The following is a 57,671-nucleotide window of genomic DNA, read 5'->3' as shown; positions in this document are numbered from 1 at the left end:
TGGAAGACGGCGTTGCTGACTTGGGTATTGTGGGCGAAAACGTACTCGTTGAGTCGAGCAAAAACGTACGTGTCGTTCACCAATTAGGCTTCTCAAAGTGCCGCCTCTCGTTGGCGATTCCGCGCAGTACGCAGTGGAACGGTGTGCAAGACCTTCAGGGACGCGGTATTGCGACTTCTTATCCACGGATTTTAGGAAATTATCTCCAAGAACACGGCGTAGAAGCCGAAATCCACGAAATCAGTGGCTCAGTCGAAATCGCGCCAAGTATCGGTTTGGCCGATGCCGTTTGTGACATCGTTAGCTCAGGTAGCACGCTGTTGAGCAATGGTTTGAAAGAAGTAGAAGTAATTTTCAAATCAGAGGCCGTGTTGATTGGAAGCAATCAATTATCGAACGAAAAACAAGTAATTTTGGAAAGCCTCTTGTTCCGAATCAATGCCGTTCAAGCAGCACAAAGCAATAAATACATTGTTCTTAATAGTCCCGTTGAAGCCATTGACCAAATTGCGGCTTTGCTTCCAGGCATGAAAGCCCCCACCGTAGTACCTTTGAAAACGGAAGGATGGGTGTCGTTACATTCGGTGATTAATGAAAACGATTTTTGGACCAACATCGTCAAAATCCGCGAAGCAGGCGCTGAGGGAATCTTGGTTATTCCGATTGAAAAGATGGTTTACTAACAAGTTTCAAAACGAGTTATCTGTCACTATGCAAATTATTCCTTTTCCTAAAAAATCAGACTGGCCTGCTTTGTTGGCACGACCAACGCAAAGCATTGCCAATATTGAGAAAGCCGTAGCGCCTATTTTGGAGAAAGTCCGTAGCGAGGGCGACGCCGCCATTCGTGCATTGACGTTACAGTTTGATAAAATTAAACTTGGGGAGATTGCCATGCCCCAAGCTACTATCGACGCTGCCGAAGCAGCCCTCTCGGAAGAGTTAAAAGCGGCGATTCGCCAAGCGTACCAAAACATCCGCACCTTTCACGAGGCGCAACACCAACCCGTGCAGAAAATCGAAACGATGCCAGGCGTTACGTGTTGGCGTAAAAGCGTGGGGATTGATAAAGTAGGCTTGTACATTCCAGGTGGGTCAGCGCCTTTGTTTAGTACGGTGCTGATGCTGGGGGTACCTGCCCAATTGGCAGGCTGCCGCGAAGTCGTTCTTTGTACGCCAAGCGACCACCCTGCAATCTTGTACGCGGCTCAATTGGTCGGCGTAACAAAGATATTTCGCGTAGGTGGCGCACAAGCTATTGCGGCGATGGCCTACGGAACAGAGTCAGTACCAAAGGTGTATAAAATCTTTGGCCCAGGTAACCAATACGTGACAGCCGCCAAAATGTTATTGGCCAAAGAGGGCGTGGCGATAGACATGCCTGCGGGGCCGTCGGAGGTAGCGGTGTATGCCGATGCTACCGCATTGCCGTCGTTTGTTGCGGCCGATTTGCTCTCGCAAGCCGAGCACGGTGCCGACAGCCAAGTATTGTTGGTATCGACGGACAAAAAGTTTTTGGCCGCCGTCAATCTTACTTTATCGACACAGTTGGAAGCCCTACCGCGCAAAGAACTGGCGCGCCAAGCAATTGAGAACAGCAAGGCGATTTTGGTCGAAACCCAAGAAGAAGCCATTGAATTGCTGAACGAATACGCGGCGGAGCACTTGATTTTGAGCGTCGAAAATGCCGAGGCGGTTAGCGAACAGATTTACAACGCAGGCTCGATTTTTTTAGGAAATTATACTCCCGAATCGTGTGGTGATTATGCGTCGGGTACGAACCATACCTTGCCAACCAACGGTCACGCGCGGGCGTACAGCGGGGTGTCGCTAGATAGTTTTGTGAAAAAGATTACGATTCAGCACATTACCCCCGAAGGGCTTAAAGAACTTGGCCCAACCGTGGAAGCCATGGCCGAAGCGGAGTCGCTCCAAGCGCACAAACGCGCCGTGAGTCTTCGATTGAGTAGTTTGAAGTAATGCCCAGTTATATCATATTTACGAATTTCAACTAAGTGGACAACCACTTTTTAAATACAATGACATTTGATTTAGCTTCGATTCTTCGTCCACACATTTTGAATTTGGTCCCCTATTCCTCGGCGCGCGATGAATATACGGGCAAAGAGGGTGTGTTTTTGGATGCCAACGAAAACCCGTATCAATCGGTGAACGGGCAGCAATGGAATCGCTACCCTGACCCGTACCAATGGGCTATCAAAGAAAAATTGGCCCCTATCAAAGGGGTCCGTCCTAGTCAAATTTTCTTAGGGAATGGCTCTGACGAACCGATAGATTTGCTCGTTCGGGCTACTTGCACCCCGCGTGAAGACAATATCCTTATCATGCCGCCTACGTATGGCATGTATCAGGTGAGCGCTGATATCAATGATGTTCCCATTGTTAAGGTACCTCTGACGCCTGATTTTCAAATTGATACCGAAAAAGTGTTGGCAGCCGTTACGCCAAAGACCAAAATTATTTGGATTTGTTCCCCCAACAACCCTAGCGGGAATTTAGTAAAACGAGAAGCTATTTTGACCATTCTAACCAATTTTTCAGGGTTAGTCGTGGTGGATGAAGCATATATTGATTTTGCTGAACTTCCCGAAAGTTCAGAACCTCCCGAAAGTTCAGAACTTTCGGGAAGTTTGACAGCCTCTTTTACCAACGAATTGGACAATTACCCCAATCTTATCGTACTTCAAACGTTTTCTAAAGCGTGGGGTTTGGCTTCGCTGCGTTTAGGAATGTGCTTTGCGTCGGAAGAAATCATCAAAGTTTTGAACAAAATCAAACCTCCTTACAACCTCAGTGGGGCTACTCAGGCGATTTTATTGGAAGCCCTCGATTTTGTAGAAACCAAGAATCAGCTAGTAAAAGATATTTTGGTTGAAAGAGAGAGGTTAGCGCAGGAGTTGGTTGTCATACCTACAGTGAAGCACATTTATCCGTCGGATGCTAACTTTTTATTGGTAAAATTTGAGAAAGCTAAACAGCTCTTTGATGATTTAATTAAACAAAAAATTATCGTCCGCGACCGCTCTAAAGTAACCCTTTGCGAAGATTGCTTACGCATAACGGTTGGGACAAGCGAGGAAAATAATGTACTATTGGAAGCGTTAAAAAAACTAAGCGAACAATAATCCATGGAAGAATTTGTCAGTGATGTATCAAAACAATCGTTCCCAATTTCCGACAAAGTCGTGGGAGGATACATTACAGGTTCGCTGTACGAATTCATCCGTTCTGAACATCCCGACTTTAGCAAAAACAGTTCGCTGTCCATTGCCGAGCTAAACGAATTGCGGCAAAAGTACATTTCGAGTTGTTTGATGAAGGATGGGCAGAAGTTGTCGAAGCTACAAAAGGACTTTACCAAGTCGTTACACAAGCTTCAAAGTCTGACAAAAACGGTAGAAGAGACTGACTTTTCGGATTTGACATTGGGGCAGCGCATTGCCGATAAAGTAGCTACGTTTGGCGGAAGTTGGACATTTATTCTTTCATTTGCTTTTTTTATCACTGTATGGATAAGTGTAAATATATGGGTGTTAGCCTCCAAACCATTTGACCCGTATCCATTTATTTTGTTAAACTTGCTGCTGTCGTGTTTGGCCGCCTTACAAGCTCCTGTGATTATGATGAGCCAAAATCGACAGGAAGAAAAAGACCGAGAGCGGGCTAAAAAAGACTTTTTGATCAATCTCAAGTCTGAGTTAGAAATCAGGTTGTTGCACGAAAAAGTTGACCATCTGATTATGCACCAGCAACAAGATTTGCTTGAGATTCAGAAAATTCAAGTCGAAATGATGGATAGTATTATCCAGAAAATAGAGCATATCAACAAAACTTCAAACCCATGAAAAAAGCCATTATTACGCTCATCTTTGTTCAATGCATTGCGTTTGCCTCGCAAGCACAATACAACAATTGGGCCATTGGATTTCAACTAGTTGAACCATCTGGACTTAACGTCCGAAAGTACTATGGCGACAACAAGGCGTTGGATGTTTCGTTTGGAACGTATGGACTTTTCTACGGTCGCGACCGCAAATACCGTAAAGGTTTTTACCAAAATGCGGGCTTTTCGTTGCGCGTAAATCACCTTTGGCATACGGCTTTATTCAAAAAAGAACAACTCAGAGCGTATTACGGATTTGGTGGGCAAATCAACTCTCGCCGCTATTATTTTGACTCTAGAAATTCACCAGGTACAAAAGAATTCACGAATTCCATTTCTTTAGGGGGCTCAGGCTTGGCAGGAGCAGAATATTTTGTTTCCAATAGCCCATTGTCTTGCTTTTTAGAAACAGGGCTTTACGTCGAACTGGTTCCAGGAATCTTTTTTGTACATCCTCAAGCAAGTTTGGGCGTACGGTTCAATTTTTAATCTTCCGTCTGACTGTCGTCTGACGGAGTCACCTTGGTCAGACGATAGTCAGACCAAGACCTTATCTAACAAACCTAAAAGTTAACTTTCCGTCTGACTGTCGTCTGACGGAGTCACCTTGGTCAGACGATAGTCAGACCAAAAACTTGCCTGATAGCCTCCTGCGGGTCTGACTATCGTCTGACCTAACGGAGGCGGAGTTTAAGCTTGGCTATTTCTGAAGCGGGCGCTTCTCGTTCGTATAAAATCTTGTACGTAGCTTCTGTTATCGGCATTTCTACGCCGTATTGTTTATTCATTTCGTAAATGCTATTGACCGCATAATAGCCCTCAGCAATCATTTTCATCTCCATTTGCGCAGATTGCACACTGTAACCACGTCCAATCATGTTGCCAAAAGTACGGTTACGGCTAAATTGTGAATACGCCGTTACGAGCAAATCTCCCAAGTAAGCCGATGCACTCAAATCACGTTCGCGCGGGTCAACGGCATCGACAAACCGTTTGATTTCTTGCATGGCATTAGAAACCATAACGGCTTGAAAATTATCGCCGTAGCCTAAACCATGACTTATTCCACAGGCCAATGCCACGATATTTTTCATCACAGCGGCATATTCTACGCCGTACAGGTCCGCGAGAGGGTTCGCCGTCACGAAGGAACAACTCATGAGCTGGGCAAAATCAGCAGCACAGGCTTCGTGGGTTGACGCAATGGTCAAATAGGATTGCTTCTCTAAAGCCACTTCTTCGGCATGACAAGGCCCCGCAATAACGCACATTTGATCAATCGGAACGTGAAAATGCTCTTCTACCCAATCAGTTACCAAAATATGACGCTGAGGAATCATTCCCTTGATGGCCGAAACGACTCTTTTTCCTTCAAAGTGTTTGGGGGTCAGTGCCGCTAGGGGTTCTTGGACAAAAGCGGCAGGAATCGCCAAAATAACGTAGTCTGCGCCATTGAGGGCGTCGGTTATTTTGGTAAATGTCTTCACTTTACGCGGACTAAGGCGTACATCGCGCAGATAATCAGGGTTGTAGTGGTGCTTTCGGATGTGTTCAACGGCCGCACGGTCGCGAAGCCACCAACGAATTGAGACGTTGTTTTCAGAAAGAATTTTAATAATAGCGGTGGCCCAACTGCCTCCACCTATTACGGCGATTGATGTCATTTTTGGGGTATTGGTTCCTTCGTTTGTGGCACAAACTTGCGAAAAAACTCGCAGCTTTGCACGGTTATCCCCAACTTTCTGCCTACTTCTCGCAGCCGCACCCCTTGGCACATCCCGACTTTTTGGGACTGAGTTCTTTACGGATTCGATTTCCGACGTATCCTACCGCACCGATAAAAAGCAACCCAATCAAGATCGTTTCAAGCATGGCGTTCTCGTTATTAGTTTTGAAGAAAATGGTTTAAATAACTTTCGTAAAAAACGCCTTTTTGCGTAATTGCGTTCCAGACGACCCTTTTGAACCTAACTTTTATGAAAACTCCTACTTCGGAAGCTGTTTCGCTTCGCCCTCTTGTAAGCTTACCCGTGATTGTGGCCGCTTTGGGCTATTTTGTGGATGTATATGACTTATTGGTCTTCAACATTGTACGCGTACCTAGTCTCAAAGACATGGGGCTTTCACCCGAAGAGGTGTCGCTCTTGGGCGGAAAAATCTACAATTGGCAGCAAGCAGGACTCCTTGTTGGTGGAATTTTGTGGGGAATTTTGGCCGACAAACGGGGGCGTTTATCCGTTTTGTTTGGCTCGATTATCATGTATTCCTTCGCCAATATTCTGTGCGGCTTTGTGCAATCGCCCGATGTCTATGCCCTGTTACGTTTTGTAGCAGGCGTTGGGTTGGCGGGGGAGCTTGGGGCAGGACTTACCTTAGTCGCCGAAATTTTACCCCAACGGCTACGTGGTTATGGTTCGTCGATTGTGGCGAGCGTGGGGCTATTGGGAGCCGTTGTCGCCTTCTTGACCAATAATCTATTCGACTGGCGAACTACCTATTTTGTGGGTGGTGGCTTGGGACTGGTACTGCTGCTTATGCGGGTAGGATTATTGGAATCGGGCATGTTTGAAAAAGCCAAAGTCTTACCCTCAAAGCGAGGAAGCCTGTTGTCATTTTTCACCGATGGCCCACGTTTTTGGAAGTATATGCGCTGCATTGGTGTGGGTGTACCTACCTATTTTGTGATTGGCATCATGGCTACTTACGGAAATGAATTTGGGGCGGCGTTGGGAGTTCAGCCCGACATTGTAGCAGGAAAATGCGTCATGTACGTGTTTATTGGAACGGTCATTGGCGATATGTTCAGTGGCATACTAAGTCAATGGCTTCAATCGCGCAAGAAAGCGATTGGCGTAATGACGACCATGACCCTCGTTGGCATCACGGTGTATCTGTATGGCGGTATCCAAACGGCCAGTTCTTTCTATGCACTTTGTGGCGTACTTGGCTTTTCTATTGGTTACATTGCCATGTTTCTGACCGCAACGGCCGAAAGTTTTGGTACAAACCTTAGAGCGACGGCCACTTCAACCGTTGCTAATTTTGTGCGAGCTACTACTTTACTGACGTTACCCTTGTTTCAAACGCTTAAACCTAGTTTAGGAGTTATAACAGCGGGAGCGTTGGTAGCGGCGCTTTGCTTCTTGATTGGGTATATTTCTTTATACTTCATGGAAGAAACCTTTCACAAGAACCTGGATTACGTTGAATAAAAAATTGGGCGAGCCACTAATGGCTCACCCAACTGTTTTCTGGCTGTTTTCAGTAATTGAGCAAAAGTTTCAGGATACTTGTTTTATCGCAACTTGCTGATTTAAAACAGATAACGATTAACTTGTGCTTTAGCACTTAAAAATGATGTCGGATAGAATTATTGGATAACTTCACCTTGGATATTGAGCGTTACAGCACCGCCTTCGGCGTTAGATTCTACCGTAACTGTTTTATTGAACGAGCCCGCAGCAGCAGCATTGAATGTCGCTTTGATGGTTCCAGAAGCGCCTGGCATAACGGGTTCTTTGGGATATTCTACCCCTGTGCAACCACACGAACCATACGCTTTTCCGATAATTAAAGGTGCTTCTCCTTTGTTGGTAAACTTAAATTCGGCAGTTACAGGCTTCCCTTGTTTGATTTTTCCAAAGTTGTGATTGGTCTCTACCCAACCAAAAGCCGCCAACCATACATTGGCAAAAACAAGGGTAGTTGCAAAGAACATCGTTAGAACTGAGAGAAAAGTTACTTTTTTCATGGTAGTACGTTTTGTTTTGAGTGAATAAATGTGTTGTCGTTTGACGATTCAAAAGTACTTGGTCAATTCGGTACTCGCTGTTAACAAAAACTGAACGTTTGTTAATGCTTTGTTAATAACTTCAAAAGAATCTGACGAAAGCGTTACTTTCGTATGAGATTTTCTACTAATATTGAAGTTAGTACATTTTTAACCTAAAAACGTGCGAAAGCACCATGTCAAGAAACACGATTCGCCTTCTAATCATTTTGTCCACTCTATCCATCATCGGAGTGATCATCACTCAGATCTATTGGGTGCGTAAGGCATTAGATATGCGCGAACGTCAGTTTAACCAACGCGCCCACGTAGCTTTGCAGGAAGTGGCGAATGACCTCTCGAAACTCAACGGCGTCATGTTGCACAACAATCCTGTGGAGCAATTGTCGTCCAATTATTTTTTGGTCAATACCAACGCCATGGTGGACCCCGCTTTGGTAGAACATTATCTTAAAAACCGCTTTCAACAAAACGCCATCGTAAGCGACTTTGAAGTAGGTATTTATGATTGTGCCAGCAACAAAATGTTTTATGGGGTGGCATTGAGCACGCGTAACGACAACAAAAAGCCAACCCAAACGGCCAATTGGCTGAAATCAAACAAATACCCTTACTATTTTGGCGTACGTTTCCCTTCCCAAAACATTTCGGTAATTAGCGATTTGAGGGGCTGGATTGGCTCTTCGTTGTTGGTATTATTGGCGGTAAGCTTTTTTGGGTATGCACTGTTTGTGATTTTGCGCCAACGTCAACTGACGGAAGTGCAACGCGATTTTATTAATAACATGACACACGAACTGCAAACGCCCATCGCTACCATTCGTATTGCCGCCGACGTGTTGAATACGCCCGCTATCAAAGACCAACCTGAGCGTTTGAAAAAATACACGTCTATTGTAAAAGAAGAAGCCTTACGCCTGCAAAACCAAGTAGAAACGGTGCTGAATATGGCCAAGGCTGAAAAAAATTCTCTTCCGTTAACAATTGAATGGCTTGATGTTCACCAAATTATTTCATCATTGGCCAACAAATACGAAATTAACCTGACGCTCCACCTCAATGCCACGGAGCCCTATATTCACGCCGACCGTCTGCATTTGTCAAATGCCATCAGTAATTTGATTGACAATGCGTTTAAATATACGCCGCAAAATCCTGATATTCATTTGGAAACCGTTTCTCAAAATGGCAGTTTGATAATTATTGTACGCGACAATGGCATCGGAATTGCTCCCGAACATCATCGAAAGGTATTTGACAAATTTTATCGGGTTTCAACGGGAAATATTCACAACGTGAAAGGTTTTGGCATTGGGCTGAGTTATGTCCAACAGATTGTGAAAGCGCACCATTGGAAACTTGATTTGAAAAGCGAGCTTGGAAAAGGAAGTGAGTTTAAAATAAAAATCCCTTTGAAGAAAGGGTAAAACGGTTGGTTGGCTTACCAACACGAGGTTTTGAGAAACCTCTGGTTTGGTTGTAAGCAACCAAACACACTTGTGATTTTGGTTGCTTACAACCAAAATGTACTTTGATGTGGTTTTGGTTTCTCAAAACCAAAACGCATATAACGACAAATTATAGAAATATGCCCCGCATTTTATACGTGGAAGACGACCCAAATCTTGGTTTTGTCACAAAAGATAACCTCGAATTAAATCATTATGAAATCGTTCATTGCGTGGATGGACAAGAAGCGCTGACGACTTTTTCGGAGCAGCAACCGTTCGATATGTGCGTGTTGGATGTGATGCTTCCTTTGATGGACGGGTTTACGTTGGCAAAAAAAATCAGAGAACAAGACAAACATGTACCCATCCTGTTTTTGACCGCAAGGGCCTTGCAGGAGGATAAATTACACGGTTTACGCATTGGTGGCGATGATTACCTCACTAAGCCGTTTAGTATGGAAGAGTTGATGCTCAAAATTGAGATTTTTTTGCGCCGAAGCCAACGAACGGAACTCAAAACCGAAAAAGTGGAGAAAGCCCAAATGTATGTGGGAAAATACGTTTTTGACTTTGAGAAACTTTCCCTCCAACTCGCCGACAAAAGCCATACCCTCACCTACCGTGAGGCCGAAGTACTGAGGTACCTCTCTAGCCGCCCCAATGAGGTCATCAAAAGAGAAGACCTTCTTAAAGCCATTTGGGGCGATGATGATTACTTTATGGGACGAAGCCTTGATGTATTTATGTCGCGTTTGCGTAAATACCTATGCGATGACCCAAGCATTAAAATTGAAGGCATTCATGGGGTTGGTTTTCGGATGCGTTGGTCTTAGCTGGATGAGATGGCGACTGAAAATACTCAAACGTGTGCTTACGTGGCTTGTACTAAGTAGAGGGTTTGGAGCGCAAGGGCAAGCCACTCCCGCCCAAGTTCGCAAATCCATCGATTCACTACTAAGCGTTCCCCCCTCCATCAACGCCTCTACCCTTAGGAATAGCTTGCATAAATTGGTGGATTGGGTAGAAGCGAATACCCCCGAATCGCCCGAAAAATACGGTGCCAAAGGCGATGGCATAACCGATGACCGCGCCGCCTTTGAAGCTTGGATAGTGGCCAATCCTTCGGGAACGCTTAGGATTCCTGCAAAAACATATAAAATCAACGGTACATTCACCATTTCGAGTGGAAGTTCGGGCAATTCCAAACTCCACATTGATGCTACAGGGGCCACCATACTTACCGAAAACACTCCGACTACGCCTGTTTTACGCATTGCTCAATCAAAGTATTTGACCATAACAGGACTGACCATTGATGGCCTTGTCGATTTTGACGGCATGTGGTATTCCGATTTCCAAAATTGTAAGTTTTTGAAATCAGTCAAATTTGGCTTTACGAATGCCGCTACTTTCGACGAATTTTACTGGAATACGTGGACGAGTTGCGATTTTAACGAAATTTGGATTCATACAGGAACAGCAGCCGACTTGCGCGAATTTAATGCCAACGCCTTTTACCGATGTTCTATTTGGAAAGGTGATTACGCCATTCGAGTTTTTGGCAATCAGTTGTTGCAAGGTTTTTATTTTTACAATTGTGATATTTCCTACCAAAAAAATAGCCTTTTGTACGTCGATGAACCGCTGGTCGATGGCTCACTGTTCTTCTTCGGAGGGTATTGGGATTCGGAAAAAGGAATGCCTATCAACACCAAAGGGATTGTCATCAATGCGCAAGGGGTAATTACTCCCAACAGTGCCAATGCGAGTTCTTTCACACTACCAACAGGCTCTAAACAAACATCCGATGTGTATTCGGGCGCACGAAATGGCTCTCGTTTGGCGACTTCGGCGGTCAATTTGTTCAAAAACGGAGATTTACAATTTGGCACCAATGCCATCTCTAACGCTGGTCTTACAATGACCCTCAGGCAAGGAACTGGCATGTTTGGGCGGTACCTGCACTGTGAAGCATCAGAAGTGCGGCACATCGACTTTGAATCCATCGCCGCGCCTTTTTCGGGCACCTATTCCGTCACAGTGATTGGCCGAAACACGACAAAGTCAGTGCTGGTGCCTGTGTTGGTCAAAAACAACAAAGAAGTACTTTATACCCCTGTGCATCTACGAGATGCGAGTATAGCCGACGAAAGTTTTGTGGTGAGTTCGGCCAATGTAGAACTAGCTCAGGGCGAAATCTTAACGCTTCGTTTCTACACGCAAGACAAGGTTTTAAACAGTTTTGACATTGCATACTGCGGACTCACCTACGGTAAAATGGGGGTATTGTATGCCCCACTCCATCCTTTGGCCCGCACCGCTACCGACCAAGACGTGTCGGGTATTGGCTTAAAAACGACCTATGCGCAAGCAGAAATTTTGAACGTACCTACTAGCCTTTTTAAGTTAAAGATGTCGAATTATTCCCGAATTTCGGCGGAGTTGACTTGTTTTGGCGAAGACCAAACCTATCCCGACGGCGCAACGTTTTCCAAACACATCATCACCGCTAATCGACACGAAGGAGCCATTACATTTTCACTTTTGCCCGTGGTAGCTAGCGCCAAAGCTGGTGCCATAGCCACTGCGCCTATCATTACTCTTGAAGACAATGGGGGTGGTTTTTTGGAGATAAAAGCAACTGCCACCGACGGCAACGTACGCTTCAAGTGTAAACTGGAAGGAAGCTACTAAAACCAATACATTGATTTTGAATCACTTAAACGCCCTTCCCGTGCGCGGTGTCCACGACGCGGTGGTCGAGGGCAGCTAGGTTGCCTTCTTGTTTGCTATTTCTCTTTTCCATACAGTAAAGACACGATAGCGCGGGCGTATCGCTCGTGCTCACTATTCCGAGGTTTCTAGCCTTAGAAAGGAAAATGCAAGACTAGAAGCCTGATAATAAAAGACACGAACGAAATCCTTCTTGACAACTTGGCAAGAAAATAGTAGATTTGAGTAAAAAAGTACAAAGATGAGAACAATGACCGTCGGAGATTTGAAAGCTAATTTTTCAGAAATTTTGAAAGACGTACAAAGTGGTGAAAAAATCGCTATCGCTTTTGGTAAGAAAAAAGAAATTGTGGCGTATTTAGTCCCCAAAAGCAGCGAAAAACCGAAAAAAAGACCTTTGGGGCTCTTGGAAGGTAAAATGACAGTAACATTTGCGGATGATTTCAAAATGACCGAGGAGGAGTTTTTGGGACTAGCACTTAACAGGCAATTACCACAAAGACCCTTTTGATAAAATGTTGATTTGGCTGGCTATTTCTGAAAACTACACCCTCTTGAGTTGTGACCCATCTATTCAACTTTACGAATCAGAGGGTTTGAAAATACTTTGGTAGTATGCACGATAGCGCGGGCGTATCGCTCGTGCTCACTATTCCGAGGTTTCTAGCCTTAGAAAGGAAGAATGCAAGGCTGGAAGCCTGATAATAAAAGACACGAACGAGACGTTCGCGCCATCGGGGGTTATTACTTATCGGCAGATAGTTTTTGTTGGATACCAATTACAAAATCAATTGTAACACTTGCAGTATCAGCAATCTCTTTTAGAGAAAGTTTCCCAATTCTAATTAAGTTCTCTACAATTTTTGACTTTGCTTTGATGACCAGATAATCATTATCTTCATCAATGTACTTAGCCATGTTCTGTATCATATCGTCAAATTTTAAACGGTTGGCCGCTGCCATCTAATTTACGCAATTTAGACAAAACTCGCAACTGTCGTAGGTATTTTTGAAACGACGTTTGGTCGGTTTTGGTTTCGGCTAATTTTTGAATGATTTGGTTGAGGGCGTTTTCGGGTTTTTCTTTGCCAAAATCACTCAAAACGGCCAAAATGATTTCTTCAGGGTTGGTTGAGTTGAGAAATCGTAGGTAATCAAATTGGGTAATGTTGATGATGCTGAACTGAAAATAGTTTGACGTTCGCGCCATCGGGAAAAATGTTAAATTGACCACATCACCCGCCATTGTGTCAAAAACCTACGATAGCGCAGGCGTATCGCTCGTGCTCACTATTCCGAGGCTTCTAGCCTTAGAAAGGAAAATGCAAGGCTGGAAGCCTGATAATAAAAGACACGAACGGGACGTTCGCGCCATCGGGAAAAATGTTCAATTGACCACATTATCCGCCATTGTGTCAAAACAACGATAGCGCGGGCGTATCGCTCGTGCTCACTATTCCGAGGCTTCTAGCCTTGGAAAGGAAAAATAAAAGGCTAGAAGCCTGATAATCAAAGGCACGAACGAGACATTCGCGCCATCGGGGCGTTATTGGCAGCCGTATTTTCTTGCGTTTTACCAGATTTTCCACCAAGGTTTTTCTGTCCTATTACTAGTATTTTTAGAGGTGTCAAGTTTCATTTTCATCTCTGAAATTGACCTGTCTAGCCACAATTCGTACCAGTCTAAAAAGTTGATTTTGGCTTTTTCTCCAAGTTGAATTGTCGGATATATTCCACCGTCATTCCCTCTGTCGTCTGTCCAAATATTTCCATATTCTTGTCCATTGACGACTAAATTTAGACTTATACCACAACCATAATTACAAATTGCGATAACGCCATTAGTCTGCTCGCTGTCAAAATATAAATCTGTAAATTCTTCGTATTGTCTATCGTATTCTTCTTGATTTTCTTCCTCACTAACTGTCGGCTCAAATTCCATATTCCAAGCATCCTTATGTAAAAAAGGTTTGCTTGGATTTAACAAACTGTCTTTACGTTTATAGTCCAAGTCGCCAAAAATAGCATTTTCAAAAGGTTCAAGCCCGTAAAAAGGTCCTACTCCGCCATTTCCAAGAGTTGTCAAAAATGCGACATATTCATTTGGTAAAGTGATTTTATGTTTTGTTTCAAACTGTATTATTGTGTCCAGTGGAACAGTCGGATTAAGAGTGTACCTGTGTTTTTCAGATCCAAAAATCTCCAAATTAGTGTCCAGTTTCCTTAGCTGTTCAAGTTTGGCTTTTATGTTGTCCAACTGATTGTTCATTATTTGGGTATTATTTTAATATGACCACCAACGTTTAAGCACTTGCCGCAGTAGCAGATTTCTGCCTATAAAACTATCAATACACCCTCCCGAAAGATTTCGGGATTGATGCGAGGTAGAATGTTCAATGAACCACTTCACCCGCCATTGTGTCAAAAACCACGATAGCGCGAGCGTTTCGCTCGTGCTCACTATTCCGATGGCTTCTAGCCTTGGAAAGGAAAATGCAAGGCTGGAAGCCTGATAATCAAAGACACGAACGGGACGTTCGCGCCATCGGGAAAAATGTTCAATTGACCACATTACCCGCCATTGTGTCAAAAACCTACGATAGCGCGGGCGTATCGCTCGTGCTCACTATTCCGAGGCTTCTAGCCTTGGAATAGATGAATGCAAGGCTGGAAGCCTGATAATCAAAGACACGAACTGGACGTTCGCGCCATCGGGTTTGGTGAGCACTCACCGCCAGACTGACCGCCCGCCCGAGTTTCGTTCAACCTCGAACGCTTTCGGGAGTTTCATGGCTTGGTCTTCGGCCACCACGGGGGCTTAGTTATTAGCAGCTGCCGTTTTATTAATTTGTCCCATTGTTAGCTTTAGACGCTAAGCTCTGTTGTTTCAATAGTTCTTTATGTTCAGCAATTATTTCACCGAGTTTCCCAAAGATTGATGTAACAAAGTCTTGGCTCTTTGCTACTTTATTTGTTCCGCCAAGCGAGTCGTAAATCTCTTTTACGATAACAATAGCTTGGTTAATTTTCTCAGGTGAAATTAAAGCAAGGTCTATGCTTTTAATGTCGTTGGGAAAGTATGCCAACTTTTTCAGAGTGTCTGCTACTATAAACATAGATACGTAAAATTTAAGGTCACCAATTTCACTTGTAGTTAGCTCAGGTGAGTATTTTTTTAATGCCTTCTCTACTTGTTTTTGTAATAGCACTCCCTTTGCATAAATATCTACATCATATTCTTTACTGAAAATGCGTTTATATTCTTCGTCATTTTTGATAAGTGTTGAAGGCCTTGCCCTTGAATTATTTGGCTCTCTTAAGGCGATTGAAGTAATAATTTGTGACAAATATGGTATGCTAATAATCTGTTCCGCAGGCTTGCCCAAATTTTTATAGTAATTCTTTCTTCTATCATAGTATAAACCTTGTGATAAGAAATAATCTTCAATGTTTAAGTGAATTTCATCCGTTGCTCTCAATGAAGCAATTGGTACACTAGTTTGGCTGTTTGTGGCTTTAATTATTTTAAGTCTAGATTTTTCATCAATTGGCTTTATTACCCGAACCATTATTTTACGAGAGTCATCTCTATTTCCACCTGTCGAAAAGTGATAGAATAACTCGTGTGATGATTGAAGTCCATTTACAATTTGTGGGTCTTCAATTGTCAAAGATTGGCTTGCTAGTGTTGCATTTGTGGCCGTTATTGTTACACCATTATTTAACCACCAAAAATCTTCATTGTTGGGATTTTTCAAACTGTCCGAAATAGCTTGGTTTACTTCGATTTTGCCTTGATAGTCCCTAACATTTGCATCAAAAAAGGCCTTAATTAATTTATTATTCTCGGCAATGAAATCATAATAATTTGTCAGACTAACTAGAGCTATATAACCACCATCACGAGTATTAATTGGAGTTCCTTCAATATTTAATGCTTTAACTCTGACAGGTTTTTTTCTTGCAAGACTTAATAACTCTTCAATTCCAATAAATGAAAATGTAATGTTACTGTCACTAATTTGGGTATTTATTACATTTTGAAGTTGTGGCACCTTTCTTTCAACGTTAGGATGTAAGTCTGATGCAAGTGCAGCGTAATAGTATGAGATATTTAATTTTGGAAATTTTGATGCAAGTCTTAAGTATGCGTTTCTGAATAACTCAATTTTCTTTCTTAATTCCTTTTTGTATGTTGCTTTTAATGAGTTTAAGTCATTTGATAAGTTCAATAAATCTTGAGCAGATGAAATGAACTTATTCATAGGTTCTTCTGCAAAACCATTTGTATTTTTTGATTGAATGATGATAAGATCTATTACAATTTCCTTTTTCAGCCCAGTATAATCAGTGTCTTCTTCTAATAATTCTCCATTTATAAACGAATAGATAGCATCTATACCACCATCACTTCCTCCTTCAACTATCCCGTCATTTAATTCGTCATATGATAGCTCAAAGTCCTTAAGAATTTGTTCACTTGCAAAAAGATTGAAAAATTCATCTTCTGTCATACTTGAAGCTATCTCAGATTTTTTTTGAGTTAACACTTCCTTTAAAATTGTCAATTTGCTACTGGTCATATTCTAGTATTATGTTTCGATGTTTTCGTTTACGGTTGCTACTAACGTTTTGGCGCTTGGCGCAGTGGCGGATTTCGGAGCACTAAACTGTCAATACACCACAAAAGTTGATGCGAGGTAGAATGTTCAATTAACCACGTCACCCGCCATTGAGCCAAACGCCTGTTGTGTGCCGTATTTATCTTATTGGTTTTATTGTTCCGTGTAAAACTTCTTCTTTTTTTAATTGTTCAAGTCTTTCTTGGAATAATTCTTTATTTTTACAGTTGTCAGAAAGTATATATTTGTTGATACTACCAATAAGTCCTTGACTACAATTTGTTCGCTTAGAAAAATAGTCCGCATATGTTTCTGCTTCTTTTCGTTCTATTTTTTTTGCGTTGTCTATTTCTATTTGTGTGTTACCTTTTAAAATTGAAGGCTCTTCTCTTTTAGGATTTTCATTAAATATATGTCCTAATTCGTGAGAAAAAACTCCGTCAAGTTCACTATCTGTTAATTCAAATTCGTCTATTTTGGTAATATTCAATACAACTAAATGGGATTTAACATTCTCGTATTCTACATTTGCCAATATTCCGCCAAATCCTTCGCTATAAGCCTTTTTAAAAATAGTTTTTAAATTTTCATCTTTATTTGAGTATATACTTTCTGCGGATAAATTGTCCGAAATTATAAGTTGTGAATTTTTGAGAGTTTCACTTAGTCCATTATTGCAATTTTCACAAATTCTGTCAAAAGAGTTTTGAATTCTTTCGTTATTATTTTCTGAAATAATTCTCATTTTCGGTCTGTCTTTAATATATCACACAACGTTTTGGGTATTGCCGAAGGCGGGGATTTTTAGCACTAAAGTTCAATCGAAGAACGAATGTTGAACCTTGCATAAATGTCCAATCGAAGCCGTTCAGCCCCGCTTTTGGCAATACCTTGTTAGCGGTTCGGGCTTGTTCTATGTCGTTCGTTAATTTCAAATTACTCGTTTATAAAATTCTTGTTTTACAAATTTTTTCGCTCCCATTTGCCCTTCGTCAATTAGAAAATAAAAGTCAATAATGGAAGGTCTTATTTGTCTATCAACGGAATACTCTTGTATAAATTTAACTGTTTTTCTGAAATTTTTGTCGCCTGTTTCGTTGTCAACTATATTAAGTTTCTTCGCTACTTTCATAACAACTAAATCAGGTTTCACACAGTCATAGCCGATGTCTAAAAGAAAGTGAAGTAAAGATGTAGTTGATTGAAAGAATGGAATTTTATTGTTTTTAAGAGTATTCAAAAGCTGGTCAAAGCCATTCCAAAAATCATAAATGTCATTCTGTGTTTTTATTGATTTCGGAATGTTCGTCTGATTTAAAATGTCTGCAAATGAACCGATATTTTTAATTTTTCGAGCTAAACTTACAATGTGAAAGAGTTTTGCTTGTTGTCTAATTCCTTTTATTGAAGTCCAATGATTGTCTGCAATGTCGCAAGGGTTTAGCTTAACGACTTCTTCAATTTTAAAGTCATTAAATGCTTTGTCAAATTTTCCTGATTTTAGAACTTGTTCAACAATTTCAGAATTAGAGTTTTGGCTAAACGTAATTAAATAAGAAAGTGTCTTTAATATTTCGTTGTCGTTTGGTATGATTGAAACAATTTTACTTTGTCGTCTGTTTTTTTCGTCACTAAATAATGGGTCGGCTTTAAACAGGTCAACCGTTTCTATTATTTTGTCGATTTCGGTAAAAATTTTTTCTGTTTCTGTCATCTCTTTGTTTCGTGAGGTGCCGTTGTAGCCTGACCGCTAACGTTTTTCGGCTTGGCGATGTGGCGGATTTTCAGCACAAGAGTTCAAAAGAATTACTGCTGTTGAACCTTGCACAAATGTTTCATAGATGCACTTCAGCCGCCATATTGCCAAACCGATGTTAGCGGTTGTTTTTTATCTCGTGTCATACTTGTCGAATGTATCTTCAAAATTTAGTTTCACGTTTTTGTCGTCTGAAACTCCCAAACCTGTCGCTGAACCTTCAAAAATTGTCAAATTGATTTTCTCACAATTGAACCGAATAAAGTTAAAAACGTCTTTTTGTCCAATGATTTGTGTTCCGTTAATTTCAAATTCATCTTTATCAATTCCATAGTCAACAAAGTCAATATTTTGCCCTAAAAGTCTACTGAGTGTTTCATCTTTTTCTGTTTCGTAAACACGCCAGAGGTCTGGCTCATCAGGTAAATTGTTTTCTTTTAGTTTGGTGTCAAGTTCTGAATTGTCGTTTAGGCTAATTCTTATGTGGTCTCCATCAAAATCTCCCTCAATTTCTAAGAATTTATCAAAGTCAGTAAATGTCACGAAGAAAAGCCACGGCAAATAAATGTCATCGTGTCTATTGTTATTGAAGTCAACCTGAAAAACTTTGTCAATTGTTTTTCCATTCAGTTGCGTCAACCAGTTTCCCACATTCTTATTGTTCATCTCAAAGTTCATTTGGTGTCGTGCTAAAATAACCGCTAACGGCTACGTATTGGCGATGGTGGGGCATTTGAAAAACGTAAGCCCAACATTTGTACAAATGCCCAATAGAATTACAAATGTTGAGTTTACAACTGTCAGCCCCACTATTGCCAATACGATGTTGGTGGCTGGGCTTTTTTCATCATTATGTATTTGTCGTAACATTGTCCCACTCTTGATTTAGGTGATTTATTAGCCAATTCAAAGCATAATGTCTTTCATAAACTACACTTGGGTTAAGTCCGCTTGGTGCTTCTTCATTTTTAACTCTTGCATTTACACAAGCCCAATTTAAACGCAGAATTAAGTCTGCCTGATCTAAAATTTCTTCTTTTGTTCTCAACTTTGCAGTGTTTCTAAACTCTTGTTCAGTTTTTGAAAATAGAACTCCAACATCTTCGCCAATATTACAGATGTCCGTGGGAAAATTCAAATTATCAATAAAAGACAAAGACCACAATAAAGTGTGATAACTCTCTGCTCTCCAATTTGCATTTGCTATCTCTTGTTCTGATGGATTTCCATTATTAGCAAATTGCATTTCTAATGTTGTAAGTTTTGTACTTACGTTATACTTTGCTGAAAAACTGTCTAATAATTCCTTTTCAGGGCTTTCACTTTTCAACTCCATATAACATAATGCAATTGCTCTATCTACAACTTCGTCTTTCGTCCTAATTTTTACAGTAGTTTCAGACTCAACGAAGAGAGAATTTGGATTCTTATAAATTGGAACATTGTATTTGCTGCAAATTATCTCAGATTTCTGTCTTCTACTTTTTTGGTCGTCTAAAACAGGTATTTGCTCTTGTTCAAAATATTTAGACTCAACTTTTATGTCTAATTCTGCTATTTCGCAATTGCCTTGACCGTCAATTATGAGTTTTAAATTTTTGTCCAGTAAGTGTTGTCCACTTGACCTACTTATAATAGTATTTGGTTGAACAAATAGAAAAGCGTCAAAAATTTGTGAAATTGTGTAAATCAATTCTTTTAAATCTTTTGTTTGTCCTTGTTCTTGAATAATAGAAAACTCACAATTTATTGTCGTGATTTTCTGTAAAAAAAGTTGCTTGATGTTTTCGTTTGAAGTTGGCAATGATGATATGAATCCATACAGCCCTTTTAAGTTTTGTGATAATGGACAAACATCTTCTTGTAAAAGTTGATAAGAAGGTTTTTGTCTTTGTCTATAACCAACTTTGAGCTTACTTGCAGAACTAAATAGTCCGCCTTTTATTTCTAATTCAGCAGTATGGAATTCGTCTTGATTTCCAAGTGTCAAATTTGATTTCGGATATTTCTGTTTCAGTATTTCAACAATTCTGTCAAATCCGAGATAGTGAGAATAAATTGTACAAATCATTTGTCGTTGTTAAATTTTTGGTATGTGTCTGTTAGCCTTGCCACCAACTCTCAAATATGCGAAAGTTTTGTAGTACTTTTTGTATTTATTTGTACTATTCCAATACTCGATTTAACTTTAGATGTCGTACTTTTTGTATTGTACGCACCTATTATTCCCCAAAAAAACTCATCCATTTCACGGGCAAATCGATTCCAACCAAAAAGCATGAGAAGCCAATGAGGGAGCAAGCTCAAATGCGTATGTCGCTTTGTAAATATATCCCAAAGATTAGTTGAATTCAAAACTAACTGCCTAATTCCTAAAAGTTTTTTAAAAATTATTTGGGAGGGGTAGGTGTTGTGCGGTGGGTGTTAGACCTCTCCTTCGTCAAGGTGACAAATGGGCGTTGCTTGGGTACCCATTAGCGTTCGAGCAAACTCGGATTCGCAATCATTTTTTTGAGGTATTTAAACAACTTTCCCCCGTGCGAGGCGTCCACCACTCGGTGGTCGAGGGCGGCGCCCAGCGAAAGAATCGTGCGGGGAACAACTTCTCCGTTTACCACCCACGGTTTTTGGGAAACGCCCCCTAAAATCAACACAAACGAAACGTTGGCCGAAGGAAACAAGGCGGGGTAGCCCATGTCCAACCCAATGCTGCCGATGTTGGAAAGAAAAAACGCGCCAAAATTGTTGGCCGAAAGCCCCAAACCAGGAATCGTCCACCCCAAACGCACGGTCACGTACCGAATCAGGCGATAGACGTAGTCGCGGAAGGGCCACGGAATACGCGCCAAGGTTTCTTTCTGTTTTTTAGATTTATCGTCGCCCTTTTGCGCCGTTTGAATCGCTTGCCGCAACGCCTCGGCCAGCGTCGCAAGGGTATGTTTGTCAATGTGTTGCATTTTTACCGAACCCATTTCACCATTGGCCATCAAGACACTCACCGTGGCGTCGATGCTCGGAAAAGGTACGATGGTGCCGCGTTTGACGTAGGTATTAAACTCAGGAACTTCGTCGCGGAGGGCACGAGCGGTTGCCAGCAGAAAAAAATGCGTAAGGGTGATTTTTACCCCCGCTTTGCGCTGTTGTTGAATGTAGTGTTCCAGCTCGGTGATGTCCACTTCTACCGACCCAAAAATTTTAGAATCGTTGGGTTTTTGGTAAATGGTCGAGGCCGTTTTGCGCCAAGCGGTGTTAAAATCGTTCGTCATACTTCCGTTTTCCTTCCATTTTATGGTTCAATCATCGCCTCGGCTTCCATTTCGACCAAGTATTCGTCGCCAATCAAATCGGCCCGCACCATCGTATTGGCGGGTTGGATGTTGGCAAACCGAACCCCGTGGGCGCGGGCAATGAGCTCCCAATCGTCGATGTTTCGGATAAAAATGCGCGTCCGAACCACGTCTTCCAACGTCGCCCCCAACGACTGCAACGCCCCTTCCAGCTTGTCGATGATAAAATGAGCCTGCGAAGCGGGGTCGTTGCCGCCAATCGCGCGGTGGCCGTGGGTAGCCGTCGTGCCCGAAATCACAATGTTGTTGCCCCGTTTTACGGCACGGCTAAAGCCCGCAATGTCTTCCCAAATCGTCCCGCTCAGGGCGTGAGTGCGCCCGTCGTGGCCCGTTTTGGTGGCATAAGGCGCGGGAAAACTCGCAATGTGGTGGCTCAAATCGCCCGAGGCCGTGAGGAAGGGCGGCTTGCGGTATTCGTCCCCACAATCGCCCTGAATAGGGTTTAGTAATCCCAAAACAGCGTCAATTTGAGTTTTTTCTTCCTGCGAAAGTTGGAATTCAAACAAACGGCGGTTCGATTGTATGTGTTCGCTTTGGCTGGGCCGTGCCCCGATAATCACCCCACCCACGCCGCGCTGCTCCATGATGTAGCGACTCGCCACGTTGGCCATGTCCAGCGAATGCCGCTGCGCGATGGTCGATAAAGTCGAAAGCAGTTGTTGAAACTGTTCCCAGCTCCCTGCTTGGTCAATAAACCGTTTGTATTTCATCTGCGACCACGTCGCCAACTTGTCTTGGGTTGGTTCGGGTTTTCCCAGCCATTTTTCGCTCAAAAAACCACCCGCTACCGTCCCAAACGCCAGTAGTTGTACGCCGTATTGTTGGCACACGTCCAGCATAAACCGTTGCGCCCGTTGGTCGAGCAGCGAAAAACACACTTGGTTGGATACCACCTTGATGCCACTATCCAGTGCCATTTTCAGGTGCGCGGTGTCAAAATTGGTCAAACCGAGGTGTTTGATAAGCCCTTCTTCTTGCAACTCTTGCAGCCAAAACAACTGGTCGAGCCAGGCGGGGTCGGCGTAGTTCCAAGCGTGGTATTGCAGCAAATCGAGGGTGTCGAGCTGCATTCGTTGGAGCGAAGTCTGTACCGCTTTGCGCACCTGCTCTTTGGTTAATTTCCCTGGCGTCGGCACCCATTTGGTGAGCAGTTGCACCGAGTCTTTGTGAAGGTATTTTTTGTGTAAAATCCCCGCAATGATTTCCGCCGAACCGTAGTGGTCGGCCATGTCGAAGGTGGTAAAACCTGCTTCTACGTACGGCACCAACGCCCGTGCGGCCTCGTCCAAATCCAACGAACGTCCATCGCGTTCCATGTCAGCAATTTGCCAAAGTCCCGTTATGACGTTGGACGTTTGAAAATCGGGGGTTACTAAATTCTGCATTCGTTTGTATCGTTAATCGTTGTCAATCAGCGGCCTTCTGCGAACATATATCAGCGAGGCCACTCCCATCACCAAAAGCCACACGTAGGTAGAGTGAAAATACCACGCTCCTACCGACGCCTGAAGGTCTTTCCAGACGTGTATTCCCAAAAACGCCACCAAACACCCAATCCCTGCCCACGCCAGCGTACGACGAAGCACAGGCAACGCCAGTACTTTGATGCGTTGTGCAATAGCGGGGTTCCGTTTGGGAAGGGTCAATAACGTAATGCACATCAATAAAAAATTGACCAACATGCTGGTCACCATAATGTCAATTCCTAAGAAAAAATCGCTCGCAAAATGGCTTCCTAGTATCCCAATCGTAGCCATGCCTCCGCTCAGTAGTAAGGCGCGTTTGGGCGTATGCGTATTGGGGTCGATGTCGGCGAGGGTTTTGGGAAAAATACCATCTTCGGCCCACGCAAAAAGCAGTCGAGAAACCGATAGCAACATGGCAGGCAGGTCGTTGACCAAAGCAATGGTAGCTCCTATCAGAATGACAACACCCCACTGCGGAGACAATAAAATACTAAACAGCCCAGGGGCAGAAATGTCTTTTTTACTGGCTTCTTCGGCGATGTACTGCCACGGAATAGCGTGGTAAACGGCCGCCGTAAATACGAAGTAAAAACAGCCTACGATGAGTACCGCCAAGGCGATGGCACGGGGCAGCATTTTCTCAGGGTTTTTGGCCTCTCCCCCTGCCTGCGCAATAGAATCAAACCCAATAAAACTGGCAAATAACACCGCACCTGCCGACAAAAACGTGCTCCAGTCAAACGTAGCCACGCTCGAAATAGAAAACGCACGGTTTTCTTTTGCAGCCAAAGCCGCCACAAAATCGGCATGGTTGAAGTAAAAACCCGCCACAATGACGATGGCTCCCAGCACAAACATCAGCACCATGAGCGGAATGAGCGTACGTTCGTAAAACGCCAATCCGCGCATGTTTATTCCCACAAACGTCCACAGCAACACCAGCGCCAACGTGAGTCGTACCCAACCCGTTTCGAGCCATTGAGCGGCGTTGATCCAGTCGAGGGCATTGGCAATGTCCCTAAAAAACGGCACAATGACGTAACAAATGACCCCGATGACAATCGTGAGGCCAAACCACTGCGAAAAACTCGCCACAAAGCCCAAGTACGGATGCAAGCCTCGGCTGGCAAAAACGTAACTCCCGCCCGCTTGGGGCATGGCCGACGATAAACTGGCGTAGGCAAAGGCCGCCAACAACGCAGGAACGGCCGCCAACAAAAACGCAGGCAATACGTACGGGCCAATGCCAGGCACGTTGCGCTGAATCATAATGGGCACAATGTAAATGGAAGCCCCAATCATGGAGCAAATCCCCGTCGCGGTGAGGCTCAGCAGCCCCAACTGACGAGAAAGCGTGGGTGAAGAAGCGGGTTTAGTCATTTTGCGAATTTAATGACAAAACGCTTATTTCTTACCAAAATCACGATTTAGTACGCCCCCGATTACTTTTGTCCAAATTTCGTAGCCTTTTTCGTTGAAATGCAGCTTGTCGCCAATGTACAGTTCGGGCTGGTATTTGCCATCTTTCCCCAACAACTGCGGCATGGTTTCTATGTAGTGTAGCTTGGGCGTTGATTCGCAGTAGTTTTTCAACAACGCATTGGCTTCCAATATTTTATCTTGCACTCCCCAGCGGCGTTCGTTGGGAGAAATTGCAATCCAATAAATAGCCGCGTTGGGTAACTTTGCCCGTATGTTTTTCACAACCACTTTGTAGGTTTCGAGGATTTGCAAAGGCGTTTTATCAAGCGGCGAATCGGCAATGTCGTTGCTACCTGTATAAATCACAATGGCTTTGGGTTGATGTTTCCCCAAAATCTGAGGAATGTAATACGCCATCTCGGCCACCGTGGAGCCACCAAAGCCACGGTGAATGATTTCGTGCGGGGCAAGGTCTTGGTTGATGTTTTTCCACAAACGCACAAACGAGCTTCCCGTCACCAAAATCGCGTTGTTGGTGTAGGTTTCGGTTTTATCGGCCTCCTCAAACGCGAGGATTTCTTTCTCAAAACGCGTGACGTTCAACTTGCCTTTGAGCTGCGCCGCTAACCAATACCCCGCCTCTTCGAGGGCTTGGGTTTGTTTGGACTTATCGTTGTCGAGGGTATGGCCTGTGTTTTCGTACAGACGTATTCCCGTGGCGATGCCCAAAGCCAAGGAATGTTCAAAAACGACCTGACTTCCGTACTTAAAGCCGTTGTACGACAAAGAGGAATCGCTCGGCACGAGTTTATCCGCCACGCCATGAACGTTGAAATTGGGAATATCGCCTTTCTGAATCCAACGATAATCGACCATCGCTCCCCAGCAATTGATGATGGCTTTTACTTTCGACGAATACCCTGCGTTGCCACTATTGCCTTCCAGCATTCCCCAGCGCTCGGTATTGACGTAGGCAGGCACTTCTTTCGCGTCCAAATACGCCGCGTGCAGGGCAGTCATGGCTCCCGCCGAGCCTCCCATGAGGTAAATTTGGGACGTGTCGATTCCGTACTGCTCGGCATTTTTTCTAAAAAAACGAATGGCGGCTTTGGTGTCTTGCACCGCGCGGTACATGGCTTCAAAATAGCTTTTATCGTTTTTGGGTTCTTCCACACCCAGCCGATAGTTGATAGAACCACAGACGTAGCCTCTTTTGGCTAATCCATAGCTGAACAACAGCGGATACCCTACCTTTTTATCTCCTCCCGTAAACCCTCCTCCGTGCACAAACACCACCAACGGACGCTTGCGGAGCGTGTCGCCATGGGGGCTGTAAACGTCGAGCAAGAGTTTTTCGTTTTCACCTTTAACGTTTCGCGCTTCGCCGTAGGGGACGTTGATGACGGAGTCGATTTGGGGAAAAGTTTCGTGTTGGTAGCGTTGCAAGCGCTGCGCCCATCCTGTAAACACGAGCGGGAAACACAAACAGAAAGAAACAAGCAATTTCATATAAGTATTCAATCAAAAATTTTAGAATAATTCAAAGAAGCCTCGGTAGAGGCGCAACAGCAGATAAGCTCATTAGCCGAATTAATCACCCAAAATCTGCGGTTATCTGCGGTTTTAGAATCAGCGTAAATCTGCGGGTAAATTATAAAGAAACTTAGTAAACAACGTATTTATAATCAACTACTTAAAACTTGTATTCAACCCCCGCAGGCAATGGTTCCACGTTGAGTTTCATCCATTTACCATCAATCTTTATGACTACGATTTTGTTGTCTTTGTCATAAAACATTGTACCATCGCCACTTCCTTTCAACTCTTTGAAATTTACGTATTTAGCGTCCGATTGATATACATTTTCGTCGTCGCCTTGTGGCTTCTCGTTCAGTAAATCTTCCTTGCCGATATTGCCTAGTGTAAATGCGTTGGTCAGGCGAAGAGAACCGTAAAAAATGGCTTTGTCGCGGCCAAAAAGGAATGAATGTTGTCGAACATCCGAGCCAATTTTAAACCAATTGTATGCTTGTTCGGAATGATTATAGGCCGTTCCGTAGTAATACAACTCTGCCACAGGACGTTCTTCCTCGATGTGCTTATTGACCAGCATCGTTATCCGCGACTTATCGTCTTTGGCATAGCCCTCAAAGACATGGTATCCCCAGCGTTTTTTGTTTCGCTCTTCGGTATTTCCACGCACTTGAATCATGTAGGGGGTTGAAAGAATCCCGTTCACAGTCGTGTACATGGGGGTCAGCACAGGGTTGAAACCAAAGCTATACCCGCGCTCTTTCCAACGGGTCCAACTGGTATCTATGTCAGAACGTAATTCTACACGATTTGCATCGGGATTGCTGCCTCCTTGAGTGATTGAAATATACCTATACAACAATCCTGGGCTGGGCGACTGTTGCGCCGATACCGCCCAAGAAAAACTCATTAAACCAAAGAAAATCCAAATGCGCTTCATACGAAAAGGGAGTTAACGGCACAAAGCAGGGTTATTCTTGACAAAATAACTGCGGTAAGCCTTTGATTTAGGGTCTTTGCAACCTTCCAAATTAAGGAGTTTGATGTTACGAAAGTCTATCTCTTGTCCTTCGCTTTGGAGGGCGATAAAGCCTTCTTTGAGGGGCTTTCCGTCAATTTTTTGGGCAGGGTCAAAACGGTTGGCCACTCCACCTCCAATTTGGGGTTTTGCGTATTCCAAGACTTTTTCACCGTTGATAAAATGTTGCACCAACGAATCACCCAACACAATCAAATCGGCTTTTACCCATTCTTCTTTTGGGTACGTTTTAGAGGTCGAATTGATGCAGTGACGTGGGTCTTTCACCCCTTTAAAAATAACGTCCGTGCCAGGCGAACACATGTTGCCCGTGGGACGAGGTTTACCGTCGCCTAGCCCAGCCAAAAACTGCATTTCTACCGAAATCGGCCAATCTTGTTCTTTGGGCATGGTGCGGGGGTCTTGCGAATGAAACATCACTCCGCTGTTGAGTTTCGTATAATCGGGAGCGTCTTCGCGCCAAATGCCCGTAAAGCGGTACTCCATCGACAAATGATAGTACGAATAGGGCGTATTGAAGTACAAATGTCCGTAGCGTTCGTTGAATTTATCGTACTTGTCGTAACGCACTTTTATGATGCCATCCTCCACTCGAAAGGTTTCGCCAAAGTTGTCGCCCGTCTCGTGGTGGTGGATTTTGACCGTCCAATTTTTAATGTCTTTGCCGTTGAAAAGATTAATCCAGTTTTCTTTTTCTTTGGCCGTTGGCGTTGTAAAGGAGAATTGGGAAACCACTGGAATCAACAATAGGTAAGCAACCAAGCGTGCGGAGGAAAAGATAGATTTCATAGGGATGTACAAAAGGTGAAAAAGATTTTCGTCATTACTTCAAGATGAAGCAGGTAATTTCCTAACTTAGTTATCTGATAATTTTTACGATAAAATTCAGCCATCGATGAAAACCCATTTTATTATTACGCGCCGCACCCACTGGTGGATGAACCTTTTTCCTCTTACAGTCTACTTGGACGGCATCGAAATTGGAACGCTTCAAAACCACGAATTTATCGAATATGACCTGGTCCAGCGCGAACAGTATGTCCACGTGGTGGTTCAATCGTGGGGGTTTTTCAAGAAAAAACACGATTTTCACCTAAAAGCCACCGACCGCGTGGAGATTCAATTGGTCAGTGGCTGGGACAATTTTTTAAGAATCCTGGCGTTTGTCTTTGCGCTTTTACTTTTTCATTTTACTACAAGCTTCAAAAATGACAAAAAAGTAGAACTATTTTTCGCATCGCTCTTCCTACTTTATCAACTTATCGGCTACGGGGCGGTCAGCTTTATTCAATTCCATTTTGACCGTAGTTTGTTGGTGCGGGACATACAAATTGCTCACGGCTAGTAGAAATTTGATAAACGTATCAATCAAAAGCCCTCCCAACATCATTTGCTGAGAGGGCTTTACACACGAATCAAGCGCATTAGTCAGGTTGTGAGCAACCTTCCACACAGTGAGTCGGGTTGTGAGCAACCCTCACCACTTGGCTACCAGCCTGGGTTTTGTTTTAGAGATGGGTTCAATGCCAACTCGTTGATCGGCAACGGCCACAAATAATCTTTGGCAGGGTCAAACTTACGGAAACTTGCCGCTTGCACTTGGATATAGTTATCGGGGGTTAAGTTTACTTGAACCGTCGTTCCAAACTCTGTTTTAAAGAAATAATTTCCTAAAATTGGTTTTGGCATTTCGGTTTCTGCCATTTTCCAACGGTTTAAATCCCAGTAACGGTGACTTTCTTGCGCCAATTCCACACGACGCTCGCGACGGATTTCATCACGCATGTTCAATCCATTTTTTGTCACAAACTCGTTGGTCAATTTTGGCAAACCGCCTCTGGCGCGGGTACGGTTGAGGCTCAATTCCAAATCTGCATCGCTGATTTTTTCGTCCAACTCAAAGCGAGCTTCGGCATAAATCAACAACACTTCAGCGTAGCGCAAAATCATGTAGTCCATCGTTGATGCTTGGTTGTTCCAATCGTTGATGTCCGAATATTTACGGAACGTAAACCCTGTTTTGGCAAACACCAAACTCGGCACGTTGAACACAGGAAACGTAGCAATCCACGAGTCACCGCGCTTCATGTACGTATCGCTCATGCGCGTATCACGGTTTTGGTAAACTTCTACCGTTGTCGTAGGAGCCGTATAAAGCGGCGATTTCGACGTTGGCAAGCCGTCTTTCATCAAGTACGAATCAATCAGGCTTTTGGTAGGGTTTAGGTTTCCGTTTTCAACCGTTCCACGGAAGTAAGTATGCGTCACTACGCGGTCGGTCTGTGATACCCCGTATTGTCTTACAATGATATTTTCGCGGTTGGCACGGCCTTCACCCGCGTACTGGAACAAGTTGAAGTACCCGCCCGTGTATAAATCGTGTTGTTTGCTGTCAATCACCGCTTTCGCCGCGTTGTAAGCCAACGTCAAGTGTTTGTTGGGGTCGCCGTACTTGTGAAATTTAGCGCGAGTTCCTTCAAACAATGCTACGCGTGCTTTGAAGGCCAACGCCCCTGTATTAGAAATGCGGCCATAGTCTGCCGTTCCTAACACGGTAGGGGTCGGAAGTTTAGAAGCCGCAAAATCCAAGTCTTGGTAAATCTGCTCGATGACTTGGTCACGGGTAGCCGCAGGCTCTTTCAACTCGGCCGACTCGTCCGTCAATGTCTTCAAAACCAATGGCACACTTCCGTACTTGCGCAACAAATCGTAGTACCCCATCGCGCGGAAGAAGCGAGCTTCGCCCACGTAGCGGTCTTGAATGGCCGCCGCCAAACTCGCACGAGGTGCTTTTTCGACGATGTTGTTAGCCGCCCGAATCAAACGATACGGGGTGCTGTAGTTACCGTCGGTGGCAGGTGCCAAACGTGTACCATCGCTAATATTGCTAACGGTCAATCCCGTGGCATCGTCCGACCAGTTATCTTCGTTGTTGAAGGCAGGCAAAAATGTGTACAAGTAGTTGGCCGCAGCCTTCAAGTCGGCTTCCGAGCGCCAAAAGGTTTCGTCACTAATCGACGTTTCGGGAAGGCGGGTAACGTCACAGGCAGAGAGGAAAGTCAGCCCGCATACCGCCGCTATTGCTACTTTTTTGGTAAGAAATGAATATGTCTTGTTCATGTTGTTTCAATTTAATAGATACCACCTTTGTTTGAAGTACAATGCTTAAAACGAGAGGTTTAAACCCACCGAAGCCGTAGCAAAGAAAGGATAGTCGTTTTCTACGTTGTCGCGGGTTTCAGGATCGTAGTATCCTTGGAAAACTCCTAAACCTGAGATGGTAAACAAGTCTTGGCCAGAGAAGAAGAAACGAGCGCGTGATACTTTGAGGCGTTCCGTCCAGCGGCTTGGCAAGGTATATCCTACTTGAATGTTTTTCAAGCGGGTATAACGTGCGTTCAAGACCCATTTATCCGACGACAAATAGTTGTGGGTAGCTCCGATAAACGGACGAGGGTAGGTGGCATTGGGGTTTTCTGGTGTCCAATAGTCGCGGTGGATGCCGAGGGCTTGTTTCCAAGTCACCAACAAAGGCGCAATAGACTCTGTAACTGGGCGGTAGCTACGTTTTCCTACGCCTTGGAAGAAGGCCGAAAAGTCAAGTCCTTTCCATTGGAAACCAAAGGTGGCGCCGTACAAATAGCGTGGGTTGGTGGTTCCTAAGAAAACCATATCGCCGTAATCTTCGGTGGTTCCACGTCCAACGGTTAAGCGGCTATCACCGTTTTGGTCGATGTATTTTACGTCGCCAGCACCTGCGCGGCTATCCTGAAACGCCCAAGATTTTACTTCGTCAGCTGTTTGGAAATAACCCGCCGTTTGGTACCCCCAAATAGAGTTAAGTGGGTAATTTTCAATGGTTCCGTTGGTTCCCATTCCGACGATATTACGCCCCGAGAAGCTAATGAGTTTGTTGTTATTGTCCGACAAATTGAACGACACATTGTAGTTAAACTCTTTGCCAACCGTACCACGGTAACGCGCCTCTAACTCCCATCCCCACGATTTTAGCTCACCGTTGTTTTTACGAGGGGTGTTGATACCAATCGTCGATGGCAACAACTGTGCTGTAAGCATGTTGCGGTTGTATTTTACGTAGTAGTCTGCCGTGATTTGAAGTTTGTTTTGGAAGAAGCCCAAATCAGCGCCTCCGTTGGTAGTTTCAATGGTTTCCCAAGAAAGGTTGGCCGAAGGAATGGCGTTTTGGAAAATATACGTAGCCCGAGAATCACCCAAGACCAACGCCGACCCTTGCGAAAGTTGGTTGAGGTAGTCGTAGTTGCCAATGGTGTTACCCAACGCACCACCAAGGCGGCCCCAAGAAGCGCGGAGTTTCAATTCAGAAATAAAGCTGAGGCTATTTCCAAACCAAGACTCGCGGTGTACATTCCAACCCAACGATGCCGATGGGAAAACTTTCACGCGGCTTCCTGGTGCCAACTTCGAGCTTTCGTCCTGACGAAGCGTGGCCTCTACTAGGTATTTGTCGGCGTAATTGTAATTAAAACGTCCAAAAATAGACTGAAACGCGTTCGTAGCAATTGCCTGACTGTTGACTTTCGTTTTTTCGTCGCCTAAGTTGAGGGTAGGAAGGTCGTTGCTCACTAAGTTACTAGCACGGTTGAAGACCTGACTGTAGCGGTACGACTCCCACTGATAACCCGCAAAAAGGCCAAAATTGTGCTTCGCCCCGATTTTGAAATCGTAGTTAGCCAGCAACTGAATGTTGGTATTTTTGGTCAACTCGTTGGTGATTTCGTACGAATTGACTTGGTTGAGGTAGCTCAAAATCCGTGAACGTCCCCAAAGTGGAACGGTACGGTTGAAACGGTTTCTATCGCCACGACGGTACTGCGTTCCTACCACCGCACGAAGATTCAAGCCTTTGACCAAACCGCTGTGCTGAAGGGTAAATGTTCCATCGAAGAAGTTTTTGAAAAGGTTGTTGTACCCTCCTGCTTCCATGGTGGCATAGGCAGTAGCGGCCGAACCCGCTCCGTTGTAACGACCTTCAGGTGTAAAAAACGGTGTACGAGTACGCAAACGGTAGATTTGGTACAACAAGCCGCCCCCGTTTACATCGGCTGCGGGAGTTTTGGTACGTTCACCTGTATAAGCAACTCGCGCATCGAGTGAGAGTTTTTCGGTCAATTTTGCTCCTAAATTGAGGCGAAGGTTATAACGTTCGTTGTTATCAGGCCCCACTTTAAATACCCCATTTTTACCGTAAAAACCACCCGAAAGCATAAAATTGAGCTTGTCGGTTCCGCCACGTACTGTCAGGTTATGGGTTTGCATTGAGGTGTATTTTCTCAATACTTGGTTGGTCAACGGCTCTTGGTTGTAAAACAAGTAAGTGGAAGTATCCGCAGGGTTAACAACATACGGAACGTTGTTGCGAATCTGCTCCAAATCAAAATCTGAGTACTCTGGGCCACTGCCTGAGTTTTTGCGGGCGAGGTTAGAAAACTCCGCTTCTTCCAACAGCGACATCCGACTAGGTACGTTGATTGACCAATCGGTTCCATATTGCGACAAATAGTCGAATGTAACTTTCCCCGATTTTCCTTTTTTGGTCGTCACCAAAATCACCCCACCCGCTGCTTGTGCACCGTAGATAGCCGCGGCAGCGGCATCTTTCAAGACACTGATATTTTCAACGTCGTTGGGGTTCATGGTTTGGAGTGTCGAAATAGGCACGGCCACCCCGTCCAAAATCATCAAAGGATCCACGCTACCGTTGGCCGTCGTTGCTCCCCGAATCTGAATGCTGACACCTTCACTACCAGGCTGCCCTGTCGTACGTTGAATAATCAACCCAGGTGACGTTCCTTGCATGGCAGTTGCCAAGTTGCTCGAAGGGCGGTTTTCAATCGCTTTTGAATCAATGGTCGAAACGGCACCCGTCATGTTTACTTTTTTCTGAACACCATAACCTACCACGACAACCTCTTCTAAACTTTTGTCGTCAGCTGACAATTTAACGTTGATAATACTCTGATTACCAACCACAATCTCTTGTTTGATATACCCAATATAAGAAAAAACCAACACTGATTTCCCGTCAGGCACCGACAAACGATAGCCTCCGTTGGCATCCGTCGTAGCGCCACGGGTTGTGCCTTTTACTTGTACGCTTACACCTACAAGCACTTCGCCTTTATCGTCCGTGATTTTTCCCGTTACCCCTTGGTCGAGCACTTGGGTCGTTAATAAACTGGGCGTTTGCTGCGGAATGGGCAGCAGGCTTACTTCTTTTTTGAAGAGAGCAATTTGCTTGCCTTTCACTTCGTAGCCAATTTTAAGCGGATTGAGCACTTGTTCAAGCACTTCTTTCAGCTTTTCGTTTTTGGCATCTACATTGATTCTTTGAGATACTTTAATTTCTCGCGGATTGTAGATAAAGCGCACGTTGGTCGCTCGTTGAAGGGTGCCTAGCGCAGTTTTTAAGTCCTCGTTGGCAAGCTTTACGGTTACTTTTTGCTCCAGGGCTTCCTGAGCGCTTGCGTCGTGGGCGTGAGATACTCCCATGAACAGGATTGCAATCAGCAGCTGTGTCAATGAAATCCTCATGAGCGTCCAGCAGAAATTGGGTTTGTTGTAGATTTTATCCATGATGAAATATGTGGTTTTATCATGGATGGCGAACCGAAGCCTAAAATACTGCTTTTTTAAAATTTTTTTTTAAAAAAATACTATTTACACCCTCGGCTATGGATAATGATTTGAGCATCAACGATTTCGTAGGTCGAATGCGTGATTTTGCAGATAAGGTCAAGTTTATCAAACAGCGACTCGTCGGAAAGTGTAGCCGTCAGGAAGCAATTTTCGAGGACTTTGGCATCATAAATCACGGAGATGCCGTAGGTTTTTTCTATCAAATCAAACACCTGGCTAACAGGCGTTTCCTCAAACGAATAGCTACTAACGGGTGTCTGTACAACTGCGGCGGGCGCTTCCACAATCGATTTCAAAAAGCGTTTTTCGGGTATCGAAAAAGCTACTTGCTGGTTAGGGGTAAGCACCACTCCCGCTTTCACCGCTTGTTGGGTTGTTGTGGCTTTTTCTAGGTCTTTTCGGGTATAAACCGATACCCGCCCTGTTTTCACCACCACTTTGGCCTCATCGGCCTCCGAAAATGCTTGAACCATAAAGCTCGTCCCTAGTACTTGGGTAGAAATATAGTCGGTATAAACCCAAAACGGCTGCTGGGGATTTTTCGTAATGTCAAAAAAAGCTTTCCCTTCTAAATAGACCTCGCGCAGTTGGGCACGAAAAGGCTGTGGGTACCGAATTCGGCTCTTGGGATAGAGCGAAATCGTACTTCCATCTTGCAACGAAATTTTCTGAACGCGGTCGGTTTGATTGGTCTGTTCGAGATAATCATCTTTGAAAGCTACGACCGTTTTGCTGTCATGAAGCGCCAAGGTGCTAGGTCGAAAATAAGAATATGTACCCCACCCCACGCCCAAAAGCAGGATGATAGAAGCCGCCCATTGGAACAGCGGAAACTGCCAAAACGGAGACGAAGTTTGCGGAGGGGCTTGGAGAATCTGCTCTGTAATGGCGTCTAATTCCAACTCTGGCAAGTTGGTTTCATTTTCTTCTAAGGCCAACAAAAACGCCTTCGCCAAATGGACTTTTTCGCGGCAGTCGGGGTTTTCGGCAAGCCACTGTTGCCAAAATTGGGTATTATTAGGCTCGTGTTCCAGCACCCACTGACGAAACGATTCGTCGCGGGCAAAGTCTTCTAACTGATACGAGCGGTAATAATTCATTGGGTAATAGGCATGTTTTTCTATCAGATGGCGCTAAACCAACCAATATACTCCTTTCTTCTTCATTTTTTTTACAAGGTTTACAAAGGTATCGGGATGGATGTAGCCCAAAGGGGTATATCTAATCATACCATTCAAATACATATCTAGGGTCATAATCCACCCCAAACTTTTCAAGAAACAATAGATATTCCTCTCTAAATGACTGTTTTTTGTGGTGTTCTGGCTGGTTTAGGATGTACTTTACAACATTGTCAATTTGTGATTTGGAATAGGTAAAAGCTCCATATCCATCTTGCCAAGCAAATTTTCCAACAATGTTTTTTTTATCGTTCAACCACTTTGATGAACCTGATTTAACCTGTTCCATCAATTTAGAAGGAGAAACAGTTGGGTGCATTCCTACAAAAATGTGAGTGTGATCAGGGTTACAATAAATAGCGTATGTTTTGCATTTCTGGTTAGTAACAATGCCGCACATGACCTTCTCCAATTCATCTCTGATTGATTCTTTAATGAGGTTTTGCCGTCCTTGCACGGAAAAAACAAACTGAATATACAATTGCGTATATGTATTTGCCATTACGAAGATTGCAGGGCTAACGCCCCTTTTTTGTTTATTTTTATTGCCGCGCGTTCTACGAAGATTGCAGGGCTACGCCCCTTTTTTATTTTTTTGCCTCGCGTTCTACGAAGATTGCGGGGCTAACGCCCCTAATTTCGTTCATATTTCATCCTCGTTTTCAGGGGCGTAGCCCCCTAAATCTTCGTAGAAATCGCAAACCAATTGACAATCTAGGGGCGTTAGCCCTGACATATTTGCTACGAAGATTGCGGGGCTGCGCCCCTAATTTCGTTCATATTTTTCCTCGTTTTCAGGGGCGTAGCCCCCTAAATCTTCGTAGAAAATCGAAACCCTATTGACACGCTAGGGGCATTAGCCCTGACATATTTGCTACGAAGATTGCAGGGCTAACGCCCCTTTTTTGTTTATATTTCCTCCTTGTTTTCAGGGGCGTAGCCCCCTAAATCTTCGTAGAAAATCGAAACCCAATTGACACGTTAGGGGCGTTAACCCTGACATATTTGCTACGAAGATTGCAGGGCTAACGCCCCTTTTTTGTTTATTTTTTTGCCGCGCTTTCTACGAAGATTGCAGGGCTACGCCCCTAATTTCGTTCATATTTCCTCCTCGTTTTCAGGGGCGTAGCCCCCTAAATCTTTGTAGAAAATCGCAACCCTATTGACACGCTAGGGGCGTAGCCTTGGCATATTTGCTACGAAGATTGCAGGGCTAACGCCCCTTTTTTGTTTATTTTTTTTGCCTCGCGTTCTATTAAGATTGCGGGGCTACGCCCCTAATTTCGTTCATATTTTTCCTCGTTTTCAGGGGCGTAGCCCCCTAAATCTTCGTAGAAAATCGCAACACAATTGACAATCTAGGGGCCTAGCCCTGACATCTTACAAACTGTCAATGGAATAAAATTACCCCCAACAACACCTGAATCACTTGCCAATGGGTACGAAATACTTTCAACGCTGACTGTACCAAATTGGAAACCGACTGTGGGTTTATCTCCATTATCTGCGCAATTTCGTCTCGATTCAGGTTTTGATAAAACTGCAAATAGATAACCTCCCGCTGCCTTTTGGGCAGTTTATCCAATAGAATCGTGATTTTCTGTGTCAACAATTCAACGTTTTCCTGTTCAATAATCGCCCATTCGTGCGGAAGCTCTTGTGAATGCCAATCCAAGATGGTGTCGATTTCGTGTTGTTCATCCTTCAAAATTCGTTGCCGAAAGCCTTCCCTCAGCACTTTTTTTCGTACCGAACTCAACAAATACGCCCTGACACTCACGGGAGTGCTGAGGCGTTCGCGGCGTTGCCACACTTCAATGAATACCTCTTGGACACAATCCTTTACAAAATCTTCGGATTGCACAAACTTGCACCCGTAGTTTTGTAAAGGATTGAAATATTTTTTGACGAGCCTTCCCAACGCCCATTCGCTCCCATTTTGCAACTGGGACCATAGCTGACTATCCACTTGTGACGATGAGGTTTCTATTGGCTTCATGTAGAACGTACGTCTATTTTTTCTTCTTGTTCAAGGCTTGGTAACGGAGCAATCCTTCCAAGTAATAGTAATCAGCATATACCAAAGGCACATCTATCTCCGAATTACCTAGCTTGTGTCCTACGCTGTGTTGCAAAATGAAGTGATTGTTTTTGCCCAACTCTGCTTTGTAAGGTGGCTTCGACAAGCTTTCTAAAATTGTGACGGCCGTGTTGTAGTAATTTTTGGCATTTTTGCCTCCGTAAGTACTCAACTCCAACAAGCCCGACGCTAAAATCGCCCCTGCTGAAGCATCGCGCTCTTCCCCTGGTTTGTTGTAGTCCCAGTACGGCACTTTGTCGGCAGGCATGTTGGGGTGGCTCAACAAATAATCGGCGATATTACGCGCATGGTCGAGGTATTTTTGGTCTTTGGTTTCGCGGTACATGACCGTGTAGCCGTACATTCCCCACGATTGCCCCCGCGACCACGACGACTCGTCAAACGCGCCCTGGTGGTTTTTCTTGGCCAATACTTCACCGTTTGGCCCGTAACAGATAACGTGATACGCGCTGTGGTCGGGGCGGTAATGGTGTTTCATGGTGTTATCGGCGTGCGTGATACACAAGTTATACAAGTCCTTGTTGCCCGACTCTTTCGCCGCCCAAAACAAGAACTCCAAGTTCATCATGTTGTCAATAATCACGGGGTAATTGTACCCACCTTTGAAGCTATTCCACGACTTGATCAGCCCTACTTTGGGGTCAAAACGTGTCGCCAACGACTGCGCACCCGTCAGCATTACGGGTTTGTAGGCTTCATTTTTAGTCAAGCGATAGCCGTTGCCAAACGGGCAATAAATCATAAAGCCCAAATCGTGCGTACCTTTGTTGTACTGCTCTTGTTCGACGGCCATCGTCCATTTGTGGGCTGCTTCTTTCCACTGAGGCGCTTTGTTAAATTCATAAATATACCACAAAGAACCTCCAAAGAATCCGCTACACCACCAGCTCGACTTCATGTCGCGTGGGGTTCCGTCGGGGTTGGTCGATTGGGGAAACTTCGTAATGTCGGGGTGAGATGCTAACATTCCTTCGTACTGCTTGGCCGCAAACTCAAACTCTTTTTTTACATCAATTTTGGACTGCCCCCATGCCGACAATGCCAGCACAGTCATAACACAGGTAATGATTTTCTTCATTCAAGTAATGGATTTATTAAAACGTAAAAAGGGATAACGAATTTATTGAAAAAATACAAATTATAGCCATTCAACGAGATTATCCTACATTTATCATCTATGCAAATAAAAGGGCTATTTTGTCTTTCTTTATGTTAAAAGTATAAGTAAATTCACATTTCTAAAAGAAATAACGCAAAAATTGAACATATTTTTGCGCAATATCATCCGCAAACGTTTGCGGTTACGTTTGCGGTTTTTCTGCAACACCTATTTTAAACTTAAAAAAATCAAATATTTCAACTAAAGCTACCAACTGTATCATTTCCCGAAGTCCCTCGGTTTTTGGACCCAAAATGGGTGGCATATTGTAAAAATTATATTTCTCTAAACCCAATGAATAAAAATACGGCCGTCACGATCAAAGACATTGCTAACGCCCTCAATCTATCTGCCTCCACCGTGTCACGCGCTTTGCGCGGGATGCCCGAGATACACCCCGAAACCCGACAGGCGGTGTTGCAGTTGGCCGAAGACATGGACTACCAACCCAATCAGTTGGCAAAAAACCTGGTCAAAAGCCGCACCAAAACCATTGGGTTGATTTTACCGACGTTGAGTTATCATTTTTTTGCATCAATGCTCAACAGCATCGAAGAGGCAGCCATGCAAGCGGGCTACAGTGTGGTGGTATGCCAAACCAACGAATCGTATTTACGGGAAGTCGCTCAGATTCAAAACCTGCTCCACAGCCAAGTTGAAGGGGTGATTATGTCGTTGGCGCGCGACACGAGCGATTTTGAACACATTTACCGTTTGCAGCGAAAAAATGTACCCCTCGTAATTTTTGACCGTTATTCAACCGACATCGACGCCTCGCGGGTCATCGTTGACAACCACGAAGCAGCTTTTAAGGCAACCCAACACCTCATCGAAAACGGTTGCCAACGCCTTGGCTGCATGGCAGGCCCGCCGCACTTACTTATCAGCAACGAGCGTTTGCGAGGCTTTAAAGACGCACTCGAACACTACGGCCTGCCCTACAACGAGCGCTACGTTTTTTACAACGATTTTACCCAAGAAAACACCATGATGCAGGCACTCAACATGATGAGCTTGCCCACCCCACCCGACGGGATTCTGACCATGACCGACCGCATTGCGTTTGCAACCATGTATGCTTTTAAACAAAAAGGAATTCGGATTCCTGAGGACGTGGCCATTGTGAGTTTCAACAACGACCCCACCTGCATTTATCTTTCGCCATCGCTCACCAGTGTCAACCAGCCCATTCAAGAAATGGGTGCGCAAGTCGTTCGGCTTTTGCTCAAACAGCTTGAAAACGACCAACCCGTTGTTGCCGAAACGATTGTACTCAGTACCCAACTGATGATTAGGGAGTCGTCGATGGTAGAAGGGCGAAAAAAATGAGTTTTGATAGGTATCAAATGTCGTTTCATTTCTTTGTAGAAATAAAACTAACCAAACGTTATTATGCAAAGACGTTCTGCCCTAAAAAGCCTAACGGCGGCCGTTGGAGGATTGATGAGTCTGCCAAGCTGGGCGCAAGCATGGACTCCCGAAACGGTAAAAGGGCCTACCCTACTCACAATGGCAGAGGAAGATACCCTCGCCGAAATCGTTGAAACCATCATTCCTGAAACTTCAACGCCAGGCGCAAAATCGCTGAAAGTGCATCAATTTGCGCTTCGGATGATCAATGATTGCTACGGCGAAAATGCGCAAAAAAATCTCAAAAAAGGATTAGCTGACACCAATTCAGCCGCTCAACAAGCATACAGCAAGTCTTTTGCTGCTTGTGACGGAAAACAACGCCTTGAGCTTCTCAAAAAACTGGCCGACAACGCAGATACCAAGCCGTTTGTAAGTATGATTAAAAACTTGACGATTCAGGGCTACCAAAACTCCGAATACGTCATGGTCAACATTCAGAAATACAACATGGCACCTGGATTTTACCACGGTTGTGTTCCTGTCAAGAAATAGCATAGAACTTAATCTTGATTAAGCTTGGCCCAAACTATGATTTGGGTCAACAGTGGCACAGCGTCTCTGACGCAATTCAACCTCAAAACTGCAAACTTACAAATGTCTTATTTCTCAATAGATTCCATCAAAGACCGTACATTTGATGCCATTGTCGTTGGCTCTGGTATCAGTGGAGGTTGGGCGGCCAAAGAGCTCACGGGCAAAGGCTTACGCACCCTTGTGTTAGAACGCGGTCGCAATGTGCAACACGTCACCGACTACCCAACGACCATGATGCGTCCGTGGGAGTTTCCTCACTTGAATCAAATGCCAAAGGAGGTCAAAGACGCCAACCCTATCGTGAGCAAATGCTATGCTTTCAACGAAGATGCCGCGCATTTTTTTGTCAAAGACGCCGAACACCCTTACGTGCAAGAAAAGCCCTTCGACTGGATTCGGGGCTACCAAGTAGGGGGAAAATCGCTGCTGTGGGCTCGCCAAACCCAACGTTGGTCACAATTTGATTTTGAAGGCCCCGCGCGAGATGGTTTTGCCGTGGAGTGGCCTATTAACTACAACGAAATTGCGCCTTGGTACAGTTACGTTGAAAAATTTGCGGGAATTTCGGGCAACAAAGACGGTCTTCCGCAGCTTCCCGACGGCGAGTTTTTACCCCCTCATGAGCAATCGTGCGTGGAAAAATACTTTGGGCAACAAATGGCCAAACATTACGGAGGCACTCGCCCCATCATCATTGGTCGTTGCGCTCACTTGACAAAACCGAACCCGATTCACTTCCAACAAGGACGTGCTCAATGCCAAAACCGCGCGCTTTGCCAACGTGGCTGCCCGTACGGAGGGTATTTTAGCAGCAACGCCACGACGATTCCGTGGGCTATGAAATCAGGGAAGATGACCCTCAAACCTGACTCGGTGGTTCACTCAATTATCTATGACGAAAAACTAGGTAAGGCCGCAGGCGTACGTGTCATTGACGCCAAGACCAACGAAGCAATAGAGTATTATGCAAAAATCATTTTTGTGAATGCCGCCGCGCTCAACACCAACTTGATTTTGCTCAACTCTACTTCTCATCGCTTCCCCCAAGGCTTGGGCAACGACAATGGGCTAATGGGCAAGTACATTGCTTTCCACAACTACCGCACAAGCATTTCGGGCGAGTATGAAGGCTTCCTTGATACCACCTCCGAGGGAATCCGCCCCAATAGTAGCTACATTCCTCGGTTCCGTAACTTACTTAAACAAGAAACCGACTTTTTACGCGGCTACGCTGCGGGCTTTAATTCCAGCCGTATTACCTTCAACGATCGCTCAGGCATGGGTGAAGAGTTAAAAACGTCATTGGCTGAGAAAAAATATGGCAATTGGCGGGTGGGCTCGCACATGATGGGCGAAACCATTCCGAAAGAAACCAATTTCGTAGCCCTAGACCCCAACCTCAAAGATAAGTGGGGAATACCGCAGTTGAGGATTTCGGTGAGCTACGACGACAACGACGAAAAGATGGTGAAAGACTACCACGAGCAGTTGACAGAAATGTTTACCAAAGCAGGTTTCAAAAACATCCAAACCCACGATGTACCGAACAAAGCACCAGGACTTGACATCCACGAAATGGGTGGCGTTCGGATGGGGAAAGACCCTAAGACATCGCTTTTGAACAATTGGAATCAACTGCACGCTTGCAAAAACGTGTTTGTTACAGACGGCGCGTGTATGACTTCTACCGCTACTCAAAACCCGTCGCTCACTTACATGGCACTCACTGCTCGCGCCGCTGACTATGCCGTAAAACAAATGAAAGCGAAGAATTTGTAATCTTTTTTGTCGCCTATAGGTAATTGTGCAAAATTAAACTGGACATTATCAACGATATGTGAGTCCTAAAACCCCCTGGGGTCTGTAAACAAGAGCTTAATCTAGGACTTTAGCCCTGACTTTTTAGCACTTTAATATGGAAAAGTCAGGGCTAAAGCCTCGTTGAGTTGCCTAATTCCTTTTACCCCCAGCCTAAAGTCGGGGCGCCGATGCGGCATGGGGTTTTAGGAGTGATTAGTCATGTGAGAAACTGGTTCTGTAATTGAAGGCGGATAAAATCAAAGCCCTGACTTCCCTCAGTTTTTTATTCATTGCCTCGTGGTACTTTCGCCCAAAACCGCATTGTACCATGAATACTACTCAGCTTATAAAATCCGCACAAATCGACGGCGTGGAGCTTCACCAAGTTCGCTTGGTGTCGTTAGACGAGCATAAAGACCATCGTGGGTCGTTTACCGAAATTTTTCAAGATCACTGGGGTACGGTGCTCAAACCCGTACAATGGAGCGCCGTAAAATCAGAAGCGAATGTTTTTCGGGGAATGCACTTCCACGTCCGCCACGATGAGTACTTTTGTCTTCTCGAAGGGCACTGTTTATTGGGCTTGCGCGACTTGCGGCCTGGCTCGCCTACGCAGCACAAATCTGCCTTGTTTGAATTGTTTGGCGAAGACCCCGCCGCGCTTGTTTTCCCCGTTGGAATGCTGCATGGATGGTACTTTTTTACGCCGTCTATCCACGTACAGGCGGTTTCGGAAGCCTATCCCGACTACGGCGCGGATGACAACTGGCGCTGCCGCTGGAACGACCCCGAACTTGAACTCAACTGGGGCATTGAAAATCCTATTTTGAGTGATTTAGCCGCCAACGCGCCATCGTTACAGGGGCTTATCAATGGCTTGACATTTAAGGGGTATTTCTCTTAGTTTTTGTTGAACCATATAAGACATATAAGCGCATATAAGTTTTTCTTATAATCCCTTCTATGTCTTATATGGTTCAAAATGCTACGGAATAATAGGCACATATCCCTTCGATTGGAGCGTAGTCATTAACACCATGGCCGACAACGTGACACGAATCGCAGGGTTGCGTGGTTCTTTTTCCAATTTACGCATATATAGCGACTGACCGCAGATGTAAAGCTTGACGCCGTTTGCCGCAAGTTCATTGATTAATGCCGTGTTAGGATTCGGCACTCCAAATTTCTTTTTGTAAGCTTCATCGCTCAAAATCAGCGGCGTACCCAAAAAGTGTATCACCGCCACCACATCTAAATTTTGCTTCGGAATTCCTGCCGACAAATGCAGGTTTACCAAGCGAGCCAACTTATCCAAGGTACTGTTTACAGAGTCGGGTTTATCAGCCCCTTTTGAAATTTCGTACAACACTTTGTACTTCATCTTAGGGTCAACAATCGGCTCTGCTTCAGGCACTTCAAACATCCCTCCCCCACTTTTGATGTAGGGGAATTTCTTTTGAGCAAAGCTAGCCAAGCTTACAAATACCAGTAAAATAATCAATCGATAAGTACGCATACGTTTATTTTGTTGAGGTGAAGAAGGAAAAATTTCAACGAAAGATACACAGACTTTACGAAACGAACCTACACGCGGGTCGTAAAACAATCTACATTTCTCCCTATTTTTGTAGCTGCAAAACTGCTTAATAGACTTCAAAGCATCATGTCAATTTCATCTACGCCCAAAGAACAGGGCTTTTTCTTTCCTGCCGAATGGCATCCACACCGCGCTACTTGGTTGAGTTTCCCTCATACCGAAGCCTCTTGGACGTACGAGCGTCAGCCTAAAATGCTTCCTGCCTATTTGGAATTTATTAAGGCCATCAGCGAGGGCGAAAAGGTGTGTATCAATGCGCACAACGAAACGGTTCAACAAACGATAAAACTTCATTTGCTTGGGGCTGGAATCGACCTCAATCAAATTGAACTTCCGCTCCACGCCACCAACGACTCTTGGTGCCGCGACCACGGGCCTGGTATTTTGATTAATCCTGAAACCCAAAAACGTCTGGTGGTCAATTGGGGTTACAATGCTTGGGGAGGAAAATATCCACCGTTCAACAACGACGACCTAATTCCCGTAGCGATTGCTCATTATTTGGGCCTAGACTACGTCACGCCTGGCATCATCATGGAAGGTGGCTCGGTAGAGTTCAATGGAAAAGGAACGTTATTGACCAGCAGGGCTTGTTTGCTCAACGAAAACCGCAATCCGCACCTAAATCAAGCGCAAATTGAAAAGTACTTGTGCGATTATTACGGCGTGGAACAAATCCTTTGGGTGGGCGATGGCATCGTAGGAGATGATACCGACGGGCACATCGACGACACCGTGCGCTTTGTCAATGAAGATACGGTGGTAGCGATTGTTGAAGAGAACAAATCGGACGATAACTACGAGATTTTACAAGAAAATATCCACGAGTTGAAGCAGATGCGTTTGCTCAATGGAAAGCAACTTAACATCGTTGAGTTGCCCATGCCAACGCCTTTGTACAGTGAAGATTTGCGTTTGCCTGCGTCGTACGCCAATTTTTACATTAGCAATGCGGCAGTTATTGTACCCACATTCCGCTGCGCCAACGACCAAAAAGCATTGGATATTTTGAGTCAATGTTTTACCGACCGCAAAGTTATCGGCATCGACTCCACAGAAATCGTTTGGGGCCTCGGCAGCTTCCACTGTCTAAGCCAGCAAGAACCGCTAATCTAGTGTCGAATTTAGAGTGCAGAATGTCGAATGCCTGTGTAGAGGGTTGCTCACAACCCGACGAGAAGTAGTGTAGAGGGTAGAATGCAGAGTGTCGAGTGCTCGTGAAGAGGGTTGCTCACAACCCGACGAGAAGTAGTGTCGAGGGCAGAATGCAGAGTGTCGAATAATTATTCAAATTCGACATTCTGCACTCAACATTCGACACTCATTTAGTGTTCTACCCCACCCTCACCATGAACGTGACCGTGGTCTAGTTCTTCGGCCGTAGCAGGACGAACATTAATCACTGAGCCTTTGAAGTGCATCTTACGGCCTGCCAATGGGTGGTTAAAATCCATCAACACAAACTCACGATTTACTTCTACTACTTGGCCCATCAAACGATGTCCATCTTCATTGGTCATTGGAATCATATTGCCCACTTGAAGCATATCTTCTTGAACCTCACCGTCCACCTTGAAAATATCAATCGGTAGTTCGGCAACGGCTTCCATGTCATAATCGCCGTATCCTTCCTCAGGAGAAAGCGTAAAATCAAACGACTCACCCACGGCAAGCCCGTTGATTTTATCTTCAAAACTTTCTGGCAAGCCACTCATTCCTTGAATGAAGTACATAGGTTGGTCTTCACCGACGGTTTCTACCATCTGCCACTCGTCGGTATCGTTCATAATACTAAGCTCGTAGGCCAACGCTACGACTTGATTAGCTGCTATTTTCATTGGTTTAAATTTTTTGCAAACGTACTGCTTTTTAAGGGCGTAAACTAGCTTACCTTGGCTTTTCGCCACAAAATGATGCCATTTTCTTCCTGTACTTGGGAGAAACCCGCCTTGACCAATACCCTTTGAGAAAGCGGCAGTCGAATGGGCGTTTGGGCAGTAAGGGCATGGGCTGCTGGATGTTTGAACACCCACTTCATCAAGCACTCAACCGCCTCGGTTGCAATGCCTTTCCCCCGAAAATCTTCGTCTAGGCCGTAGCCCATTTCGGTTTCGCCGTTGTCATTGGGCATCCCTGCCACCCCAATTCCTCCCGCCACCGAATTGCTTTCCTTTTCAACAATGAGCCAATTGGTAAACCACTGATAATTGGCCACGTTTGCCGCCGTTTCGGGCAACCAGTAATTGGCCAAGGCATCGTCGAATTCTGACTGAAACTCTTCTTCCATTTTCATGGGGCGGGGAGAAAGACCTAGCGATTTTTGTAATCCTAAGTAGTCACTAGCGTGTAGTTGTAACTGCTGGGTAGTGAGCGGAATTAGCCGCAAACGAATAGATTCTATAAAATACATGATGAAATTCTAGCCTTTTGGGAAGGTTTGGGTACATAACAAAGGTAAAAAAAAATCTATTTTTGCGGCATGAATTTGCTTTTGTACGCCCAACAATACCGCGAAGACCTTTTGCAACGAGTCGTTCCGTTTTGGCTCGACTTCGCCATCGACCGTGTCAATGGTGGGTATTTTTGCGTACTTTCCAACAAAGGAGAGGTTCTATCGACCGACAAATGGATGGCTTGGCACGGGCAGCAAGCGTGGGCTTTTGCAAAGTTACACCAAACCGAACCCCGACCTGCTTTTCTGGAGTACGCCCGCCAAGGCGCCGATTTTTTGCTCCAATACGCCACCGATACCAAAGAAAATTGGTGGGAGTCGGTGGATATTACGGGGCGGGGTGTGGCCGAGGTGAAAGACACCCAAGTGGAAGCCGCTGCCTGCGCCGCGTGGGGCATTTTGTACGACATTACCGAAGATGAAGTCTATGCCGAAGCTGCCAAAAAATCGTTGATAAAAGCAGTTCGTAAGCGCGAAAAACGACTTCAAAAATACATCGACGAGCCCATCAGCGGACGTCATTTAAAACAAATTGGGGAACTAAGCGCCCTTGCCCGTGCATTAATGGCGGCCAAAAACTGCCTTTCTGAAAAAGCGTTTCGCGAACGAGGAGAAGCCCTTTTAAATGAATTGATGAAACATTTTTGGGAACCTCGCGCCGATATTTTACTAGAAAATGTGTTTTCAGAAGGCGGATACTCCGATTGCTTGTTGGGGCGAAGAATCCACGCTGGACGGGTTTTTGAAGCCTTTAATTCTTTTTACGAACTGACTTATTCCCTCAACAAACGGCAAATTCGCAGGCAGTTGGCCCAGCACATTGCTTACTTAGCCGAAACTACTTGGGACGAAGCCTACGGTGGTTATTATCATTGGTTGGACGTTAAAAGCCTACCCGCCAGCGAACCCGACGCTTACTATAAATACGCTTGGGTGCAATTAGAAGCCTGCACGGCATTGTTACGAGCGTATCAAGTTTTGCAAGACCGTAGCCTTCTGAAGCAATGGCAACGGGTAAATGATTATGTGTGGCAACATTTCCCTGACCCTTCTCCTGAAGGCGAATGGGTAGGCGTGGTGAGTCGGCACGGAGAACCGCTGATTCCCCTCAAAGCGGCTTCTAACAAAAATGCCTTTGCCCCCATCAAAAACCTGCTGGCCTCTTCCGAGTTACTGGCAACTATTGGTACCTAAAACGTGACTTGTTCCTCTGTATCAAGCAATTCTGAAACACCGTTCTGACGCAGTAGCACATACATCCGATAGTTGCCTTTTACGACCGCCCCAGGAACAAAAGTGGCCATAAATCCCCTGTCCCAATACCAGCCTCTTCGGAGAAATGTTTTCAACGGAAGTGCCTGCTGCATCCCCGCCGCCATGTAAACGTGCGACGCGGATTTCAGAACAACAAAAGCCCCATCATCCATGTTTTTGACAGGCCGAATAAAATCGCGGTGATAGTAAACATTCAGGTTTTTGTTGCTCCAAAAAACCGAATCAACCTTAAAATTTCCGTTCGTTGAAAGTGAATCTGTCGAAGCTGTCCACTGTTTTTCGTATTGTCTAAAAAACAAGGACGGCTGGTACAGTTTCTGCAATCGGAGAAAGTCAGCCCCCGTTAAATCGAACATTTTTAGCCCCAACAAATCGGCATTGTACATCGAATTAAACTCCTGCGCTACTGCCATTCGGCGGTTGTTGACCGCAGGTGCAATGGCATAATACAACACCAAAGCATTGAAAATCACTACAATTCCCATTCCAATAGCCAACCACTTCTGAGTTATTTTTTCCCGATTCCAATCCAACACCAACAAATACGTCAAAATCAACATCCAAGTGGGGTACATCCGATAGCGCCCTTTGAACATACCATATAACCCATCCCATTCGGCCCGTTTGTAAACGACGCCCAAAGAGGTCAAACACACAAATAACAGCATGTATAGCGCAAACCACTGCACTTTGTTTAGTCTTAAGGTAATCGTGTATTTTTTGAATAAAGACAGGGTTGGGTTGGCGATGTCAGGTCTGACTATCGTCTGAGTTGTTGTAGTTTCTGGGTTGGCGACGTCAGGTCTGACTATCGTCTGACCTTTGGCGATGGTCGTATGTCGTAACAAAGCCCAGACATTTACTGTCAACAGTACTCCCCCAAAAACGACTGAAAGCCATTGGGCCAACGTGGAGGGACTGTAAGCATCAAAATTTACCGAAGACCCAATAAACGCTAAAAAACAAATGATTGCTTGTAAATAGTTTTCCGCTTTTGTCAAATCAAGTGAACTTGGAGACGCGTGCGAATGGGTGAGTGCATATAGTCCCATCGTTAGCACAAATGCCCCTAAAGTGAGCTTCATCTCCTTCCAACGGTTCGACAAGGCCAGGATTGTTCCTCCAATTAGAAAAGTCAACAGGCCATTCCCGTACGAAAATGTGGCAAAAATTGAGAACAAAATCCCTACCCAACTGTACTTGGGCGACAACTGTGTGTATCCATACGCAGCCATCATGGTAAAAAAGAGTAAGCCAAAATTTCCGAGCGAACTTGTTCCCCAAAAGATATTTTCAAACGAATGCACGTTGAGGACAATCCAACACAAAGGGATGAAATACGCAAAAGAGAGATTGAGTTTTCGAAAAACTTTAAACAATATCCCCAATTGGCCAACCCAAAGTAAATTACTGAGGACCATCAACGTTTTAAAATTGACACTTCCTGTCAGCCAGTACGACAAGAGCACCACCAAACGCGTAAACACGATGCGGTGTTCGGGAAAACCGATGGTCAACCAGTTCAATTTTTCGCGCCAGGATGCTGCATTCTGCCATTGTTCAACAATTTGAAGCACGTGAATATCGTCGTATGCCACGTAGTTGGCATTCAATGCAATGGCTTCAAAAAAAACCACGTATATCACCAGCGGTAACAAACACAGCGAAACTAAGAAGCGTTTTTGGATAGAAAGATTGAAAAAAGTCATGCGTAAGGTCGAAAAACGCTTAAAATTAGTAAGTTCGTAGGCGATTTTAGTGTTTTGCCCCTCAAAATGTACCCCAACCAACCTTAACTACTTCATTATCAACAAAATGAGAAATAGCTTTTATTTTTTACTCTTTTTTCCATTCACCGTGCTCTTTGCCCAAAACACCTACCTTGTCAAAGAAAATGACCAATGGCGCCTTACGTCCGCTGGCGCTTCTTTTTTGGCCAAATTACCGCTGCATTGTATCCATACTGAATATCCCAACAAAACGGGGCACACCATCGAAGCCGAGAATGACGCCAAACTCACGCCCAAGCAACTGCACCCTGCTTTTTATGGTTGTTTGGATTGGCACTCTTCCGTACACGGGCATTGGATGCTAGTTCGGCTCCTTAAAACCTTCAAAGGACTTCCCGAAGAGGTGGAAATACGAAAAATACTGGACGATAGTTTTCAGCCCGATAAAATGAGAACCGAAGCGGAGTATTTTACCAAATACAAGTTTTCGCGGACGTTTGAACGTACCTACGGCTGGGCTTGGTTGCTCAAACTCGACGAAGAGTTGGCCACGTGGGACGACCCGCAGGGCCGCCAATGGCACCAGCATTTACGTCCGCTCACTCAGCAAGTGGTGGAACTTTGGACGGCATTTTTACCCAAACAAACCTACCCCAACCGCACGGGCGTTCATCCCAATACTGCTTTCGGTCTGGTGTTTGCCCTTGACTACGCTCGTACGGTTAAAAATGCCGCTTTTGAGGCCAAAATCGTCGAAAAAGCCAAGTATTTTTATCTAAACAATACCCAAGCACCTGCCATCCAAGAACCCGATGGTTCCGATTTTTTATCCCCGAGTTTGGAAGTAGCAGACCTAATGCGACGTATCTTAACGCCCGCTGCATTCACCAAGTGGTTCAATGGCTTTATGCCTGCCGCTGGTTTGCAAAACATCCTCAAACTCCCCGTCGTAAGCGACCGAAACGACATGCAGATTGTTCACTTAGATGGGCTTTCGTTGAGTCGGGCTTGGTGTTTGAAAGGCATTGTTGAAGCTCTCCCCAAAACCGACCCTCGTCGGGCAACTATGCTCAAAGCATCTCAACATTTTATCAATACTACCCTACCCCAAATCACTAACGGTGGCTACGGCGGCGAGCACTGGCTAGCTTCCTTTGCCTTGTATGCGTTGCAATAAAAATGTGGCACAATTTTTGATAATACTTTTACTAACATGCTCATTAGCACTCAATTAATGGGCATGTTTCCAAAACAATAGTATTCCTTTTTAGATGTGCATTTTTCCTACGCTCTCGTAGGAAACGGCATTATTTTTGCTTCTATTTCTCCGTTGATATACTTCAACACTTGCGTTAAAAACGCATTAATTTTTTCTATTTCTTACTCTTCTTACTTACTTCTATGAGACAACCATTTACTACACATTGGTGGAGGATTTTGTTGTTTTGGTGCCTATCCATAGGTGCCATTGCCCAAAACACAACCACCTCTCAAGAAGCCAACCTTGGTGGTTACTTCTTGAAAAAAGTGGTTAGCAATTCGACGACTCCTACGGGAGTAGGTTTTACCTACACGATTTTTTACACCATTCCTGCGGGTTCACCTGCTACAACCATCACGGATGTAGTACCTAGCCCGTTGGTGGTTGACAACGTCATTGCGACGGCCGTATGTGGTACGCCAAGCGTATCTCAAACAACCGTTGTGGGAGGTACCCAAGTTTCGTATCAGATACCCGCTACGGCTTCAACTTGTTCGGGGTCTTTTCAAATCAACGTAAAGTTTCCCGCTGGAACGACCTGTAACGGTGAAACCGCCCGCAACCGCGCTTGCTTACGAACCTCCACAGGCGCTGACCTTTGTACAGGCTACGTAAGTACCACCGCCCAAGCCACCGACCCGTGGAAAGTCTATAAAGTACCCAGCGGACTGGCCTACACGGGCGGCACATGCCAATGGGCAACGTTGAGCGACACCGTTGAATACATTGTCTCGGTTTACAAAAACACGGGATTGTACGGTTTCCTCAATTTGGAAAATGCCTCCATCGTGGATCGAATGCCAGCAGGTGCCGTATTTATCAGCGGTGCGCCCATTGCTCCCGCTACGGGCACTATCACTGCTTCGGGCACCAATATTACTTGGACGGGCTTAGGGACGCTCGACGCTACACAAAATTATTTCCAGCGGCAAGCCAAAATCAAAATCTATTATCCTGGTTTTGCCGTCAGCACCAGTCGCACGAATAAAGCGGTGTTAACGGGGGATTTGGGCAAGCCCACCTCTCCCAATTGCGGCAAACACGCCGATTCGCTCCAAATTTGCGTTACCAAATCAGCGCCCGTTACCTCTGGACAAATCAGCAAATATTCCTATGTATCGGGCAATGCCATTGGCTGCGCAGGCTATTACAACATCGTTGTCTGTAACAATGGCACCTCTCCGCTCACCAGCTTCAATGTGTATGACAACATCCCGACGGGCATTACGGTCACGAGCATTCAGGTAACAGGAACTGCGGCTAACCCTGTCACTGTCAATGTTAACTCTGCTAACGTTTTGGTCAATGCCACTTCGACACAAACTTACACTGCCACGCTAGGGACTAACCCCGCCATTTATTTTCAAAACAATGGCACCCTCGCCGTTGGGGCTTGCGTTTCGTACCGCATCAACTTTACCATTAACTCCCTAGCTTCGAACAATATCTTAAACTGTGCGAGCTTGAGGTATCCCATGCCTAATCCTACGACGGTTCGTACTTCTTGTAATACCATCGCGATTTATCCACCAACAACCAACGTTTGTGCTTTCAAAGAAATTTGTAACAAACAAACGACCTATAATCAAGGGCAAGTGTTGCGGTATCGTTTACGAGTTCAAAACATCGGAACAGCTGTGCTATCGGGCACATACATCAATGATTTGTTAAACGCAAATTTGCAGTACGTCGGAAACGAAACCTACTATACTTCCAGCAATTACAGTCCAGTATGTACGGCAGGCTCGGGCATTCCCGTTGGAACTACTGCCTGGACGGGCGTTTCTACCGCTCACGCAGGAAATAACCTGCGTTGGAACATCCCAACCATCGGTACTAGCTGTGCCAATGTCTATTACCCCAACTGCGGCCAATACGGCACGGCGGGAGTACCTTTTTACTTCATCGAATTTGACGTAAAAGTCCTCAACAATGCTGCCGTTGGGGTTATTCCTAACTTCTTTAGAGTTCATTCCAATTTGTCGGCAGTATTAGCTACTTCTAATACTGAGTATTTGACAACAAACGCGGTTTTTGGCTTTACGTTGGATAAAAAAGTAAGCAAAGACAATGGCGCAACCTTCGCTACCTCCGCAGTCACCAATCCAAATACAAACGTGATATATCGCTTGGGATTGACCAAAACAGGAGCTGCGCTCAAAAACCTGTTATTCTTTGACATGCTCCCCCGCGACAACGTAACGACGGATTATTTGATGCTCAACCGAGCGGTAAGCCGTGGTAGTCAGTTTGATGTTTTGCACCAAAATTTTGTGGGTGCAACGCCACTGAGTGCTTCGTCCACCTACGCCAATTCGGTCAACATTTGCCTTCCTGACCTTTCGTATTCTCCTGGGGGGTGTAATACCACCACTTGGACAGCCGCAGCGCTCAGTGCTCGTAATGTAAAAGCGAATTTTGGCAGTAGTTTTATGCCAACCGCTACGCAGCAATACGACTTCAGAGCCTTGGTAAGTGCCACGGCACAAAACACCCAAAAAGCTTGCAACACCTTTGCCGCAACAGCAGCTGCCTTGATGTACATCAACAACGCCAATACCGACGTAAACCTCACCCCAAGTGAGTCTAATTTGGCCTGCGTTTCCATCGATGCGGCGGCGGTAAATTGTTGCGAAAAAACCCAAATTGTCCAGACCGACAAACTGTGTTGTAGCAAATTGAAAGTCGCGTGTCCCGTAAAACAAATCAAGGTAACTTTGACCAACGGCACGTTTACGAACTTGGCATGGGCCTGCAACCCCGCACCGACAAGCTACGTAGGAACGTCAACTTATACCTTTACCCCAACGGGTACTTGCGACTCTACGACTGTTGATGCGTGTTTCAAAGCGACTTCGAGCGGCAATGTGGTTGTTACTTACAACATTACGTTTGCCAATGGTACTACTTGCACCAAAACCGAGTCGAAAAAATGTTGCTGTACCCCTGCCATTACTGTTCCCAAAACGGCCTGTTTAGGATTGCCTGTAACGTTGCGATTGGTAACAAGCGATTGTCCTGTTCAAAATGTACTTTGGAACTTTGGCGATGGATTCACCTCTACAGCGCTTAACCCAAGCCACGCTTATGCTAACCCAGGCACTTACACGGTTACACTCACTTACGACAATGGCTGCGGAAAACAAACACTTACGTACCAAATTGTGGTAGCAAAATGTGTATGCACCGTCACGCCATGTATCAGTTATGCAGCTACGGGCTTACAAGTATTGTTTAATTCAACAGGAAGTGCAAGTACGTACCCTATCTCCGCCTACCATTGGGATTTTGGTGATGGTAACTGGTCAAACAGTGCTACCTTCTCACACACTTACCTCAGTGCAGGTACGTACAATGTCTGTTTGACTGTTTATGCCGACAACGGCAATGGCCCTTGTGAGTGCGTAGCCAAAGCCTGTCGTACCATCACAGTAACGCCGGGTATGGGAACTGCGGGGAATTGTGCCCAAATGCTACCTGCCAACCTCTTGTCAGACCCTTCTAATGCTGCTGCACGAGAAGCCGCCGTTGAGGTAACTCCTGCCCTTGAAGAAGAAAAAGAATTGGAACCATCATTGCTAAAAGTAATGCCCAATCCGTTTGAAAATGTGATGAAAGTAAAGTTGGATAACTTGCTCAAATCAAGGAGCTTGACCGACAAATCGCAGCTCGAACTTCATACCATTCAAGGCAAGTTGGTCAAAACGGTTACCCTCAATGGCAACGCAAACGAAGTGGAAGTATCGACCCAAGAGCTTCCCGCTGGTACGTATATCTTATCGTATAAGCGAAACGGTAAGGTAGAATCTTCAGTGAAGGTAGTGAAGGAGTAGAAAAAGAGAACCTCCCGAAAGTTCAAAACTTTCGGGAGGTTTGAACTTTCGGGAGGTTAAAACTTTCGGGAGGTTCTTTTAATAAACCGCCTGATAATCAACCACCACATCCATTTTTGTCCAGCGACGTTTTTGAACTTGGACGGGGTTAATATTCATAGCATCGTCAAATAGATTGGCATAAAGCCCTTTTTCTTCTTTGGTAAACACCGAATAGTAGCCCACTGGCAGCGTCACTGAAAAACGCCCTTTTTTATCGGTTTTTACTTTTCGCACAAGTTTTGAATTCACTTTTTGATAAAAACCCGCATCTTCACCCGCATCTACCTGTTTATCATTCGTCAAAGCATAAATATACACCTCTCTCACCACGGGCACTGCCTTAGGAACTGACGCTTTGGTACCAATGGTAGGCATAAAATTTCCTGCCTTCCAAAGTACTTGTCCCGAAATACCTTGGGTGTTTTTTTGAGCCACTGCCAAGGTTGTTATCAACAACACAAGGCAACTACTTAACCAGTGAGTACGCATAATTCAAAAGGTTTGATGAATCCCTTACGCTTCCACTTTTTCTAGGGCGTAGATGTCGGTTACTTCATCCAAAATCTCTAGAATATGAGCGTAGTCGAGGGTTTCCACTAAACGCATTCGGTAGGGTTTAAAATTGTTCAAGCCCTTAAAATAAGTAGCATAGTGGCGGCGCATTTCCAAAATCCCCGTACGTTCACCCTTCCATTGAATCGAAAAATCGAGGTGTTTTCTGCACACGCGTACCCGTTCGGCGGTAGTAGGTGGCGCTAAGTGCTCGCCCGTTTTGATGAAATGTTTGATTTCGTTAAAAATCCAAGGATAACCGATGCTTGCGCGTCCAATCATGATGCCATCCACACCAAAGCGGTTACGGTATTCGATGGCTTTTTCGGGGCTATCAATGTCACCGTTCCCAAAAATTGGAATTTTGATGCGTGGATTATCCTTGATTTTGCCAATGAGCGTCCAATCGGCATCGCCTTTATACATTTGAACACGCGTGCGCCCGTGTACCGTCAATGCCTTGATGCCAATGTCTTGCAAGCGTTCGGCTACATCTTCAATGTTTTTGGTGGATTCGTCCCAGCCCAAACGGGTTTTAACCGTCACGGGCAAGTGGGTCGCCTTGACCACCGCTTCGGTCATTTTAACCATTTTGGGAATGTCTTGCAGCAACGCCGCACCTGCCCCGCGACAAGCGACTTGTTTTACAGGACAGCCGTAGTTAATGTCAATCAAATCGGGACCTGCTTTGGTCGCGATTTTGGTACATTCACCCATGGTTTCGATGTCGCTTCCAAAAAGCTGAATCCCGATAGGACGTTCGTATTCAAAAATATCTAGCTTTTGCACACTTTTAGCCGCATCGCGAATCAAACCTTCCGACGAAACAAACTCCGTGTACATCAAATCAGCGCCACCTTCTTTACACACCGCCCGAAACGGCGGATCAGACACATCTTCCATCGGCGCCAACAACAATGGAAACTCTCCTAATTCTATATTGTCAATTTTTACCATTGCTAACCAAAAATTGGTACGTAAAATAATTAATCCCCAAAAACACTCCCTTGCGGGGACACAAAGTTCGTTCTTTTTTCTTTATCTCTGAAAATAACCTATTTTTGCTCTCTAAAATTCAACGACACACAAATCGTAATTCATACTTCGTAAATCATACAATAGAAGAATGCCTTATTTATTCACTTCAGAATCGGTATCGGAAGGCCACCCCGACAAAGTCGCCGACCAAATTTCGGACGCCCTTATTGACCACTTTATGGCGTTTGACCCTACGTCAAAAGTAGCCTGTGAAACGCTCGTTACCACTGGCCAAGTAGTTCTGGCAGGTGAGGTAAACAGCAAAACATACCTCGATGTGCAGCAAATTGCACGTGAAGTAATTGCCAAAATCGGCTATACCAAAGCTGAGTATATGTTTGAAGCGCACTCTTGCGGTGTTCTTTCAGCCATTCACGAACAATCAGCCGACATCAACCAAGGCGTTGACCGTCAAGCAGCAGATGATTTTGAAAGTAAGGCAAATGCGCAAGGTGCGGGTGACCAAGGGATGATGTTTGGCTACGCAACGCGCGAAACCGACAACTTTATGCCTTTGGCGTTGGACTTGTCGCACAAGATATTGGAAGAACTTGCCGCTATCCGCCGCGAAAACAAGCGTATCAAGTACCTTCGTCCTGATGCAAAGTCGCAGGTAACAATCGAATACTCTGACACCAACAAGCCTATCCGTATTGACACCATCGTAGTGTCAACGCAGCACGATGATTTTGGCGATGACGAAACGATGTTGGCACAAATTCGCAGAGACATCATTACCTACGTAATTCCACGCGTAAAAGCTAAGTTGAAGCCTTCATTGCGCAAGTTGTTTAACGACCAAATTACGTACCACATCAACCCAACGGGTAAGTTCGTAATCGGTGGCCCTCACGGTGACACTGGTTTGACAGGTCGTAAAATCATCGTTGATACCTACGGTGGTAAAGGCGCCCACGGTGGTGGTGCATTCTCAGGTAAAGATCCTTCAAAAGTGGACCGCTCAGCAGCGTATGCAACGCGCCACATTGCCAAAAACTTGGTAGCAGCAGGCGTTTGCGACGAAGTATTGGTTCAAATTTCATACGCTATCGGAGTAGCTAAACCTTGCGGTTTGTACGTAAATACCTACGGAACATCGAAAGTAAAAGGCGAAAATGGCAAAAAATTGAACGACGGAGAAATTGCTAAAATCGTAGAAAGCGTATTCGATATGCGTCCATACGCGATTGAGCAACGCCTGAAACTCCGCAACCCAATTTACTCAGAAACAGCCGCTTATGGCCACATGGGTCGCGAGTCGCAAGTAGTAACGAAAGTATTCAAAAACGCAGGTCAAGTGGCGGAAGTAGAAGTAGAACTTTTCACTTGGGAAAAACTCGATTACGTTGACGCCGTAAAAGCTGCTTTTGGTTTGTAAGCTAGGTGCTTTCGGTTAGTCATTAGGTGGTTTCGGTTGCTCACAACCGAAATACATATTAAAGCCCCCGTTCTTAGGTGAACGGGGGCTTTTGTTATCGTAAATATTATACCTGACGAAACAACTTCGCGTCGGCCCAAAAAGTACCAAAAGGAACAATAGAAGCAAGCAAGGCCAACGCCGTTTTTTTTAGGGGCCAGTTGTACTCAATTTTACACTGCACAACCGCCAATACGTACAACACAAACAGCAAACCGTGTACCATGCCAATCACTTTGTTGGGGCCTGGCATCTCGGCATAATACTTTAATGGCATGGTTATGAACAAGATAAGCAAAAACGAAACGCCTTCTATGAAACCAATAACCCGCAAACGCCCTATTTGAGTTTTTAATAAATCCATCTTTTTTGAAATTTTGGTTGAAAAACGCACCAATGAATCTACAAAGAAAGACGATTTAAGGCTTTAATTTGCTTTTATATACCAAAATATTAAGGCGGCCCAAACAAAATACCCGTTACTTCTCGCCAGCTTTTGGCCTTCCGAACATCCCTAACAATGTCTCTCCACTCGTGAAAATTAA

At 44.8% G+C, this 57,671-nt stretch carries 53 protein-coding genes (2 of these 53 cut by a window edge); 21 read left to right on the top strand and 32 right to left on the bottom strand.

All coding sequences use genetic code 11. The annotated features are described in order from the left end of the window. The 5 genes in view from hisG to FHS57_RS03930 are tightly spaced (at most 59 nt apart) and all read left to right on the top strand, a layout consistent with a single transcriptional unit that may run on beyond the window. Nucleotides 1–683, top strand: partial view of an ATP phosphoribosyltransferase gene (gene hisG / locus FHS57_RS03950; protein WP_122934248.1) — the 3' portion only. It extends 172 nt beyond the left edge of the window; the window shows 683 of its 855 coding nt (coding positions 173–855); the start codon falls outside the window, past its left edge; it ends in the stop codon at nt 681–683. A gap of 28 nt (nt 684–711) precedes the next feature. After that, the gene (hisD, locus tag FHS57_RS03945) at nt 712–1,980 is read left to right on the top strand and encodes a histidinol dehydrogenase (RefSeq protein WP_183971582.1); all 1,269 of its coding nucleotides are present in this window, start codon (nt 712–714) and stop codon (nt 1,978–1,980) included. A 59-nt stretch (nt 1,981–2,039) separates the two neighbouring features. Beyond that, a complete protein-coding gene (gene hisC / locus FHS57_RS03940) occupies nt 2,040–3,146 on the top strand; it encodes a histidinol-phosphate transaminase (protein WP_183971581.1) in 1,107 nt (368 codons plus the stop codon). A gap of 3 nt (nt 3,147–3,149) precedes the next feature. Then, nucleotides 3,150–3,866: a DUF1003 domain-containing protein gene (locus FHS57_RS03935; RefSeq protein WP_183971580.1), complete on the top strand. Its 717-nt coding sequence runs from the start codon at nt 3,150–3,152 to the stop codon at nt 3,864–3,866. Then, nucleotides 3,863–4,393 carry a hypothetical protein gene (locus tag FHS57_RS03930; protein ID WP_183971579.1) on the top strand — a complete coding sequence of 177 codons (531 nt, stop codon included), beginning with the start codon at nt 3,863–3,865 and terminating at the stop codon, nt 4,391–4,393. Before FHS57_RS03935 ends, FHS57_RS03930 begins: the two co-directional genes overlap by 4 nt. A 185-nt stretch (nt 4,394–4,578) precedes the next feature. On the opposite strand, the gene FHS57_RS03925 is transcribed toward FHS57_RS03930, so the two are convergent. Both FHS57_RS03925 and FHS57_RS03920 read right to left on the bottom strand, forming a co-directional pair. Beyond that, nucleotides 4,579–5,568 carry an NAD(P)H-dependent glycerol-3-phosphate dehydrogenase gene (locus FHS57_RS03925; RefSeq protein WP_183971578.1) on the bottom strand — a complete coding sequence of 330 codons (990 nt, stop codon included), beginning with the start codon at nt 5,566–5,568 and terminating at the stop codon, nt 4,579–4,581. An 82-nt stretch (nt 5,569–5,650) separates the two neighbouring features. Continuing rightward, nucleotides 5,651–5,776 (bottom strand): FeoB-associated Cys-rich membrane protein, encoded by a 126-nt coding sequence (locus FHS57_RS03920; protein ID WP_122929408.1) that lies wholly within the window; start codon nt 5,774–5,776, stop codon nt 5,651–5,653. Between the two features lie 104 nt (nt 5,777–5,880). Here FHS57_RS03920 and FHS57_RS03915 point away from each other — a divergent pair, with 104 nt between their 5' ends. Continuing rightward, nucleotides 5,881–7,116: an MFS transporter gene (locus tag FHS57_RS03915; protein WP_183971577.1), complete on the top strand. Its 1,236-nt coding sequence runs from the start codon at nt 5,881–5,883 to the stop codon at nt 7,114–7,116. 158 nt (nt 7,117–7,274) lie between these two features. On the opposite strand, the gene FHS57_RS03910 is transcribed toward FHS57_RS03915, so the two are convergent. Further along, nucleotides 7,275–7,655 (bottom strand): DUF1573 domain-containing protein, encoded by a 381-nt coding sequence (locus FHS57_RS03910; RefSeq protein ID WP_028526377.1) that lies wholly within the window; start codon nt 7,653–7,655, stop codon nt 7,275–7,277. A gap of 215 nt (nt 7,656–7,870) precedes the next feature. Between FHS57_RS03910 and FHS57_RS03905 the strand changes: the two genes are divergently transcribed. Together FHS57_RS03905 and FHS57_RS03900 are read left to right on the top strand one after the other, a co-directional pair. Further along, nucleotides 7,871–9,121 carry a sensor histidine kinase gene (locus FHS57_RS03905; RefSeq protein ID WP_183971576.1) on the top strand — a complete coding sequence of 417 codons (1,251 nt, stop codon included), beginning with the start codon at nt 7,871–7,873 and terminating at the stop codon, nt 9,119–9,121. A 161-nt stretch (nt 9,122–9,282) separates the two neighbouring features. After that, nucleotides 9,283–9,978 carry a response regulator transcription factor gene (locus FHS57_RS03900; RefSeq protein WP_183971575.1) on the top strand — a complete coding sequence of 232 codons (696 nt, stop codon included), beginning with the start codon at nt 9,283–9,285 and terminating at the stop codon, nt 9,976–9,978. Between the two features lie 1,886 nt (nt 9,979–11,864). Here the strand turns inward: FHS57_RS03900 and FHS57_RS31945 are convergent. Further along, complete coding sequence (locus tag FHS57_RS31945; RefSeq protein ID WP_262889926.1) at nt 11,865–11,993, bottom strand: hypothetical protein; 129 nt, start codon at nt 11,991–11,993, stop codon at nt 11,865–11,867. 150 nt (nt 11,994–12,143) lie between these two features. On the opposite strand from FHS57_RS31945, the gene FHS57_RS03890 reads away from it, so the two are divergent. Beyond that, a complete protein-coding gene (locus FHS57_RS03890; protein WP_229601248.1) occupies nt 12,144–12,389 on the top strand; it encodes a type II toxin-antitoxin system Phd/YefM family antitoxin in 246 nt (81 codons plus the stop codon). Nucleotides 12,390–12,622: 233 nt separating this feature from the next. On the opposite strand, the gene FHS57_RS03885 is transcribed toward FHS57_RS03890, so the two are convergent. Together FHS57_RS03885 and FHS57_RS03880 are read right to left on the bottom strand one after the other, a co-directional pair. Beyond that, on the bottom strand, nt 12,623–12,796 hold the full coding sequence (locus FHS57_RS03885) for a hypothetical protein (protein WP_183971572.1): 174 nt from the start codon (nt 12,794–12,796) through the stop codon (nt 12,623–12,625). A 16-nt stretch (nt 12,797–12,812) separates the two neighbouring features. Then, nucleotides 12,813–13,088, bottom strand: coding sequence for a hypothetical protein (locus tag FHS57_RS03880; RefSeq protein ID WP_183971571.1), 276 nt, complete (start codon nt 13,086–13,088; stop codon nt 12,813–12,815). Nucleotides 13,089–13,104: 16 nt separating this feature from the next. On the opposite strand from FHS57_RS03880, the gene FHS57_RS03875 reads away from it, so the two are divergent. Beyond that, the gene (locus FHS57_RS03875) at nt 13,105–13,308 is read left to right on the top strand and encodes a hypothetical protein (RefSeq protein ID WP_221225536.1); all 204 of its coding nucleotides are present in this window, start codon (nt 13,105–13,107) and stop codon (nt 13,306–13,308) included. Between the two features lie 143 nt (nt 13,309–13,451). Here the strand turns inward: FHS57_RS03875 and FHS57_RS03870 are convergent, their stop codons facing one another. Next, entirely contained in the window at nt 13,452–14,147 is a 696-nt protein-coding gene (locus FHS57_RS03870; RefSeq protein WP_183971569.1) for an SMI1/KNR4 family protein, read from the bottom strand. A 212-nt stretch (nt 14,148–14,359) separates the two neighbouring features. Here FHS57_RS03870 and FHS57_RS03865 point away from each other — a divergent pair, with 212 nt between their 5' ends. Next, nucleotides 14,360–14,533: a hypothetical protein gene (locus FHS57_RS03865; protein WP_183971568.1), complete on the top strand. Its 174-nt coding sequence runs from the start codon at nt 14,360–14,362 to the stop codon at nt 14,531–14,533. A gap of 188 nt (nt 14,534–14,721) precedes the next feature. Here the strand turns inward: FHS57_RS03865 and FHS57_RS03860 are convergent, their stop codons facing one another. The 11 genes from FHS57_RS03860 to FHS57_RS03810 form a co-directional block, all read right to left on the bottom strand. After that, nucleotides 14,722–16,461 carry an AIPR family protein gene (locus tag FHS57_RS03860; RefSeq protein WP_183971567.1) on the bottom strand — a complete coding sequence of 580 codons (1,740 nt, stop codon included), beginning with the start codon at nt 16,459–16,461 and terminating at the stop codon, nt 14,722–14,724. A 178-nt stretch (nt 16,462–16,639) separates the two neighbouring features. After that, entirely contained in the window at nt 16,640–17,245 is a 606-nt protein-coding gene (locus FHS57_RS03855; RefSeq protein ID WP_183971566.1) for a hypothetical protein, read from the bottom strand. Nucleotides 17,246–17,431: 186 nt separating this feature from the next. Continuing rightward, entirely contained in the window at nt 17,432–18,214 is a 783-nt protein-coding gene (locus FHS57_RS03850) for a hypothetical protein (RefSeq protein ID WP_183971565.1), read from the bottom strand. 174 nt (nt 18,215–18,388) lie between these two features. Then, the gene (locus tag FHS57_RS03845; RefSeq protein WP_221225535.1) at nt 18,389–18,934 is read right to left on the bottom strand and encodes a hypothetical protein; all 546 of its coding nucleotides are present in this window, start codon (nt 18,932–18,934) and stop codon (nt 18,389–18,391) included. 172 nt (nt 18,935–19,106) lie between these two features. Beyond that, on the bottom strand, nt 19,107–20,327 hold the full coding sequence (locus tag FHS57_RS03840; protein ID WP_183971563.1) for a DUF4272 domain-containing protein: 1,221 nt from the start codon (nt 20,325–20,327) through the stop codon (nt 19,107–19,109). A 403-nt stretch (nt 20,328–20,730) separates the two neighbouring features. Further along, nucleotides 20,731–21,522, bottom strand: coding sequence for a 2-oxo acid dehydrogenase subunit E2 (locus tag FHS57_RS03835; protein ID WP_183971562.1), 792 nt, complete (start codon nt 21,520–21,522; stop codon nt 20,731–20,733). A gap of 20 nt (nt 21,523–21,542) precedes the next feature. Next, the gene (locus FHS57_RS03830; RefSeq protein WP_183971561.1) at nt 21,543–22,988 is read right to left on the bottom strand and encodes an aldo/keto reductase; all 1,446 of its coding nucleotides are present in this window, start codon (nt 22,986–22,988) and stop codon (nt 21,543–21,545) included. Between the two features lie 12 nt (nt 22,989–23,000). Continuing rightward, nucleotides 23,001–24,449, bottom strand: coding sequence for an APC family permease (locus FHS57_RS03825; RefSeq protein ID WP_183971560.1), 1,449 nt, complete (start codon nt 24,447–24,449; stop codon nt 23,001–23,003). Nucleotides 24,450–24,473: 24 nt separating this feature from the next. After that, nucleotides 24,474–26,000 carry a DUF459 domain-containing protein gene (locus FHS57_RS03820; protein ID WP_183971559.1) on the bottom strand — a complete coding sequence of 509 codons (1,527 nt, stop codon included), beginning with the start codon at nt 25,998–26,000 and terminating at the stop codon, nt 24,474–24,476. 184 nt (nt 26,001–26,184) lie between these two features. Continuing rightward, nucleotides 26,185–26,964: a hypothetical protein gene (locus FHS57_RS03815; protein WP_183971558.1), complete on the bottom strand. Its 780-nt coding sequence runs from the start codon at nt 26,962–26,964 to the stop codon at nt 26,185–26,187. 12 nt (nt 26,965–26,976) lie between these two features. Then, on the bottom strand, nt 26,977–27,852 hold the full coding sequence (locus FHS57_RS03810; protein WP_183971557.1) for a 3-keto-disaccharide hydrolase: 876 nt from the start codon (nt 27,850–27,852) through the stop codon (nt 26,977–26,979). A 106-nt stretch (nt 27,853–27,958) separates the two neighbouring features. On the opposite strand from FHS57_RS03810, the gene FHS57_RS03805 reads away from it, so the two are divergent. Further along, the gene (locus FHS57_RS03805) at nt 27,959–28,408 is read left to right on the top strand and encodes a hypothetical protein (protein WP_183971556.1); all 450 of its coding nucleotides are present in this window, start codon (nt 27,959–27,961) and stop codon (nt 28,406–28,408) included. Nucleotides 28,409–28,551: 143 nt separating this feature from the next. Here the strand turns inward: FHS57_RS03805 and FHS57_RS03800 are convergent, their stop codons facing one another. The 6 genes from FHS57_RS03800 to FHS57_RS03775 form a co-directional block, all read right to left on the bottom strand. Further along, on the bottom strand, nt 28,552–30,183 hold the full coding sequence (locus FHS57_RS03800) for a RagB/SusD family nutrient uptake outer membrane protein (protein WP_183971555.1): 1,632 nt from the start codon (nt 30,181–30,183) through the stop codon (nt 28,552–28,554). A gap of 45 nt (nt 30,184–30,228) precedes the next feature. Beyond that, nucleotides 30,229–33,678 carry a TonB-dependent receptor gene (locus FHS57_RS03795; protein ID WP_229601247.1) on the bottom strand — a complete coding sequence of 1,150 codons (3,450 nt, stop codon included), beginning with the start codon at nt 33,676–33,678 and terminating at the stop codon, nt 30,229–30,231. Nucleotides 33,679–33,758: 80 nt separating this feature from the next. Next, on the bottom strand, nt 33,759–34,841 hold the full coding sequence (locus tag FHS57_RS03790; protein ID WP_183971554.1) for a FecR family protein: 1,083 nt from the start codon (nt 34,839–34,841) through the stop codon (nt 33,759–33,761). 121 nt (nt 34,842–34,962) lie between these two features. Next, a complete protein-coding gene (gene tnpA / locus FHS57_RS03785) occupies nt 34,963–35,424 on the bottom strand; it encodes an IS200/IS605 family transposase (RefSeq protein WP_183971553.1) in 462 nt (153 codons plus the stop codon). Between the two features lie 888 nt (nt 35,425–36,312). Beyond that, nucleotides 36,313–36,921, bottom strand: a complete 609-nt coding sequence (locus FHS57_RS03780) for an RNA polymerase sigma factor (protein ID WP_183971552.1) — start codon at nt 36,919–36,921, stop codon at nt 36,313–36,315. Nucleotides 36,922–36,934: 13 nt separating this feature from the next. Next, nucleotides 36,935–38,101 carry a glycoside hydrolase family 88 protein gene (locus tag FHS57_RS03775; protein ID WP_183971551.1) on the bottom strand — a complete coding sequence of 389 codons (1,167 nt, stop codon included), beginning with the start codon at nt 38,099–38,101 and terminating at the stop codon, nt 36,935–36,937. A gap of 375 nt (nt 38,102–38,476) precedes the next feature. Between FHS57_RS03775 and FHS57_RS03770 the strand changes: the two genes are divergently transcribed. From FHS57_RS03770 to FHS57_RS03755, 4 genes are all read left to right on the top strand, one after another. Then, nucleotides 38,477–39,511, top strand: a complete 1,035-nt coding sequence (locus FHS57_RS03770) for a LacI family DNA-binding transcriptional regulator (protein ID WP_183971550.1) — start codon at nt 38,477–38,479, stop codon at nt 39,509–39,511. A gap of 63 nt (nt 39,512–39,574) precedes the next feature. Further along, on the top strand, nt 39,575–40,087 hold the full coding sequence (locus FHS57_RS03765) for a gluconate 2-dehydrogenase subunit 3 family protein (protein ID WP_183971549.1): 513 nt from the start codon (nt 39,575–39,577) through the stop codon (nt 40,085–40,087). A gap of 102 nt (nt 40,088–40,189) precedes the next feature. Next, on the top strand, nt 40,190–41,908 hold the full coding sequence (locus tag FHS57_RS03760) for a GMC oxidoreductase (protein ID WP_183971548.1): 1,719 nt from the start codon (nt 40,190–40,192) through the stop codon (nt 41,906–41,908). 349 nt (nt 41,909–42,257) lie between these two features. Further along, a complete protein-coding gene (locus FHS57_RS03755) occupies nt 42,258–42,833 on the top strand; it encodes a dTDP-4-dehydrorhamnose 3,5-epimerase family protein (RefSeq protein ID WP_183971547.1) in 576 nt (191 codons plus the stop codon). Nucleotides 42,834–42,914: 81 nt separating this feature from the next. On the opposite strand, the gene FHS57_RS03750 is transcribed toward FHS57_RS03755, so the two are convergent. Then, entirely contained in the window at nt 42,915–43,445 is a 531-nt protein-coding gene (locus FHS57_RS03750) for a DsrE family protein (RefSeq protein WP_183971546.1), read from the bottom strand. 147 nt (nt 43,446–43,592) lie between these two features. On the opposite strand from FHS57_RS03750, the gene FHS57_RS03745 reads away from it, so the two are divergent. Then, a complete protein-coding gene (locus FHS57_RS03745) occupies nt 43,593–44,642 on the top strand; it encodes an agmatine deiminase family protein (RefSeq protein WP_183971545.1) in 1,050 nt (349 codons plus the stop codon). 209 nt (nt 44,643–44,851) lie between these two features. On the opposite strand, the gene FHS57_RS03740 is transcribed toward FHS57_RS03745, so the two are convergent. Together FHS57_RS03740 and FHS57_RS03735 are read right to left on the bottom strand one after the other, a co-directional pair. Beyond that, on the bottom strand, nt 44,852–45,364 hold the full coding sequence (locus FHS57_RS03740) for an FKBP-type peptidyl-prolyl cis-trans isomerase (protein WP_183971544.1): 513 nt from the start codon (nt 45,362–45,364) through the stop codon (nt 44,852–44,854). Nucleotides 45,365–45,408: 44 nt separating this feature from the next. Further along, nucleotides 45,409–45,936 carry a GNAT family N-acetyltransferase gene (locus FHS57_RS03735; protein WP_183971543.1) on the bottom strand — a complete coding sequence of 176 codons (528 nt, stop codon included), beginning with the start codon at nt 45,934–45,936 and terminating at the stop codon, nt 45,409–45,411. Between the two features lie 69 nt (nt 45,937–46,005). Here FHS57_RS03735 and FHS57_RS03730 point away from each other — a divergent pair, with 69 nt between their 5' ends. Beyond that, a complete protein-coding gene (locus tag FHS57_RS03730; RefSeq protein WP_183971542.1) occupies nt 46,006–47,172 on the top strand; it encodes an AGE family epimerase/isomerase in 1,167 nt (388 codons plus the stop codon). On the opposite strand, the gene FHS57_RS03725 is transcribed toward FHS57_RS03730, so the two are convergent. Further along, nucleotides 47,169–48,962 (bottom strand): hypothetical protein, encoded by a 1,794-nt coding sequence (locus FHS57_RS03725; protein ID WP_183971541.1) that lies wholly within the window; start codon nt 48,960–48,962, stop codon nt 47,169–47,171. The two genes, FHS57_RS03730 and FHS57_RS03725, sit on opposite strands and share 4 nt — an antisense overlap. Nucleotides 48,963–49,068: 106 nt before the next feature. On the opposite strand from FHS57_RS03725, the gene FHS57_RS03720 reads away from it, so the two are divergent. Beyond that, nucleotides 49,069–50,160 carry a DUF2891 domain-containing protein gene (locus FHS57_RS03720; RefSeq protein ID WP_183971540.1) on the top strand — a complete coding sequence of 364 codons (1,092 nt, stop codon included), beginning with the start codon at nt 49,069–49,071 and terminating at the stop codon, nt 50,158–50,160. Between the two features lie 224 nt (nt 50,161–50,384). Next, entirely contained in the window at nt 50,385–54,077 is a 3,693-nt protein-coding gene (locus tag FHS57_RS03715; protein ID WP_183971539.1) for a PKD domain-containing protein, read from the top strand. 78 nt (nt 54,078–54,155) lie between these two features. Here the strand turns inward: FHS57_RS03715 and FHS57_RS03710 are convergent, their stop codons facing one another. Continuing rightward, nucleotides 54,156–54,608, bottom strand: coding sequence for a hypothetical protein (locus tag FHS57_RS03710; protein ID WP_183971538.1), 453 nt, complete (start codon nt 54,606–54,608; stop codon nt 54,156–54,158). A gap of 24 nt (nt 54,609–54,632) precedes the next feature. Further along, entirely contained in the window at nt 54,633–55,628 is a 996-nt protein-coding gene (dusB, locus tag FHS57_RS03705; protein ID WP_183971537.1) for a tRNA dihydrouridine synthase DusB, read from the bottom strand. A gap of 169 nt (nt 55,629–55,797) precedes the next feature. Between dusB and metK the strand changes: the two genes are divergently transcribed. Continuing rightward, on the top strand, nt 55,798–57,087 hold the full coding sequence (gene metK, locus FHS57_RS03700) for a methionine adenosyltransferase (protein ID WP_183971536.1): 1,290 nt from the start codon (nt 55,798–55,800) through the stop codon (nt 57,085–57,087). A gap of 106 nt (nt 57,088–57,193) precedes the next feature. On the opposite strand, the gene FHS57_RS03695 is transcribed toward metK, so the two are convergent. After that, complete coding sequence (locus FHS57_RS03695) at nt 57,194–57,490, bottom strand: DUF3817 domain-containing protein (protein ID WP_028526345.1); 297 nt, start codon at nt 57,488–57,490, stop codon at nt 57,194–57,196. 89 nt (nt 57,491–57,579) lie between these two features. Beyond that, on the bottom strand, nt 57,580–57,671 hold the end of the coding sequence (locus FHS57_RS03690; RefSeq protein WP_183971535.1) for a sterol desaturase family protein. 736 nt of this gene lie beyond the right edge of the window; 92 of the gene's 828 nt are visible here — the last part of the coding sequence; its start codon lies off the right edge, out of view; its stop codon occupies nt 57,580–57,582.

Source organism: Runella defluvii (genome assembly GCF_014195535.1).
Taxonomy (GTDB): Bacteria; Bacteroidota; Bacteroidia; order Cytophagales; family Spirosomataceae; genus Runella; species Runella defluvii.
This window is presented reverse-complemented; position numbering and strand designations above follow the sequence as displayed.

Excerpts from the sequence above, each read along its gene's own strand:
- hisD (WP_183971582.1), top strand. The coding sequence starts at position 712 with ATGCAAATTATTCCTTTTCCTAAAAAATCAGACTGGCCTGCTTTGTTG.
- hisC (WP_183971581.1), top strand. The coding sequence starts at position 2,040 with ATGACATTTGATTTAGCTTCGATTCTTCGTCCACACATTTTGAATTTG.
- FHS57_RS03935 (WP_183971580.1), top strand. The coding sequence starts at position 3,150 with ATGGAAGAATTTGTCAGTGATGTATCAAAACAATCGTTCCCAATTTCC.
- FHS57_RS03930 (WP_183971579.1), top strand. The coding sequence starts at position 3,863 with ATGAAAAAAGCCATTATTACGCTCATCTTTGTTCAATGCATTGCGTTT.
- FHS57_RS03925 (WP_183971578.1), bottom strand. The coding sequence starts at position 5,568 with ATGACATCAATCGCCGTAATAGGTGGAGGCAGTTGGGCCACCGCTATT.
- FHS57_RS03920 (WP_122929408.1), bottom strand. The coding sequence starts at position 5,776 with ATGCTTGAAACGATCTTGATTGGGTTGCTTTTTATCGGTGCGGTAGGA.
- FHS57_RS03915 (WP_183971577.1), top strand. The coding sequence starts at position 5,881 with ATGAAAACTCCTACTTCGGAAGCTGTTTCGCTTCGCCCTCTTGTAAGC.
- FHS57_RS03910 (WP_028526377.1), bottom strand. The coding sequence starts at position 7,655 with ATGAAAAAAGTAACTTTTCTCTCAGTTCTAACGATGTTCTTTGCAACT.
- FHS57_RS03905 (WP_183971576.1), top strand. The coding sequence starts at position 7,871 with ATGTCAAGAAACACGATTCGCCTTCTAATCATTTTGTCCACTCTATCC.
- FHS57_RS03900 (WP_183971575.1), top strand. The coding sequence starts at position 9,283 with ATGCCCCGCATTTTATACGTGGAAGACGACCCAAATCTTGGTTTTGTC.
- FHS57_RS03885 (WP_183971572.1), bottom strand. The coding sequence starts at position 12,796 with ATGGCTAAGTACATTGATGAAGATAATGATTATCTGGTCATCAAAGCA.
- FHS57_RS03880 (WP_183971571.1), bottom strand. The coding sequence starts at position 13,088 with ATGGCGCGAACGTCAAACTATTTTCAGTTCAGCATCATCAACATTACC.
- FHS57_RS03870 (WP_183971569.1), bottom strand. The coding sequence starts at position 14,147 with ATGAACAATCAGTTGGACAACATAAAAGCCAAACTTGAACAGCTAAGG.
- FHS57_RS03860 (WP_183971567.1), bottom strand. The coding sequence starts at position 16,461 with ATGACCAGTAGCAAATTGACAATTTTAAAGGAAGTGTTAACTCAAAAA.
- FHS57_RS03855 (WP_183971566.1), bottom strand. The coding sequence starts at position 17,245 with ATGAGAATTATTTCAGAAAATAATAACGAAAGAATTCAAAACTCTTTT.
- FHS57_RS03850 (WP_183971565.1), bottom strand. The coding sequence starts at position 18,214 with ATGACAGAAACAGAAAAAATTTTTACCGAAATCGACAAAATAATAGAA.
- FHS57_RS03845 (WP_221225535.1), bottom strand. The coding sequence starts at position 18,934 with ATGAACTTTGAGATGAACAATAAGAATGTGGGAAACTGGTTGACGCAA.
- FHS57_RS03840 (WP_183971563.1), bottom strand. The coding sequence starts at position 20,327 with ATGATTTGTACAATTTATTCTCACTATCTCGGATTTGACAGAATTGTT.
- FHS57_RS03835 (WP_183971562.1), bottom strand. The coding sequence starts at position 21,522 with ATGACGAACGATTTTAACACCGCTTGGCGCAAAACGGCCTCGACCATT.
- FHS57_RS03830 (WP_183971561.1), bottom strand. The coding sequence starts at position 22,988 with ATGCAGAATTTAGTAACCCCCGATTTTCAAACGTCCAACGTCATAACG.
- FHS57_RS03825 (WP_183971560.1), bottom strand. The coding sequence starts at position 24,449 with ATGACTAAACCCGCTTCTTCACCCACGCTTTCTCGTCAGTTGGGGCTG.
- FHS57_RS03820 (WP_183971559.1), bottom strand. The coding sequence starts at position 26,000 with ATGAAATTGCTTGTTTCTTTCTGTTTGTGTTTCCCGCTCGTGTTTACA.
- FHS57_RS03815 (WP_183971558.1), bottom strand. The coding sequence starts at position 26,964 with ATGAAGCGCATTTGGATTTTCTTTGGTTTAATGAGTTTTTCTTGGGCG.
- FHS57_RS03810 (WP_183971557.1), bottom strand. The coding sequence starts at position 27,852 with ATGAAATCTATCTTTTCCTCCGCACGCTTGGTTGCTTACCTATTGTTG.
- FHS57_RS03805 (WP_183971556.1), top strand. The coding sequence starts at position 27,959 with ATGAAAACCCATTTTATTATTACGCGCCGCACCCACTGGTGGATGAAC.
- FHS57_RS03800 (WP_183971555.1), bottom strand. The coding sequence starts at position 30,183 with ATGAACAAGACATATTCATTTCTTACCAAAAAAGTAGCAATAGCGGCG.
- FHS57_RS03795 (WP_229601247.1), bottom strand. The coding sequence starts at position 33,678 with ATGGATAAAATCTACAACAAACCCAATTTCTGCTGGACGCTCATGAGG.
- FHS57_RS03790 (WP_183971554.1), bottom strand. The coding sequence starts at position 34,841 with ATGAATTATTACCGCTCGTATCAGTTAGAAGACTTTGCCCGCGACGAA.
- tnpA (WP_183971553.1), bottom strand. The coding sequence starts at position 35,424 with ATGGCAAATACATATACGCAATTGTATATTCAGTTTGTTTTTTCCGTG.
- FHS57_RS03780 (WP_183971552.1), bottom strand. The coding sequence starts at position 36,921 with ATGAAGCCAATAGAAACCTCATCGTCACAAGTGGATAGTCAGCTATGG.
- FHS57_RS03775 (WP_183971551.1), bottom strand. The coding sequence starts at position 38,101 with ATGAAGAAAATCATTACCTGTGTTATGACTGTGCTGGCATTGTCGGCA.
- FHS57_RS03770 (WP_183971550.1), top strand. The coding sequence starts at position 38,477 with ATGAATAAAAATACGGCCGTCACGATCAAAGACATTGCTAACGCCCTC.
- FHS57_RS03765 (WP_183971549.1), top strand. The coding sequence starts at position 39,575 with ATGCAAAGACGTTCTGCCCTAAAAAGCCTAACGGCGGCCGTTGGAGGA.
- FHS57_RS03760 (WP_183971548.1), top strand. The coding sequence starts at position 40,190 with ATGTCTTATTTCTCAATAGATTCCATCAAAGACCGTACATTTGATGCC.
- FHS57_RS03755 (WP_183971547.1), top strand. The coding sequence starts at position 42,258 with ATGAATACTACTCAGCTTATAAAATCCGCACAAATCGACGGCGTGGAG.
- FHS57_RS03750 (WP_183971546.1), bottom strand. The coding sequence starts at position 43,445 with ATGCGTACTTATCGATTGATTATTTTACTGGTATTTGTAAGCTTGGCT.
- FHS57_RS03745 (WP_183971545.1), top strand. The coding sequence starts at position 43,593 with ATGTCAATTTCATCTACGCCCAAAGAACAGGGCTTTTTCTTTCCTGCC.
- FHS57_RS03740 (WP_183971544.1), bottom strand. The coding sequence starts at position 45,364 with ATGAAAATAGCAGCTAATCAAGTCGTAGCGTTGGCCTACGAGCTTAGT.
- FHS57_RS03735 (WP_183971543.1), bottom strand. The coding sequence starts at position 45,936 with ATGTATTTTATAGAATCTATTCGTTTGCGGCTAATTCCGCTCACTACC.
- FHS57_RS03730 (WP_183971542.1), top strand. The coding sequence starts at position 46,006 with ATGAATTTGCTTTTGTACGCCCAACAATACCGCGAAGACCTTTTGCAA.
- FHS57_RS03725 (WP_183971541.1), bottom strand. The coding sequence starts at position 48,962 with ATGACTTTTTTCAATCTTTCTATCCAAAAACGCTTCTTAGTTTCGCTG.
- FHS57_RS03720 (WP_183971540.1), top strand. The coding sequence starts at position 49,069 with ATGAGAAATAGCTTTTATTTTTTACTCTTTTTTCCATTCACCGTGCTC.
- FHS57_RS03715 (WP_183971539.1), top strand. The coding sequence starts at position 50,385 with ATGAGACAACCATTTACTACACATTGGTGGAGGATTTTGTTGTTTTGG.
- FHS57_RS03710 (WP_183971538.1), bottom strand. The coding sequence starts at position 54,608 with ATGCGTACTCACTGGTTAAGTAGTTGCCTTGTGTTGTTGATAACAACC.
- dusB (WP_183971537.1), bottom strand. The coding sequence starts at position 55,628 with ATGGTAAAAATTGACAATATAGAATTAGGAGAGTTTCCATTGTTGTTG.
- metK (WP_183971536.1), top strand. The coding sequence starts at position 55,798 with ATGCCTTATTTATTCACTTCAGAATCGGTATCGGAAGGCCACCCCGAC.
- FHS57_RS03695 (WP_028526345.1), bottom strand. The coding sequence starts at position 57,490 with ATGGATTTATTAAAAACTCAAATAGGGCGTTTGCGGGTTATTGGTTTC.